This is a genomic window from Mycobacterium sp., from assembly GCF_035633495.1.
Lineage (GTDB): Bacteria > Actinomycetota > Actinomycetes > Mycobacteriales > Mycobacteriaceae > Mycobacterium.
Genome location: NZ_DASQEU010000083.1, coordinates 1 through 45,916, shown reverse-complemented (window position 1 = coordinate 45,916; position 45,916 = coordinate 1). Strand labels below are relative to the sequence as shown.

At 66.1% G+C, this 45,916-nt stretch carries 35 protein-coding genes, 4 pseudogenes and 1 riboswitch; of the genes and pseudogenes, 20 read left to right on the top strand and 19 right to left on the bottom strand.

What is annotated here, in order from left to right; genetic code table 11:
- Window positions 1-145: pseudogene (locus VET27_RS13315) on the top strand (glycoside hydrolase); the annotation flags it as partial.
- A 4-nt stretch (window positions 146-149) separates the two neighbouring features.
- On the opposite strand, the gene VET27_RS13310 reads toward VET27_RS13315, so the two are convergent.
- The gene (locus VET27_RS13310; RefSeq protein WP_526518787.1) at window positions 150-3,404 is read right to left on the bottom strand and encodes a helix-turn-helix transcriptional regulator; all 3,255 of its coding nucleotides are present in this window, start codon (window positions 3,402-3,404) and stop codon (window positions 150-152) included.
- Between the two features lie 199 nt (window positions 3,405-3,603).
- Between VET27_RS13310 and VET27_RS13305 the strand changes: the two genes are divergently transcribed.
- Window positions 3,604-4,476 carry a maleylpyruvate isomerase family mycothiol-dependent enzyme gene (locus VET27_RS13305; RefSeq protein WP_526518777.1) on the top strand — a complete coding sequence of 291 codons (873 nt, stop codon included), beginning with the start codon at window positions 3,604-3,606 and terminating at the stop codon, window positions 4,474-4,476.
- Between the two features lie 147 nt (window positions 4,477-4,623).
- Here VET27_RS13305 and VET27_RS13300 read toward each other — a convergent pair whose 3' ends face one another.
- From VET27_RS13300 to VET27_RS13280, 5 genes are all read right to left on the bottom strand, one after another.
- Window positions 4,624-7,809: an ATP-binding protein gene (locus VET27_RS13300; RefSeq protein ID WP_526518775.1), complete on the bottom strand. Its 3,186-nt coding sequence runs from the start codon at window positions 7,807-7,809 to the stop codon at window positions 4,624-4,626.
- Window positions 7,810-8,079: 270 nt separating this feature from the next.
- Window positions 8,080-10,098: an acetoacetate--CoA ligase gene (locus tag VET27_RS13295; protein ID WP_526518773.1), complete on the bottom strand. Its 2,019-nt coding sequence runs from the start codon at window positions 10,096-10,098 to the stop codon at window positions 8,080-8,082.
- Window positions 10,099-10,339: 241 nt separating this feature from the next.
- The gene (locus VET27_RS13290) at window positions 10,340-12,175 is read right to left on the bottom strand and encodes an AMP-dependent synthetase/ligase (RefSeq protein ID WP_526518770.1); all 1,836 of its coding nucleotides are present in this window, start codon (window positions 12,173-12,175) and stop codon (window positions 10,340-10,342) included.
- Window positions 12,176-12,401: 226 nt separating this feature from the next.
- Complete coding sequence (locus VET27_RS13285; RefSeq protein WP_526518768.1) at window positions 12,402-13,046, bottom strand: hypothetical protein; 645 nt, start codon at window positions 13,044-13,046, stop codon at window positions 12,402-12,404.
- Window positions 13,047-13,119: 73 nt separating this feature from the next.
- Window positions 13,120-14,163 carry a zinc-binding dehydrogenase gene (locus tag VET27_RS13280; protein ID WP_526518785.1) on the bottom strand — a complete coding sequence of 348 codons (1,044 nt, stop codon included), beginning with the start codon at window positions 14,161-14,163 and terminating at the stop codon, window positions 13,120-13,122.
- Between the two features lie 34 nt (window positions 14,164-14,197).
- On the opposite strand from VET27_RS13280, the gene VET27_RS13275 reads away from it, so the two are divergent.
- From VET27_RS13275 to VET27_RS13260, 4 genes are all read left to right on the top strand, one after another.
- A complete protein-coding gene (locus tag VET27_RS13275) occupies window positions 14,198-14,704 on the top strand; it encodes an SRPBCC family protein (RefSeq protein WP_526518766.1) in 507 nt (168 codons plus the stop codon).
- A gap of 38 nt (window positions 14,705-14,742) precedes the next feature.
- The gene (gene satS, locus VET27_RS13270; protein ID WP_526518764.1) at window positions 14,743-16,008 is read left to right on the top strand and encodes a protein export chaperone SatS; all 1,266 of its coding nucleotides are present in this window, start codon (window positions 14,743-14,745) and stop codon (window positions 16,006-16,008) included.
- 33 nt (window positions 16,009-16,041) lie between these two features.
- Window positions 16,042-16,872, top strand: a complete 831-nt coding sequence (locus VET27_RS13265) for an alpha/beta fold hydrolase (protein ID WP_526518762.1) — start codon at window positions 16,042-16,044, stop codon at window positions 16,870-16,872.
- A gap of 242 nt (window positions 16,873-17,114) precedes the next feature.
- Entirely contained in the window at window positions 17,115-17,447 is a 333-nt protein-coding gene (locus tag VET27_RS13260; RefSeq protein ID WP_526518760.1) for a hypothetical protein, read from the top strand.
- Between the two features lie 82 nt (window positions 17,448-17,529).
- Here VET27_RS13260 and VET27_RS13255 read toward each other — a convergent pair whose 3' ends face one another.
- Genes VET27_RS13255 through VET27_RS13245 form a run of 3 tightly spaced genes read right to left on the bottom strand, consistent with a single transcriptional unit; the run spans window position 17,530 to window position 20,355 of the window.
- Complete coding sequence (locus VET27_RS13255; protein ID WP_526518758.1) at window positions 17,530-18,618, bottom strand: adenosine deaminase; 1,089 nt, start codon at window positions 18,616-18,618, stop codon at window positions 17,530-17,532.
- Window positions 18,619-18,634: 16 nt separating this feature from the next.
- A complete protein-coding gene (locus tag VET27_RS13250; protein WP_526518756.1) occupies window positions 18,635-19,942 on the bottom strand; it encodes a thymidine phosphorylase in 1,308 nt (435 codons plus the stop codon).
- Window positions 19,939-20,355 (bottom strand): cytidine deaminase, encoded by a 417-nt coding sequence (locus VET27_RS13245; RefSeq protein ID WP_526518754.1) that lies wholly within the window; start codon window positions 20,353-20,355, stop codon window positions 19,939-19,941. Before VET27_RS13245 ends, VET27_RS13250 begins: the two co-directional genes overlap by 4 nt.
- Window positions 20,356-20,582: 227 nt before the next feature.
- On the opposite strand from VET27_RS13245, the gene sdhC reads away from it, so the two are divergent.
- From sdhC to VET27_RS13220, 5 genes and pseudogenes are all read left to right on the top strand, one after another.
- Window positions 20,583-21,011: a succinate dehydrogenase, cytochrome b556 subunit gene (gene sdhC, locus VET27_RS13240; RefSeq protein WP_526518752.1), complete on the top strand. Its 429-nt coding sequence runs from the start codon at window positions 20,583-20,585 to the stop codon at window positions 21,009-21,011.
- A gap of 59 nt (window positions 21,012-21,070) precedes the next feature.
- Window positions 21,071-21,490 carry a succinate dehydrogenase hydrophobic membrane anchor subunit gene (locus VET27_RS13235; RefSeq protein WP_526518783.1) on the top strand — a complete coding sequence of 140 codons (420 nt, stop codon included), beginning with the start codon at window positions 21,071-21,073 and terminating at the stop codon, window positions 21,488-21,490.
- Between the two features lie 16 nt (window positions 21,491-21,506).
- On the top strand, window positions 21,507-23,261 hold the full coding sequence (gene sdhA / locus VET27_RS13230; RefSeq protein ID WP_526518750.1) for a succinate dehydrogenase flavoprotein subunit: 1,755 nt from the start codon (window positions 21,507-21,509) through the stop codon (window positions 23,259-23,261).
- Window positions 23,261-24,040 carry a succinate dehydrogenase/fumarate reductase iron-sulfur subunit gene (locus VET27_RS13225; RefSeq protein WP_526518748.1) on the top strand — a complete coding sequence of 260 codons (780 nt, stop codon included), beginning with the start codon at window positions 23,261-23,263 and terminating at the stop codon, window positions 24,038-24,040. The genes sdhA and VET27_RS13225 overlap by 1 nt, the downstream gene beginning before the upstream one ends.
- A 123-nt stretch (window positions 24,041-24,163) precedes the next feature.
- Window positions 24,164-24,754: pseudogene (locus VET27_RS13220) on the top strand (carboxymuconolactone decarboxylase family protein); the annotation flags it as partial.
- Here the strand turns inward: VET27_RS13220 and sigJ are convergent.
- Complete coding sequence (gene sigJ, locus VET27_RS13215) at window positions 24,696-25,637, bottom strand: RNA polymerase sigma factor SigJ (protein ID WP_526518746.1); 942 nt, start codon at window positions 25,635-25,637, stop codon at window positions 24,696-24,698. The pseudogene VET27_RS13220 and the gene sigJ overlap by 59 nt on opposite strands.
- Window positions 25,638-25,930: 293 nt before the next feature.
- Between sigJ and VET27_RS13210 the strand changes: the two genes are divergently transcribed.
- Window positions 25,931-27,640 (top strand): amino acid permease, encoded by a 1,710-nt coding sequence (locus VET27_RS13210; RefSeq protein WP_526518744.1) that lies wholly within the window; start codon window positions 25,931-25,933, stop codon window positions 27,638-27,640.
- A gap of 59 nt (window positions 27,641-27,699) precedes the next feature.
- Here the strand turns inward: VET27_RS13210 and VET27_RS13205 are convergent.
- The 3 genes and pseudogenes from VET27_RS13205 to VET27_RS13195 form a co-directional block, all read right to left on the bottom strand.
- Window positions 27,700-27,891 (bottom strand): annotated as a pseudogene (locus tag VET27_RS13205) (gamma-glutamyltransferase); the annotation flags it as partial.
- Window positions 27,892-27,973: 82 nt separating this feature from the next.
- Window positions 27,974-29,049 (bottom strand): annotated as a pseudogene (locus tag VET27_RS13200) (GNAT family N-acetyltransferase); the annotation flags it as partial.
- Complete coding sequence (locus tag VET27_RS13195) at window positions 29,046-30,521, bottom strand: aminobutyraldehyde dehydrogenase (protein ID WP_526518742.1); 1,476 nt, start codon at window positions 30,519-30,521, stop codon at window positions 29,046-29,048. The pseudogene VET27_RS13200 and the gene VET27_RS13195, both read right to left, overlap by 4 nt.
- A 123-nt stretch (window positions 30,522-30,644) precedes the next feature.
- Here VET27_RS13195 and VET27_RS13190 point away from each other — a divergent pair, with 123 nt between their 5' ends.
- From VET27_RS13190 to VET27_RS13175, 4 genes are all read left to right on the top strand, one after another.
- Complete coding sequence (locus VET27_RS13190) at window positions 30,645-31,163, top strand: Lrp/AsnC family transcriptional regulator (protein WP_526518741.1); 519 nt, start codon at window positions 30,645-30,647, stop codon at window positions 31,161-31,163.
- Complete coding sequence (locus VET27_RS13185; protein WP_526518739.1) at window positions 31,160-32,545, top strand: aspartate aminotransferase family protein; 1,386 nt, start codon at window positions 31,160-31,162, stop codon at window positions 32,543-32,545. The genes VET27_RS13190 and VET27_RS13185 overlap by 4 nt, the downstream gene beginning before the upstream one ends.
- 11 nt (window positions 32,546-32,556) lie before the next feature.
- Window positions 32,557-33,546 (top strand): SMP-30/gluconolactonase/LRE family protein, encoded by a 990-nt coding sequence (locus VET27_RS13180; protein WP_526518737.1) that lies wholly within the window; start codon window positions 32,557-32,559, stop codon window positions 33,544-33,546.
- 119 nt (window positions 33,547-33,665) lie between these two features.
- Complete coding sequence (locus tag VET27_RS13175; protein WP_526518735.1) at window positions 33,666-34,907, top strand: D-alanyl-D-alanine carboxypeptidase family protein; 1,242 nt, start codon at window positions 33,666-33,668, stop codon at window positions 34,905-34,907.
- A gap of 3 nt (window positions 34,908-34,910) precedes the next feature.
- Here VET27_RS13175 and yhjD read toward each other — a convergent pair whose 3' ends face one another.
- Genes yhjD through VET27_RS13160 form a run of 3 tightly spaced genes read right to left on the bottom strand, consistent with a single transcriptional unit; the run spans window position 34,911 to window position 37,389 of the window.
- Window positions 34,911-35,936, bottom strand: a complete 1,026-nt coding sequence (gene yhjD, locus VET27_RS13170) for an inner membrane protein YhjD (RefSeq protein WP_526518733.1) — start codon at window positions 35,934-35,936, stop codon at window positions 34,911-34,913.
- Between the two features lie 15 nt (window positions 35,937-35,951).
- The gene (trpS, locus tag VET27_RS13165; RefSeq protein ID WP_526518781.1) at window positions 35,952-36,968 is read right to left on the bottom strand and encodes a tryptophan--tRNA ligase; all 1,017 of its coding nucleotides are present in this window, start codon (window positions 36,966-36,968) and stop codon (window positions 35,952-35,954) included.
- Window positions 36,969-36,993: 25 nt separating this feature from the next.
- Window positions 36,994-37,389: a MarR family winged helix-turn-helix transcriptional regulator gene (locus VET27_RS13160; RefSeq protein WP_526518779.1), complete on the bottom strand. Its 396-nt coding sequence runs from the start codon at window positions 37,387-37,389 to the stop codon at window positions 36,994-36,996.
- 87 nt (window positions 37,390-37,476) lie between these two features.
- On the opposite strand from VET27_RS13160, the gene VET27_RS13155 reads away from it, so the two are divergent.
- Window positions 37,477-38,112, top strand: a complete 636-nt coding sequence (locus VET27_RS13155) for a TIGR03086 family metal-binding protein (protein WP_526518731.1) — start codon at window positions 37,477-37,479, stop codon at window positions 38,110-38,112.
- Here VET27_RS13155 and VET27_RS13150 read toward each other — a convergent pair.
- A complete protein-coding gene (locus VET27_RS13150) occupies window positions 38,082-38,882 on the bottom strand; it encodes an exodeoxyribonuclease III (RefSeq protein WP_526518729.1) in 801 nt (266 codons plus the stop codon). The genes VET27_RS13155 and VET27_RS13150 overlap by 31 nt on opposite strands.
- A gap of 74 nt (window positions 38,883-38,956) precedes the next feature.
- Here VET27_RS13150 and ephH point away from each other — a divergent pair, with 74 nt between their 5' ends.
- Window positions 38,957-39,796, top strand: a complete 840-nt coding sequence (ephH, locus tag VET27_RS13145) for an epoxide hydrolase EphH (protein WP_526518727.1) — start codon at window positions 38,957-38,959, stop codon at window positions 39,794-39,796.
- A gap of 87 nt (window positions 39,797-39,883) precedes the next feature.
- Here ephH and VET27_RS13140 read toward each other — a convergent pair whose 3' ends face one another.
- Window positions 39,884-41,101, bottom strand: a complete 1,218-nt coding sequence (locus VET27_RS13140) for an NADP-dependent isocitrate dehydrogenase (protein WP_526518725.1) — start codon at window positions 41,099-41,101, stop codon at window positions 39,884-39,886.
- Between the two features lie 34 nt (window positions 41,102-41,135).
- On the bottom strand, window positions 41,136-43,370 hold the full coding sequence (locus VET27_RS13135; RefSeq protein ID WP_526518723.1) for an NADP-dependent isocitrate dehydrogenase: 2,235 nt from the start codon (window positions 43,368-43,370) through the stop codon (window positions 41,136-41,138).
- Window positions 43,371-43,603: 233 nt separating this feature from the next.
- On the opposite strand from VET27_RS13135, the gene VET27_RS13130 reads away from it, so the two are divergent.
- Window positions 43,604-44,659, top strand: a complete 1,056-nt coding sequence (locus VET27_RS13130) for an esterase/lipase family protein (protein ID WP_526518721.1) — start codon at window positions 43,604-43,606, stop codon at window positions 44,657-44,659.
- 163 nt (window positions 44,660-44,822) lie between these two features.
- Window positions 44,823-44,942, top strand: a riboswitch (SAM riboswitch).
- A gap of 135 nt (window positions 44,943-45,077) precedes the next feature.
- Window positions 45,078-45,916: O-acetylhomoserine aminocarboxypropyltransferase/cysteine synthase family protein (locus VET27_RS13125; RefSeq protein WP_526518719.1), on the top strand; the 839-nt coding region annotated here is incomplete at its 3' end.

The window sequence follows — 45,916 nt, the reverse complement described above, 5'->3', positions numbered from 1 at the left end:
CGACCTGGCGGTGTGGGACGGCCACGTCGCGATGATCGTGGGCAACGGGCAGATGGTCGAGGCGGGCGATCCGGTTGAGTTGTCACCGATCCGAACGACGAACGCGGGACAGGGGTTTCAGGGGTTCTGGCGGCCGACGGCGTGAGTCGTCAGCCGTGCCGGGCTGCTTCCTGCGAAAGTTGCACTCGCGAGCTGAGTCCGAGTTTGGTGTAGACATGAGTGAGGTGGGTTTGCACGGTGCGGGGTGAGACGAAAAGCCTTGTTGCGATGTCCTTGTTGGCGAGGCCTTCGCTGACGAGTCGGACGACTTCGCGCTCGGTGGGCGTCAGGGATGCCCAACCGCTCGTGGGGCGTTTACGTTCGCCGCGGCGGCGCTGTGCGTACGCGATCGCTTCGTCGGTGGACAGGCCCACTCCCTCCGCCCACGCAGAGTCAAAGTCCTTCTCGCCCATCCCGTCACGAAGTGCCGCCACCGGGAATTCGAAAAAGGCGTCGAAGATCTTGAAGCGGACCTGACCGGTGCGTTGCCGGATGCAGTCCGCGGCGCCGAACAGCCGCACTGCTTCACGGTGACCGCCCGCGACGACGGCGAGTAAGGCGAGGCAATCGAGGGTAGCGGGAACGCTGGCGTACGCGCCGGCGCAGGCGGCGGCTGCCAGCGCGTCATGGGCGTCACGGTCCGCCTGCTCGGGCTCGCCCTGCGCAATCGCCACGCCGGCGCGCGTGGTCAGTGCCAGCGACAGGTGTAAGCCGCTCGTCACCACGACGGTGTCGTCGGCCCAGCGCCGGGCCGCGGTTAGATCACCGCGAGCCAGCGCAGCCTGGGCCACGTAGACGTTCCAGATCGCCGCCATCCTGGGCTGCACGGTGAGGTGTTTCCAGCCCGCCGCGATCGCATCGTCTGCCGCGGCGACGTCGCCCGCGGCCAGTTCCGAGGCAGCCAACGCCGCGTAGGCCATTCCCGGGTAGAACCCGCCAAGATCGGCCGCGGCCTCGATGGCCGCGTTGGCCGCCTCCCGCGCCGCCGTGGGGTCCCCGTGGTACGCCAGCGTGAGGGCCTGCATGAATAGGGCCGAGCAACGCCAGACCACATCGTGGGCCGCGTCGGCCTCGGCATCCACCTCACGCAGTTGTTCGACGGCCCCCGCGAGATCACCGGCCATCAACTGTGCGCAACCTAGAGCCCAGCGACACCGACGCGAGATGGACCAGTCACCGATGGTTTCGGCGAGGTCGCGTCCTTCTTCGGCGGCCGCCCGCGCTGCGACCGGTTCGCCAGCCATGACCGCTCCGTAGGCTTGCCAGCCAAGGATCTCGCTGAGCCAGGCTTCTTCGCCCATCGAGCGGGCAAGGCCGATCGCCTCGGCGAAGTATGGCCGGGCCACATCGGAGTCGTAGACCGCACTGGCGCCGCAAGCGGTCAAGGCTCGCGCCAGTAGGGCGGGGTCATCGACTTCTCGAGCGATAGCGAGGGCTTGCATGGCCTGCTCCAGGCAGGCGGCGGCGCCCGTATACGCGTCGAGCACGGCGTAGTCGGCAAGCGCCCGCGCGCGCACCGCGGGCGCTCCACCCGTCGGGTCTGCGCCTTGGTCGGTGAGTACGGCGTCGAACCAGGCCAGGCCTTCCCGGATCCGCCCTCGTGCCAGCCACAGCGGCCGCAGCGATGACGCCAGCTGCGATGCGAGCTCGATATCGGAACTTTCGCGGCTCCACACGAAGGCGGCCCGCAGATTGTCGATCTCGGCTTCCATCTGGTCGAGACGCTGCTCGTGTCCGACCCGTGTCGGGGTATCGAGTGGCGCCGCCACGACGGTGTAGTAGTCGCAGTGACGGGCACGCACGGCGTCGCCCTGGCCTGATTCGCCGAGCTTTTCCAGCGCGTACTGTCGCACCGTCTCCAGCAGCCGGTATCGCGTTCGGCCACTTGCGCTTTCGGCGACGACCAGGGACTTGTCGACCAGCAGTATGAGCAGGTCGAAGACTTGGTAGCGTTTCACGTCGCCACTGCCGGCGACCGCCTCGGCGGCGTCGAGGTCGAACCCGCCCATGAATACCGCGAGGCGGGCGAACAAGGTGCGTTCGGGCTCGGTCAGTAGTGCGTGCGACCAGTCCACCGAGGCGCGCAGCGTCTGCTGGCGGCGAACCGCGGTGCGAGCGCCGCCGGTCAGCAGCCGGAAGCGGTCATGCAGGCTGTCGCGGATCTCGGTCAGCGACATCACGCGCACCCGCGCCGCGGCCAGCTCAATCGCCAAGGGGACACCGTCGAGGCGCAGGCAGATCTCCGCCGCGGTTGCGGAATTGTCCTCGGTGAGACGGAAATCGGGGCGGACCTGTCGCGCGCGATCGGCGAACAACTCGATCGCCTCGTCGGCCAGCGACAGCGACGGCACCCGCCAACTCACCTCGCCTGCCACCCCGATCGGCTCACGACTCGTCGCCACGAGAGTCACTGCAGGGCAGCCGCCCCGCAGGGCTACGACCAGCGCCGCGCACGCGTCCAACAGATGCTCACAGTTGTCCAGCACCAGCAGCATCCGACGGTCGCCGATAGACCGCAGCAGCGTGTCCATCGTGGAGCGGCCCGGGTGGTCGGGCAGGCCCAGCGCACGAATAACCGTCACAGGCACCAGATCGGGATCGGTGATCGGTGCCAGATCGACGTACCACACACCGTCGCCGAAGCCACACCCGATCTGGGCCGCCACCTGTACCGCCAGGCGCGTCTTACCGACACCGCCCGCGCCGGTAAGCGTCACCAGACGGTTGCCAACCAGGATCTGCGGCACGTCGTTCATTTCGGCTTCGCGGCCCACGAAACTCGTAAACTGTGCTGGAAGGTGCTGGGCGGCAACGGTTTCACGCGTGCGCAGCGGCGGGAAGTCGTTGCGAAGGTCGGGATGGCACAGCTGCACGACCCGTTCCCGGCGGGGCAAGTCGCGCAGATGGTGGGTACCCAGATCCGTCAGCCAGGCGTCCGCAGGCAGCAGGTCGAGAACCAGATCTTCGGTTATGCCCGACAGCACGGTCTGCCCACCGTGGGCCAGATCGCGCAGCCGTGCCGTCCGGTTGACGGTCGTACCGACATAGTTGCCCTCGTCGCGCAGCTGCACCTCCCCGGTATGCACGCCGACGCGCAGCCGGATCGGGGCCAGCGGTGCCCGCTGCAACTCCACAGCGCACGCGACCGCGTCGCTAGCACGTGCGAACGCGACCACGAAACTATCGCCCTCGCCCTGCTCCACCGGCCGCACACCGTAATGGGCCGCGATGATGTCGCACACCAAGCGATCGAGCCGCGCGATAGCGGCCGTCATCTCCTCCGGTTGGCTCTGCCACAGCAGCGTCGAACCCTCGACGTCGGCCAGCAGCAGCGTCACCGTCCCGGTCGGAAGCAGCTCCCCCATGTCGACGCTCCAGTCAGTTGCGCTCATGGTAGCCAGCATCGGCCGTCACCGACCTGCAAAACATCAGCGGAAACGCGTAGATTGCCGCCCCTGCCGCGCGGAATTACGACCCCGCACCGCGCCGATCTCCGCGGTCTGACCGACGATCTCGCGCCGACGACATCGGATAGTCGACTCGTACCGACCCGAGGAGACCACCATGAGCACTAACACCAGCCGTCCGAGCGGCCGTCAACCCGTAGTGGTGGAACTGGACCGGGAAGCGGCCCGAGCGGCGATCAGCGCGGCGACAGGGCGGTTCACCGCACTGCTGCGGGAGACCGACGACGTCGAGCGCCCGGCCGCGGGCACCGACTGGACGGTCGCCGAGACCGCGGCCCATGTGTCCATCGTGCTCACCGGGTTCAGCGCGGCGATCACCGGGGAGCCGCAAGCGCTAACCCCGGAACAGTACCTGGATGCGGACTTTCCGACCCGACTGGCGGCCACCAACGCCGCCACCATCGACATGGTCGACCACACCGACGCGGGACGGATCGCGGAGCTGATCACCGCTGGGGCACAACGGTTTCTGCGGCTCGCGGCGGAGGCCGATGCGGAGCTGGAGTGTGAAACGCCGTGGTATGGCCCGGGCCGAACCCGCACCGTGGACTGCCTTACCGCGCTGGCGCTCGGGGAGCTGACCGTGCACGGGCACGACATCGCGACCGGGACGGGCCGGCCGTGGCCGATCTCCGCCGCGCACGCGAAGCTCATATTGGGCACGGTGTGCCCGAATATGTCACCGCTGGTCGTCCGACCCGAGGCTGGCCGCAGCGCGTCAGCGACGTACGAGGTCCGGCTGCGCGGCAACGGCCCGCGGTACGTCATCGGGGTCGCGGACGGCAAGGCGGAGGTGCGGGCCGCCGGCGGACCGGTGGACTGCGTCATCTTCGCGGACCCCGTGACGTTCCTGAAGGTCGTCTACGGGCGGATGCCGCTATACCGAGCGTTGCTGCGCGGCGGGATTGTGGCGACGGGCCGCCGTCCGTGGCTCAGCCTGCGTTTCAAGGACCTGTTCTTCAACCCGTGAGTCGGAGTCGCGGCCTGTATTCACCGTCTGCACCCATATCGATGACTAGCCGAAGCGGGCGATCCCGTCCAACTTTCGCCGATCCGCGTCACCAACGCCGGGCAGGGATTTAGGGTTTCTGGCGACCTATCGCGTGAACGGCCCGCTTCATGGCATAGCCTCGGCCCACTGCATATGCCCCTCAAAGCCAAGTTCGGTAGCCGACGTGAGATAACGATCCCGATAGTCGTGGTAGACGCCCTCGTCGCCGCGAGCGTCGGCGAGCAAAGCGCGCAACCGCAGCAGCCACAATTCCCCGCATATGGAGGCCATTTCAAGCGGCGCTGTTGCCATCCGGTCGGTCACCGCCTCGGCCTCTGCCAGATCGCCCTCGCCGCCACGGTCGAGCAATGTCCCGACGAAAACTGTGCTGGCTACGACGCCCCATGCGAACTGGCCCCGCTCGAACAACAAGTCGAGTGCGGTGCGCATACCGCTGATGACGTCGACATCACCGTGCCTGGCTTGTTCACGACCGACGTACAACTCCACCACCGGCAGCTCGGACAGATAAAACCGGCCCTCCAGAGTCAGCTCACGAACCTCCGCAAGCAACTCGAGTCCACGGTCACGGTCCGCGCAGTCCCCGTGAACCAGCAACAGCCCCTTAGTGTACTTGGCCATGCTCACGGCCAGGTCGTCACCGGCCACCTCAGCCATTCTGAGCGCATTGTCGATTTCGCGGCATGCGGCGTCGTCGGCCGTATAGATACCACTCGCAATACCTGCACCGTAGGTATAGAACACAACGGTCGCCCTGGTCCACGGATCGCTGCTGCGGGCCAGCTCGATCGCCCGCTCCATGTCGTCGCGCCATCCCCGAAGCGCCAAGCACCATCTCGCAAGGCTCCGAGTTGCATACGCGGCGGCCAGTGGAGAGCCCATGACATAGTTCCCTTTGACCGGATCGTCGTGGGCCAAGTCGATGACAGTGTCCGACCATCTCAGCACTTCCTGGATCTCGCCCGTCACGACTCTGACCCCGATCGTCCCGACCGCAAGACCTACCATCAACGTCGGATCGGCGATGGACTCGATCAGCGCAGTGTGCTCGGCGGCGAGCTGGGATGCCTCCCGTATCCGCCCCTGAACCACGCCTTCGGCCAGGAGCCCCGTCATGGCAATCGCCGGCGATGTCTTGTCTCCGGCGCGATCGCACAACTCCTGCAGTTCCTCGAAACGGCGACCGCCGACACCGGCATGAAGCCGCCAGGCGTTGGCACACCACAATGTGCGCGGAGCAATCTGCATCGATATGGCGTCAGGGTCGTCGGCGGCGATGGTGTCGGCGACCTGCCGCGCGCGCTCCCAACTCAAGCACGCACCGGCAATATCGCGGCTCGCCAACCACGCTCCTGCTCGCATGTGCCAGTCGTATGCGGCCCGCAAATCCCCCGCGCCCTGCAGATGCTCGGCAATCAGCGCGGCGTTCTCGTCGCCCAACGACGCGCTCGCTGCAATGGCGTCTGCAAGGCGGCGGTGCAGCCTGGCCCGATCCGCCTTCAGCTGGGACTCGTAGGCCACCCGACGGATCAGCGGGTGGCGGAACCCATACTCCGCCCGCGGTGCGAACGCCACCTGATCGATCAGCTCGGCGTCGAGGAGCTTCCGCAGCACGGTGCTGTCGGCGAGTTCGGACAGCAGGTCCTCATCGAATCGCACACCGATCACCGCCGCAGCGTTGAGCGTCTGTTTAGCCGCAGCATCGAGACGGTCGATCCTGGCAGCGATCGCGGCCTGAAGCGTCGCAGGCACGGTAACGTCCGCGTGGTTACGAGTGCATACATAGTCACGTCGTGCCCCCTCGAGCACGTTTCGGTCGGTGAGGTCACGCACGATGGACTCGGCGAAGAAAGGGTTACCGGCCGCTCGGTCGGCGATCTGCGAAATCAAACCGGCAACGGATGAATGTGAACCAAGCAACTCACTGACCAGCGATGTGGTTTGCGAATCATCCAGCGGTGCGAGAAAAATCGTCTGGGTGCCGGGAACGTGTGACAGCGCTCCACGGTATTCAGGCCGGTACGTGACAAGTACCAGCGAGTGAGTGCGGGCCACCACCGACAGAAAATCCGCCAGCATCGACTCGCTGGTCGGGTCGATCCAGTGCGCGTCCTCGATGACATACACTGCCGGGGCCGACCGGCCCAGATACGCCGCGTTGACCATCGTGGTGAGACGTCGGCGCCGTGCGTCAGCGGCGATGTCCGGGACGTCACGCCCCGGGTCGCGAATCCGGAGCAGATCATCGAGCAACAGAAGATCTTCAGGATCGAGATCGGGGACTCGGTCGCGGATGCGGTTCCGGGCCGACTCGGCGTCTAACTCATTGATCCCGAACGCCGTCCGCAGCAGCGCAGCGATCGCAAAGAACGGGACTTCAGCGGCATGGGATTCACAGAAGGCAGAAAAGACTTCCACACCAAGGCTTCTCGCAATCGACGCCGTTTCGGCCACCAGGCGGCTCTTGCCAATACCAGCGGGACCGACGAGGCCGATCACGCATCCGTGGCCGCCGACCGCCCGTTGCAGCATTCCAGTCAATGCACCCACTTCCCACTCACGTCCCACCAGCGTGGATGCGTGGCGGCCGCCGAGTTCACGATGCTCCGTCATTGCCAGGAGGCGGTGCGCTGGCACGGGCCCGGTTGCGCCTTTGATGTGTGCCGTCTCAGGCTCAGCTAGGGTCGCAACATCTGCGACGATCCGCGCAGTGGCGTCTGACAGCATCACGCCACCAGGCGGTGCCACGGACTCCATCCGCTGTGCCAAACCAACGTGCTCACCGATCGTCGTATAACCCAACGAAGTAGAACCGATGTCACCGGCGATGACCTGACCGGAGTTGAGGCCGATTCGCAAACGTAGGTCAATTCCGTCTCGGCTCGCGACCCCAGTCGCTATCGGAACCATCTGCTCCTGAATACCCATCGCCGCCAGACAGGCCCGAGCGCCATGGTCTTCATACGCGATCGGAGCGCCGAAGACCGCCATGATGCCGTCGCCGGTGAACTTGTCGACGGTCCCTCCGTACCGCTTCACCACTCCAGCGGCGTGATCGACAAGTTCGGTCATGATCTCGCGGAACCGTTCCGGACCCACCGCCGCCGCGATGTCCATGGAGTGCACGACGTCGGCGAACAACACCGTCACCTGCTTGTACTCCGCCGATCGGGTGGCCTCCGTCAGTGGCGAACCGCACTCACTGCAGAACTTCGCTGTCGCATTGAACTGCGTGCCGCACGACCCACACGACAGTCCCGCCGCCGCAAGTGCATCGCTACCGTCGTCCACGTCAGTATCGTGTCACCGCTGGTCAGGCCTGTCTGCCATATCGCACCGGGGATGCAGGCCGCCCGTCTTCAGCAGACCGACGAGCCGCCGTCGGCTGCGTTCACGATCGGAACCACTTTTGATGCCCAGCCGAGGGGGGCGATCCCGTTAAGTTGTCACCGATCCGAACCACCAACGCGGGTCAAAGTTTTCAGGGCTTCTGGCGGCCGACCGCGTGAGAGCCGATCCGAACCGAACACCGAAGGCCCCGGTTCAGCAGCCGTTACCGAGTCATCGCAACCGTGCATCAAGATCAGGTGCGATCTCGACGAACCAGTCCAGTGACGCAGGATTCGCCATGGCGTCGCGGTTGGCTACGTGATCGGGAGGTCGTCCGAGAAGGATGTTCCGCACGGGCACCTCCATCTTCTTACCCGTGAGCGTCCTCGGCACCTCGGGGACGACGAACACGTCGTCGGGGACATAACGGGGCGACAACTCCGTTCTGATCGCCTGGAAGAGGCGTGTCCGCAAGTCAGCCGAAACCGCCGCATCCCCGTTACTCAGCACGACGAAGAGCGCTAGGCAAGACTTCCTGCCGAGGTACTCAAGGTCGATTGCCAGGGAATCGAGCACTTCCGGGAATTCCTCCACCACCCGGTAGATCTCGCTGGTACCCATGCGCAGCCCGTGGCGATTTATCGTGGAATCAGACCTTCCGAAAATGACCCCCGTGACTGACTCAGGCCGGGGAATCAGCTCGAGCCAATCACCGTGTCGCCAGTAACCGGGGTAGGTCTCGAAGTAACTCTCGCGATATCGCGTCCCATCATCGCCCCAAAAACAGAGCGGCATCGACGGCATGGGTTCGGTGACGACCAGCTCGCCCATTCGGTTGATCAACTTCTCACCGGCGTCATCCAGTGCTGAGACCGCGACGCCCAAGCCACGACACTGCATCTCGCCGGCGTACACCGGAAGTGTCGGGCACGAAGTCAGAAACGCCGCACCTGGATCGGTCCCGCCGGAGATTCCAGCAAGCATCATGTCCTGCTTCACGTGCTGGTACGCCCAGCGGTACGCCTCGGGCGTCAGAGGCGATCCGGTGGACCCCAGCGTGCGCACTGCCGAGAGGTCGTACTCGTCGCCGGGCGACAAGTTAGCCTTGATGCACGTCGACAGATACGCCGGACTGGTGCCCAGGAAGCTGGCGCGTTCGCGGGCGGCGAACTCGAACAGTGTTCCGACGTGTGGATGGCCGGGGCTGGCGTCGAGCAATAAGAGCGTGCAGCCGGCTGCGAGTGTTACCACCGACAGATTCCACATGATCCATCCGGTCGACGCGTACCACAGAAAGCGATCGCTCCCGCCGACGTCGAGGTGGAGCGCGGCGGCCTTCAGGTTCTCCAAGAGGAACCCGCCATGGCCGTGCACGATCGGCTTGGGCTTGCCACTGGTCCCCGAGGAATAGACGATCCAGAGCGGATGATCAAACGCGACCGGTGCGAACTCGAGCGAGGCATCCCTTGCCACCGCATCGCCGAACGACATCGTCTGCACGGTGCCGGTTGCCTCGAACGTCGCGCCAGCGTCGAGGTGAGGAATCAGAATCAGCGTCTCCAATGACGGTAAACCGCCGACGATCTCGCGGATCACGTCTCGGCGGTCGAATGCCTTGCCCCCGTACCGATACCCGTCTACCGCGAGCAACATCTTCGGTTCGATCTGCCGAAACCGATCTAGTACGCCAAGCGTGCCCATGTCCGGTGCCGCGCTCGACCACACAGCACCTAAGCTCGTGGCCGCCAACATGGCGATGACAGCCTCGGGAACGTTGGGCATGTACGCGGCGACGCGATCACCCTGTTGGACACCGCAACTCCGCATCGTTGCTGCCAGCGCGGCGACCTTGTCTCCCAACTCGCCCCACGTCAGCTCGATGCGCGAACGACACTCGGACTCCGAGACAAGCGCGGTTCGTGAAACCCAATCCGGATCAAGCGATCGCCAAAGGGACTGCTCGGCGTAGTTGATCATGGCTCCGTCGAACCAGCGAGCCCCAGGCATCACCCGGCGATCGAGCACCGTTTCATAGCGTCGATGCGAGATGACCCCGCAGAAATCCCAGATGGAGGACCAAAAGGTCTCCAGGTCGTTCACCGACCAACGCCACAGCTCCTCGTAATCGCCGAAGTGAAGTCCCCGCTCGGCATGCAGCCAGCGCAGATACCTCGTGATCCCGGCGTGTTCCACGCGGTCCTGCGAAGGGACCCATAGGGGCTCGGACGCTCGCTGGACATCGGCATTCATGCGCAACCTCCAAACTCGGGCTTCTCAGTTGAGAGGCCCCACTCGACACTAACGCGAGCTGAGAATGGAAGAGACGACTTCACGACCGGGGTTCGGCGAAGACATCACACCATTTCGATCTGCATCCCCATTGACACCCAGCTGAGGCGGGCGATCCGGTTGAGTTGTCGCCGATCCGAACGACGAACGCGGGACAGGGGTTTCAGGGGTTCTGGCGGCCGACGGCATGAGGGCGGACGCCTCATTCGTAAAGGCGCGCGATGACCTCGGCGGAGTTCTTCACGATGACGCTGCGCTTCGCCTTGAGGCTGGGCGTGAGATCACCTGCTTCAATGGATAATTCGCGATCGAGGATGGCGAACTTCTTGATCTGTTCCCACCGGTTGAGCTGCTCGTTGAGCGTATCGATATAGCCGCCTATCAACTCCCGGGTCGACGCGTGGCGCGCTATCTCGCTGAGCGACAGATTCGCAAGACCGTGCTTGGCCGCCCAATCCATGATCGCCTCCGCGTCCAGGCTCACCAGCGCCACGCAGTAGGGCTTGGCGTCGCCGTAGACGATCATCTCGCTGCTGTAAGGGCAGATCGCCTTGAAGGTCGTTGCGATCGCCGACGGCGCGACGTACTTGCCCTGCGAGGTCTTGAAGAGATCCTTCTTTCGGTCGGTGACGCTCAGGAATCCGTCATCGTCGATCGTGCCGATGTCACCCGTGTACAACCAGCCGTCGCTGTCGAGCGCTTCGGCGGTGGCTTCCGGCAGGTTGTGATACCCGGTCATCACGCCAGGGCTCTTCAACAGGATCTCACCATCGTCGGCGATCCTGACCTCGGTGCCGGTGAAGGGCACACCGACGGTGCCAAATCGGTAGGCGTTGGGGCGGTTGATGAATGACGCGGCTGCCGTCTCGGTCATGCCGTAACCTTCGAGCACGATGATGCCGATGGCGTCGAACCATCGCGCAATGTCGTGGTTCAGCGGTGCGGCGCCGGAAACGAAGAACCGCAGCCGCCCACCGAAGCCGTCCCGGATGGTCGAGAACACCAGCCTGTCGGCTATCCGCTGCTGGACCGACAGCAGTGGCGATGACTTCCGTCCGACTTCCCTGGCCGCAGACGCCGCGAGTCCCACGCCGATGGCCCAGTCGAAGATGGCCTTCTTCACCCGGCCTTCTTCGGCGATCTTCGCCTGGATTCGGGCGTGGGCCTTCTCGAAGATCCGCGGAGCGGCGCCCATGAACGTCGGATGCAGGACGGCGAGATTGTCGACGATCCTGTCGACGCGACCGTCGATCGCCGTCGGATAGCCGATCACGAGCGGCACCACGAGCATCACCTTGCCGAAGGCATGCGCGAGCGGGAGCCACAGGAAGTTCAGGTCGTCGACATGGAGGAAGTCGACGGCATTGATCGCAGCGGCGGTGTACATCCACGCCCGGTGCGGAAGCCGCACGCCCTTCGGCCGCCCCGTGGTTCCCGAGGTGTAGATGATGCTGGCCAGGCTGTCGGGACGGATGTCGGCGACGCGCTCCTCGATGATGTCGGGAGACGTGGCAAGCAGCTGCGCACCGGACGCTTCGAGTTGGTCGAGGGTCATCACGAACTCGCCGTCCCCGTGGCCGTCGATGATCACGACCTTTTCGACGTCGGGCAGGTCGGCGCGATGCTCGAGTAACTTGTCGACTTGGGCCTGGTCTTCGGCGATGACGACGCGGCTGCCCGAGTCGGCCACGATGAACGCGATGTCGCGGGCCTTCGTCGTCGGGTACAACGTCGTGGTGGCAGCCCCCGCGCACAGCACGGCCAAGTCGGCCAGCGCCCACTCGTAGCGCGTCGACGACGCCAGCGCGACTCGGTCCTCGGGGGCGATGCCCAGCGCGATCAACCCGGCGGCGAGGCGGCCGGCGCGCTCACCCACCTGCTGCCAGGTGACGCTCGTCCAACCGTCGCCCTCGGGGAACCGGAAGGCTTCGGCACGTGGCGTGGCGGCGACGCGGTCCAAGAACAAACGGGCGACCGACGACGCCTGGTCGTCGATTCCACCGAGCTCGTACGATTTCGCCCTGACTAGTCCTACCATCAAACAAGCGTAGGTACGTTCCGGTCCATCTGGTGCGGAATGACATTCTTGTCAACATATTCGCTGGATCTTCGGTGGGGCGAGCCATCCCCTCCCCCGGCAGTGAATCGGCAAGAGTCGAAGGTCCCACAGACTGGGTCGAACGACCCCATTGCGGGCCACAGGAGGAGTCAGCGATCAACTCAGGCAAGAGCAGAAATACACGCAGAACTGAGCCGTCACCGAGTCAAACGGCCCCAGCCGGGCTATCCTGCGCTGATCCAGCCCTCTTGCGAACGTAACCGGGGTACCAGGAAGTGAAGGCGGCCGCGCCGACGAGGGCGGCATAGCTCAGCGTGTGGCTTGCCCACTCCGGCAGCAGAAGGTGTTTCATCAGCAACCATGCCACCACCGTGTTGAAGGTGAACACCGAAGCCCAGGCCGCGGTGATTAGCTCATTGGTGCGAATGAAGCGGGGATCGTCCCACTTCGACGGGTCGGCGTGCTGACGCGCGTACTCCAGGGTGAATGGCTTGCCGGTCAGCAGGGTCGTCCAAGAGCCGATGGCCAGTGCACCGTTCGCCAGGACACCCAGATGTTCTATGGCCCAAAGGTTGTGAAAACCGATGATGGCGATGGCGGCTCCGCTGAAGAAGGCCAGGCCGACCCACATGATGATGCCTCGATGAAGCCGCAACACCGCCATCAGGACGGTCAGGCCGAGCGCGACCACCAGACCGACCTCCACGCGGTGCATGGTGTCCTTGGCGATGATCAGGAACGCGATCCATGGCGCGAAGGACACCACCAGCTTGAGGAATGACACGGTGCACCTTCCATCCACGGCCTGCGGGTTCGCATTGGCCGGCCTGTCCAAATCGTCGCGCCGCAACGCACACCGCCCCAGAGTAGGAAAAGGTCCCGAGATGGACCGTCTTCGTCCCCGAGTGAATCTCCGAGTGGGGTCAGTTCAGCCGCGGGTCGATGAGGGTGACGCCGACGGGAGACGCGGTGTCGACCAACGGCAGGAGCCGCGCCCCCTCGGCCAGCCCCACCACCCGCTCGACGAGGTCCTGGGGACGCAACGTGCCCTCTTCGACCAGCCGCAACATGCCGGGGTAGTCCACGCTGGCCATGCCGTGACTGCCGAGAATGTCCAGCTCCCAAGCGATCACGCGGTCCATTGGCACCGCGGGGTGCCCGCCGACGCTGGGCAGCAGCCCGACTTGGACGTGACGACCATGGCGCCGCAGGCTGTGGATGGCGTCCGCGCAGGCGCGTGGCGTGCCGACCGCGTCGACGGCGACGTGACTGCCCCCATCGGTGAGGTCGTGCACCTGGGCCGCGACGTCGGGACCGTCGGCGAGCAGGGTGTGTTCCGCGCCCAGCCTGCGCGCCAGCGCCAGCGCCGCCGGGGTGCGCTCGACGGCAACCACCCTGGCGCCTGCGGCCACGGCGACCTGAACGGCGCTGAGGCCGACGCCGCCGACCCCGACGACCGTCACCCACTCACCGGGCCGGACGCGGGCCCGGGCGTTCAGCGCACGGTAGGCGGTGGCGAACCGGCAGCCCAATCCTGCGGCCTCGGCATCCTCGACGACCTCCGAGACCGCGACGAGATTGGTGTCGGCCGCATGCAGCGCCACGTACTCGGCGAAGGAACCCCAGTGCGTGAAACCGGGCTGGGTCTGGTCGGGACACACCTGCGCCTGACCGTTCAGACACCACTCGCAGGTGCCGCAGCCGCACACGAAGGGCGTCGTCACGCGGTCGCCGGGCGCCCACCGACACACGCCGGCGCCCACCGCGACCACCACGCCGACGAGCTCGTGACCCGGTACGTGCGGCAGCGCAACCCCGGCGTCGTGACCGGCCCAGGCATGCCAGTCACTACGGCAGAGACCCGTGGCGTGCACCTCCACGACCACGCCCCCTGACGAGGGCACCGGATCGGCGACCGCCCGGACGTCCACGGAACCGCCGAACTCCTCGAAGACCACTGCGCGCATGAAACCATCGTCCATGTTTGGCATGCTGTGCCACATGACGCGCTGGTACGCAGTCGAACCCGCTGACGAAGCTCTCTTCACGTCGGCGCCACACGTCTTCCGGTACACCAAGACGCTCGCGGCACCGCCCGAGAAGGTGTGGGAATCGCTGGCCTCCGACGAGTCGCTCGCCGCCTGGAGCGCGACGGTCAGTGCGGTGAACTGGCTGAGTCCCCGACCCTTCGGCGTCGGCACCACTCGCGAGGTCGTCCTGGCCCCCGGATTGAGCCGCGTTCGCGAACGCTACTTCCGCTGGAACGAGGGCCGCGGCTATTCGTTCGCCGTCTACGAGGCGAACCTTCCCGTCTTCAAGCGCTTCGCCGAGGACTACGTGATCGAACCGGAGGGTGCCGACGGCAAGGCGACGCGGTTCACGTGGACGGTCGCCATCGAGCCCAAGAGTGGGTTCTCGTTGCCCTTCAAGCCGTTGGCCCCGTTACTCAAGCTGGCATTCGGCCGGATGGCCGCCGACGGGGAGCGCTACTTCGCCCGCACCGCCTGACGGCAACCCGCCCAGACAGCGTCGTTAGGCTGTGCCGCATGGCTGCTGACATCGTGCCGTTGAGGCTCGGGCTGACCAAGGGCGATCTGTACACACTGTGGGCTCCCTCGTGGCGTGACGCCGACGACGAGTGGCAGGCGTTCCTGGGCAAGGACGACGACCTCTACGGCTTCGAATCGGTGGCTGACCTGGCGGCATTCGTGCGGACCAACGCCGACAACGACCTCGCCGACCACCCGGCTTGGCCCGCGCTCAAGGAGTCCTCCGCGCACCGGCTGGATCCAGACGAGGACCATCAGCACGACCTGATCGGTGTGCCCGAGTTGGCCGCTGAGAAGCCGACCGAAGAATCGGTGGCGACGCTGCTGAGCGCGCTCGCGGTCGTGCAGGCCATCGGCTCGGTGTGCGATCTGCCGGTGGTGTCGAAGTTCTTCAACGGCAACCCGGTCCTCGGTTCCCTGGGCGGCGGCCTCGAGGCGTTCGAGGGCCGTGCCGGCCGCAAGCGCTGGGCCGAGATCGAAGCAGTGATCGCCCGCAGCTGGGACGGCGTGGTGGACGCGATCGACGAGATCGTGACGATTCTCGACGTGGACTCCGCGGCCTCTGAGAAGGCCGAGGCCGAACTCGCCGAGTCGGCACCCGAATCGGAGGTCGAGGACGAGGCCGCGGACGACGTGGTGATCGAGGACGAGGTCGACGCCGACGACGAAGAGGCCGCGCTGACCGCACAGGCCACGGAGCAGGTGCTCGGCAGCGACGAGAGCTTCTGGGCGCACGTCGGGATCGACCCGATCCGCCTCCTGACCCGCGGCGGCACGTACTACACCCTGCGCTGCTACATGAATGACCAACCGATCTTCTTGGGCCGCAACGGACGCATCAGCGTGTTCGGCTCCGAGCGGTCGCTGGCGCGTTACCTCGCCGACGAACACGAGAGCGACCTGTCGGATCTCGCCACCTTCGACGACATCAAGACCGCGGCCACTGACGGCTCGCTGCAGATCGACGTCACCAACGACAACGTCTACGTGTTGCGGACGCTGTCCGACGACATCGCCGACGGGCCCGACGCCGTAGACGTCGATCAACTCGAACTCGCCGTCGAGTTGATTCGCGACGTCGGCGACTACGCCGAGGACAACACCGTCGAGGAGGCCCTCGACGCGGACCAGCCGTTCGGCAGGTTCGTCGCACACGTCCTGTCCCCCGACAAGGTCGGCAAGCCCCCCGCGCCGTATGCCAAGGCCGTCGCGCAGTGGGAGAAGGTCGAGAACTTCGTGGAATCTCGCCTCCGCGAGGAGTGATGAGTTTTCCGCGGGCCGGCGGTCAACATCGGCATGACCACGACTGACGGCCTCATCTCCCGCTCCATCGACGTCCCCGGCGCCCGACTGCACTACGAGGTGCGAGGGAGCGGTCCGCTGCTGCTCGTCATCGGCTCCCCGATGGCGGCCGCGGAGTTCGCACCCCTGGCGCACGCCATGGCCCACGACCACACGGTCGTCACCTACGACCCGCGGGGTTTCGCGGGCAGCCCCGTCGACGATCCGGACGGGCCCTCGAACCCCGAACTGCGCGCCGACGACGTCGTGGCGATCCTCGACGCGCTCGGCGCCGAGTCCGCCGACGTGTTCGGTTCCAGCGGTGGTGCGGTGACCGGTCTGGCACTGGTCGCCCGCTATCCCGGCCGGGTCCGCACGTTGGTGGCGCACGAACCGCCGCTGCTGGAACTGCTCCCCGATGCCGAGCAGCAGCGGGCCGCCACCCAGGACATCACCGACGCGTTCCTCACCGACGGACTCCATGCCGCCTGGGCGAAGTTCATGGTCAACGCCGGCTTCGACCTGGCCGACCTTGACGTCCCGCCCGAGCCGCAGGGCGCCCCGGTGAACCCCGAACAGGAACTTGCGGAGGGGGCGCGCTTCTTCCTCCACGACCTGGCTCCCACCACGCAGTACCTACCCGACTTCGAGGCGCTGCGGGCGTCGCCGACGCGCGTCGTCATCGGCCTCGGCGCGGAGTCGGGCCATCTGCTGACCCAGCGGACCTCCGTCGCGGTCGCCGAGCGACTCGGTGTGGACACCACGGAATTCCCTGGCGATCACGGCGGATTCCTCGGCGCCCCAGGCGACTTCGCGAACCGGCTCCGCGAAGTCCTCGCGCCCTAATCCCTCACCTCCCCCTCGCGATTTCGGCGCGTTAACGTTCGCTGGGCGACAGTTCGCTGGGCGACTGTTAGCGCGCCGAAATCGCTGTACGCGGAGTTGACGGCGCAGTAGAGTATTTGTTCGGAATCACGGGAGGGAGGCGGAGCCATCGTCGACCGCATGAACCCGAAAGTCGCTGTTGAACGTCGACATTGGTGCCACCGGCGACATCGGGGTCACACGATCTAATCGAGGAACAACCCATGACGTCCACCCAGCTGCGCCGGCTTCTGACGGCAACCCTGTTCACATCGGGCATCGCGCTCGGAACCGCCGCGACGGCAACCGCCGAGCGAGAGTGGGACATCGGTGCGTACGACGATTGCATGTCGAAGACGGCTAGAAGCCCAGAGGGGTGCTGCCTCCTCTCCGGCGGAGAAATTGCCTTTGACGGACACTGCCAGGCGCCCCCCGCTGTGCAGGAGGGCGCAGACCTGCAACAAACCACGCCGATCAGGCAGCTACCGCCCCTCGGTGACCTCCCCACGCTGACACCGGACAGTCCCGTCCTGATGCCAGGTCAGGCCGCGGGATAGCATCCCAACCCCCGCGATTTCGGCGCGTTAACGTTCGCTCAGAGACTGTTAACGCGCCGAAATCGCCAAAGGGGGGCGGTGCTTAGCCGATGAGGACGGCAAAGCGGGGCTTGATCACCTCGTCGATCAGCGTCAGGCGCTCACGGAACGAAATGAACGACGACTTCATCGCGTTGATGGTGAATCGCTCGAGATCGCTCCAGCCGTAGCCGAAGGCCTCGACGAGACGCAGCATCTCCTGGCTCATCGTGGTGTCGCTCATCAACCGGTTGTCGGTGTTGACCGTCACCCGGAACCGCAATCTGGCCAGCAGCGCGAACGGGTGCTCGGCGATGCTGGCGACGGCCCCGGTCTGCACGTTGCTACTGGGGCACAGCTCGAGCGGAATCCGCTTGTCGCGCAGGATGGAAGCCAGTCGGCCAAGGGTCGCGTCGTTGTCGTCGTGGACCTCGATGTCGTCGACGATCCGCACGCCATGGCCCAGCCGGTCGGCGCCGCAGAAGGCGATCGCCTCCTGGATGGACGGCAGCCCGAACGCCTCGCCGGCGTGAATGGTGAAGCGGGCGTTGTTGTTCCGCATGTATTCGAAGGCGTCCAAATGCCGCGTGGGCGGATACCCGGCCTCCGCGCCGGCGATGTCGAAGCCGACGACGCCCTTGTCGCGGAACCGGATGGCCAGTTCGGCGATCTCCCGCGATCGGGCAGCGTGCCGCATCGCGGTCACCAGGCACCGCACCGTGATCGTCTTGCCCTCTGCCGCGGCCGCCTTCTCGCCGTCGGCGAAACCGGCCAGCACCGCGTCCACGACCGCGTCGAGCGACAACCCGCCGTCGATGTGCAGCTCGGGGGCGAACCGAATCTCGGCGTACACCACCGAGTCGGCGGCGAGGTCCTCGACGCATTCCAATGCCACCCGGTGCAGCGCCTCCGGTGTCTGCATGACGCCAACCGTGTGGGCGAACGGCTCCAGATAGCGGACCAGCGATCCGCTGTGCGCCGCCGTCCGGAAGAACGTGGCCAGCCCCTCGACGTCCGTCGTGGGCAACCCGTCATAGCCGAACTGCTCGGCCAGTTCCACGACCGTCGCCGGGCGCAAGCCGCCGTCGAGGTGGTCGTGCAGCAGGGCCTTGGGCGCCTGCTGAATCGTTTCGAGCGTCAACGGCGTCGTCATTGTTTCTCCATGCTCCTCACGCCCGCGCGGGGATCCGATCGATGATCAACGGACCGCCTCCCGGCGCCTCGTCGCCGACGGTCCAGCCACCGTCGAGCTCTGCCATCGCCCCGTCGAAGCGCTCGGGTGTGTCGGTGTACAGAGTGAACAGCGTCTCGCCCGCGGCGACGGGTTCACCGGGCCTGCGGTGGATGCGCACACCGGCGCCGAACTGCACCTGCCCGCCGGGGGTCGAGCGACCCGCACCGAGGCGCCACACCGCCAGTCCCACCGCCATCGCGTCGATGTCGCCCATCGTGCCACCACGCGGAGCAGTGACCGTCTCGGCGTGCGCCCCGACCGGTAGCGGCTGCGAGAGGTCTCCGCTCTGGGCGCTGACGAGATCGCGGAATCGGTCCATCGCCGTACCGTCGCGCAGCGTCTGCGCCGGGTCCACGTCGTCGACTCCGGCGGCGTCGAGCATCTCCCGCGCCAGCGCCAGCGTCAGCTCTACGACGTCGTCGGGGCCGCCGCCCGCCAGCACGTCCAGCGACTCGGCGACCTCGATCGCGTTGCCGGCCGTCAGGCCCAGCGGCCTGTCCATGTCGGTCAGCAGCGCGCGGGTGTCGATTCCCCGTGCGTTGCCGAGCGCCACCATCGTCGTCGCCAACTCCCGCGCCTCCGCCTCGGACTTGAGGAAGGCGCCCCGCCCCACCTTGGTGTCCAACACCAGAGCCCGGGCGCCCTCGGCCAGCTTCTTGCTCATCACCGAGCTCGCGATCAGCGGCAGCGACTCGGTGGTGGCGGTGACGTCACGCAGTGCGTAGATCTTTCGGTCGGCGGGCGCCAGGTCGCCCGCGGCGAAGATCGCTGCGCCGACGTCCTGAAGTTGCTGCCGTATCTGCGCTTTGGAGAGCTCAGCGGTGAAGCCGGCGATGGACTCCAGCTTGTCCAGGGTGCCGCCGGTGTGTCCGAGTCCACGGCCTGCGGCTTGTGGGACGGCCGCTCCGCAGGCCATGACGACGGGCACCAACGGGATGGTGATCTTGTCGCCCACGCCGCCGGTGGAGTGCTTGTCCACCAACTTCAATGGCTTGCCGTCGCGACGGAGGTCGCCGAAGTCGAACCGCTCGCCGGAGTCAATCATCGCGGCCGTCCAACGGGAGATCTCGCCGGGCGTCATCCCCTGCAGGAAGATTGCCATCAGCAGTGCCGACATCTGTTCGTCATGAACCAGGCCGCGGGTGTAGCCGTCGATCACCCAGTCGATGGCGGCATCGGGCAGGACGCCGCCGTCGCGCTTGATCCTGATGACCGTCGGGGCGTCGAACGCGAACTGCGTCACTGAGTTCGATCCCATGCTCTGACGGCGCCCAGGTCATCGGGTCCGAAGGCGTCCGGGAGCAGATCACCCAGCGCACGCGGGCCGGACGGATGGTCGATCAACATCTCGGGCCCGCCGTGTTCGAGGAGCACCTGTCGGCATCGTCCGCACGGCATGAGCAAAGCTCCGGTGGCGTCCACACACGTGAGTGCGACGAGCCTTCCGCCGCCACCGGAGTGCAGCGCGCAGGCCACGGAGCACTCGGCGCAGAGACCCAGGCCATATGAGACATTCTCCACATTGCAACCGGTCAGAATTCGGTCATCTGCGGTCACCGCGGCGGCTCCAACCGGGAAGCGGGAGTACGGCGCATAGGCATGAGTGCTGGCTTCTATCGCGTTGGCCCGCAACAACTTCCAGTCAATATCGGGCATCTCGCCAGTCCGTCGCCGAGTCTCTGAATGCATTTAGAAGCTCCAGTTCCCTACTACGATTTCGGATTAGGTCACCCTAATTTCCATGGTAACGGGGCAATCAACGGTTCCACGCTAGTTCTTTCCATGCATCGTTTGGGATTAGAGTCGGCAAGAGGTTTGGGCAAAGGTTGGCACTGGTCCCCACCGTCTACCAAACCTTGCACCGAGGGCGTTGGAGGCCGGAGATGAGTACAGCCACAGCAGCGAATTCCGCGATACCCGCTCCGCGATCGTCGCCACCGCGCCGCCGCACGTTGTATCGCGGCGACCCGGGCATGTGGTCGTGGGTACTTCACCGCATCACCGGCGCGACCATCTTCTTCTTCCTCTTCGTGCACGTGCTCGACACCTCGTTGGTTCGGGTCAGTCCGGAGGCCTACAACGCGATCATCGAGACCTACAAGACGCCGATCATCGGCCTGATGGAGATGGGTCTCGTCGTGGCGGTGCTCTATCACGCACTCAATGGCATCCGCATCATCCTGATCGACTTCTGGCAGAACGGCCCCAAGTATCAACGTCTGATGCTGTGGGTGGTGCTCGCGGTCTGGATCTCCGTGTTCATCGTCGCACTCGGCGTGATGGGCATGCACATGGCGGAGCGTTTCCTGTGAGCCCTTCGGGCGAGAACCCCTACGACCACGTCAGCGAGCGCGGCGGCCCCGCACCCGTCATGCAGCGCAGCCATGACCGGCCCGCCGGCCTGGACAACCCACGCGCACCCCGCCGCCGCAGCGCCATGCCGAACTTCGAGAAGTACGCCTGGTTGTTCATGCGCTTCTCCGGCATCGTTCTCGTCGTCCTCGCGCTCGGCCACCTCTTCATCGGCCTGATCTGGGACGGCGGCGTCTACCGCATCGACTTCAACTACGTCGCCCAGCGCTGGGCGTCCCCCTTCTGGCAGACGTGGGACCTGTTCCTGCTGTGGCTGGCCCAGCTGCACGGCGGCAACGGCATGCGCACGATCATCAACGACTACGCCCGCAAGGACTCGACGAAGTTCTGGCTGAACACCCTCTTGGCGTTGTCGGTCCTGTTCACGGTGGTGTTGGGCACGTACGTCCTGTTGACCTTCGACGCGAACATTTCGTAAAGATGGAGAGCACAGCATGCTAATCGAACATCGCTACGACGTCGTCATCGTCGGTGCCGGCGGCGCGGGCATGCGGGCAGCCGTCGAGGCCGGCCCGCGCGTGCGCACCGCCGTCCTGACCAAGCTCTACCCGACGCGCAGCCACACCGGCGCCGCGCAGGGCGGCATGTGTGCCGCACTGGCCAACGTCGAGGACGACAACTGGGAGTGGCACACCTTCGACACCGTCAAGGGCGGCGACTACCTCGCCGATCAGGACGCCGTCGAGATCATGTGCAAGGAAGCCATCGACGCCGTCTACGACCTCGAGAAGATGGGGATGCCGTTCAACCGCACCCCCGAGGGCCGCATCGACCAGCGCCGCTTCGGTGGGCACACCCGCGACCACGGCAAGGCGCCCGTTCGCCGCGCCTGTTATGCCGCCGATCGCACCGGTCACATGATCCTGCAGACGCTGTACCAAAACTGCGTCAAGCACGACGTCGAGTTCTTCAACGAGTTCTATGCCCTGGACCTGGTGCTCTCGGACACGCCGGGCGGACCGGTGGCGACGGGAGTCGTCGCCTACGAGCTGGCCACCGGCGACGTCCACGTCTTCCACGCGAAGGCGATCGTCTTCGCCACCGGCGGGTCGGGGCGCATGTACAAGACGACCTCCAACGCGCACACCCTGACCGGTGATGGCCTCGGCATCATCTTCCGCAAGGGACTTCCCTTGGAGGACATGGAGTTTCATCAGTTCCACCCGACGGGCCTGGCCGGTCTCGGCATTCTGATCTCCGAAGCCGTGCGCGGCGAGGGCGGCCGTCTGCTCAACGCCGACGGTGAACGGTTCATGGAGCGCTACGCGCCGACGATCGTCGACCTCGCGCCTCGAGACATCGTGGCCCGGTCCATGGTGTTGGAGGTGCTCGAAGGCCGCGGCGCGGGTCCCAACAAGGATTACGTCTACATCGACGTGCGGCACCTCGGCGCCGACGTGCTCGAGGCGAAGCTCCCCGACATCACCGAGTTCGCTCGCACCTACCTCGGCGTCGACCCCGTCACGGAACTGGTGCCCGTCTACCCGACGTGCCACTACGTCATGGGCGGCATCCCGACCACCGTCCACGGCCAGGTGCTGCGGGACAACAATCTGATCGTGCCGGGGCTGTACGCCGCCGGCGAGTGCGCCTGCGTGTCGGTGCACGGCTCCAACCGACTGGGCACCAATTCGCTGTTGGACATCAACGTGTTCGGCCGTCGGGCCGGCATCGCCGCCGCCAGCTACGCACTGGGTCACGACTTCGTCGACTTGCCGGTGACTCCGGCCGGCAGGGTGACCGAATGGGTGGGCGACATCCTCTCCGAGCACGGCAACGAGCGCGTCGCCGACATCCGCGGCGCACTGCAACAGTCGATGGACAACAACGCGGCCGTCTTCCGCACCGAGGAAACCCTCAAGCAGGCGCTCACCGACATCCACGGCCTCAAGGAGCGGTACGCCCGAATCACGGTGCAGGACAAGGGCAAGCGGTACAACAGCGACCTGCTGGAAGCCATCGAGCTCGGCTTCCTGCTCGAGCTCGCCGAGGTCACCGTCGTCGGTGCGCTGAACCGCAAGGAGTCCCGCGGCGGTCACGCGCGCGAGGACTACCCGAACCGCGACGACACCAACTACATGCGCCACACCATGGCGTACAAGCAGGGCGGCGACCTGCTCAGCGACATCCGATTGGACTACAAGCCCGTCGTCCAGACCCGTTACGAGCCGATGGAACGGAAGTACTGATGAGTGCACCTGTGCTCGACAGCCCCGACACGCAGGCCACCCCGCCCGTCCCCGAGGGCTCCGTGATGGTCACGCTGAAGATCGCGCGTTTCAACCCGGACGATCCCGACGGCGCCGGCTTCCAGAGCTTCCGGGTGCCGTGCCTGCCCACCGACCGGCTGCTGAACCTGTTGCACTACGCGAAGTGGTATCTCGACGGGACGCTGACGTTCCGCCGGTCGTGTGCCCACGGTGTGTGCGGTTCGGATGCGATGCGCATCAACGGCGTGAACCGGCTGGCGTGCAAGGTGCTCATGCGCGACCTGCTGCCGAAGAAGGCGGGCAAGCAGCTCAGCATCACGATCGAGCCGATTCGCGGGCTGCCCATCGAGAAGGATCTCGTCGTCGACATGGAGCCGTTCTTCGACGCCTTCCGCGCCGTGAAGCCGTTCCTCATCACCAGCGGCAACGAGCCCACCAGGGAACGCATCCAGAGCCAGACCGACCGCGCGCGCTACGACGACACCACCAAGTGCATCCTGTGCGCGTGCTGCACGACGAGCTGCCCGGTGTTCTGGAACGACGGCTCGTACTTCGGGCCCGCCGCCATCGTCAACGCGCACCGCTTCATCTTCGACAGCCGTGACGAGGCTGCCGCCGAGCGGCTCGACATCCTCAACGAGGTCGACGGCGTGTGGCGCTGCCGCACCACGTTCAACTGCACCGAGTCCTGCCCGCGCGGCATCCAGGTGACCAAGGCGATTCAAGAGGTCAAGCGCGCGTTGCTGTTCGCCCGCTAACCCCTCCCCCTTCTGCCGCGATTTCGGCGCGCTAACGTTCGCTCGGCGACAGTTTGCGCGCCCAAATCGCGGTGGGGGGTGTCACACAATCGAGGGCTGTCTCGTCCAAGAGGCATGACGATTCAACAACCTCGCATCGCACCCCTGCCGCCGAAGAAGGCCTCGCTGACGGCCCGGCTGATGTACCGCTACGCCAAACGTCGTTTCGGCGAGGTGCCCGTCCCGTTCGCGGTGGGTGCGCACCACATGCCGCTGCTCGTCGCCAACGCCGTCCACGAGACGCTGCTGGAGCGCGGGTCGAAGAAACTCCCGGCTGACGTCCGCGAACTCGCGGTGTACTGGACGGCACGCACGGTCGGCTGCTCGTGGTGCGTCGACTTCGGCGCCATGCTGATCCGCCTCGACGGCCTGGACGTCGAGCGGCTCAAGCACATCGACGACTACGCGACGTCCCCGCTTTTCACCGACGACGAGCGCGCGGCGATCGCCTACGCCGACGCGATGACCACCGACCCGCACCTAGTCACCGATGAACAGGTCGCCGATCTACGTGTCCGCTTCGGGGATGCCGGCACCATGGAGTTGACCTACCAGATCGGTATCGAGAACATGCGGGCCCGGATGAACACGGCGTTGGGAATCACGGAGCAGGGCTTCAGTTCTGGGGATGCGTGCCGGGTTCCGTGGGCCGACGATCAAGCGGCGAACCGGTGAACTTGTCGGGGTTGGCGATGTCCCAGATGGCACAGACCTTCCCGTCGCGGACGGTCAACGCCTGGATGTGGGGCTGCATCGCGGGCCCTTCGTCGTTGGCGTCGAATCCCGTGGCGATCATCCCGAGTTCGCCGTTGACCAACGCCAGCTGAGCCGCCTCGAAGAACCTCGACCCGTACCGCTTGGCCAGGCCGAAGATGAATCGAGCCACCTTGTCCGGACCGTGGATGACGCGAGCGGCGGTGGGCGCCTTGCGATTCGAGTCGCCGGTGAAGGTCACGTCGGGGTGCAGTAGGGCGACGACGCCCGCCATGTCGCCGACGGACATGGCGGCCATCAGCTTTCCGACGACCTCGTCGTGGGAGGCGTCGCGGGCGGGCGCGTCCGCGTCTGCCACCATCCTTCTGGCCCTTGACGCGAGCTGCCGTGCCGACGCCGCACTGACACCGAGCACATCAGCGATCTCACCGAACGGCATGGCGAAGCCATCGTGCAGAACGAAGGCGACCCGCTGGTCGGGGGTGAGTCGTTCGAGCACCACCATCGCGACGAAACGGGCGTCTTCGTCGGCGACGACGGCGGTAAGCGGGTCGGTTCGGTCGAGCGGCGTCACGACGGGCTCGGGAAGCCACTCCCCGTAATAGGCCTCGCGACGGTGGGCAGCCGAACGCAGGCGATCGAGCCCGATCCGGCTGACGACCGTCGTCAACCACGCCCGCAGGTCGGTGATCCCGTCGCGCCGAGGGCCGAGGGCCGCCCATCGCAGCCACGCGTCCTGAACCGCGTCCTCGGCGTCGGCGAACGTCCCGGTGAGCCGATACGCGACCGCGATGAGGTGCGAACGCAGTTCCTCGAACTCGTCGCTCCGCAGCGCGGTGGTCACCAGCCCAGAATAGCGACGTGACATGGGTGAACGGCAGTGCCAGGAGTGCCGCGAGCGTGCGCAAAGTAGGACTCGCACCCGGCGTGTCGGCCGCAAACACGCACGGTCGCGGGGGAAGAGGGCACCTGCCGCCCGCGGCCCCTGACCACATCAGCAAACGTCGAACGGCCCGACTCGACGGCCGACTCGCGTCTGTGAACATCCTGTGAGCACTAATTTCGTTGTCAGCGAGCGGTTTGACAACTGAAACCGTATTCTCCAACCGTTCGTCCTAGGTCAACCAAGGAGATGCCATGAGCAAGGGTGAGTTGGTCGTCGGCTCCGCCGGCGGGGCGACCGTCGACAGCAAGGGCCTGAAGGGTGGCTCCCTGGGACTGATGTCCAGCGTCGTGGTGGGCATGGCGTCGACGGCACCCGCCTACAGCCTCGCTGCGGTCCTCGGACTGATCGTGGCCAGCGGCGCAGGCGTCAAGGCCGCGTCGATCGTGCTGCTGGCGTTCGTGCCGATCTATCTGATCGCCGTTGCATACCAAGAGCTGAACAAGGCGGAGCCGGACTGCGGCACCACCTTCACCTGGGCGTCCCGCGCATTCGGGCCGCTGATCGGCTGGATGGGTGGCTGGGGCATCATCGCCGCCGACGTCATCGTGATGGCCAACCTGGCGCAGATCGCGGGCGCGTACTCGTTCACCTTCATCGGCGACCTCGGCTGGACGTCGGCGGCCGACCTCGCCAGCAGCACGCTCTGGTCGACGGTGGCCGGTGTCATCTGGATCGTCGTGATGACCTACATCTGTTACCGCGGCATCGAGGTGTCGGCTCGCCTGCAGTACTTCCTGCTGGGCTTCGAGGTCATCATCCTCGTGGTGATCTCGGTCTACGCGCTGATCAAGGTCTACACGAGCAATGCGCTGCCCGAGTCGATATACCCGTCGCTGTCCTGGTTCTGGCCCGGCGGTCTGGACTTCGGCACCGTCATCGCCCCTGCGATCCTGATCGCGATCTTCATCTACTGGGGCTGGGACACCGCGGTGGCCTGCAACGAGGAGTCCGACGATCCCGGCACCACGCCGGGCAAGGCGGCGGTGCTGTCGACGTTCCTCCTGCTGGCCACCTACGCCATCGTGACGGTGGCTGTTGTCGCCTTCGCCGGCGTCGGCGAAACCGATGCGGGACTTGGCAATCCGGACAACTCAGCCGACGTGTTCGCCGCGATCGGGCCCGCCCTGTTCGGTGACAGCGTGATGGGCCACATCGGTCTGCTCCTACTGTCGGCGACGATCCTGACCTCGGCGTCCGCCTCAACGCAGACGACGATCCTGCCGACGGCTCGCACGACGCTGTCGATGGGCGTCTACAAGGCCCTGCCTGACTCGTTCGCGAAGATCCACCGCAAGTACCTGACCCCGACGGTCTCGACAATCGTAATGGGTGCCGTGTCGATCTTCTTCTACGTGATGTTCACCTTGGTCAGCAGCAGCCTCCTCCTGGCCCTCATCGGCTCGGTCGGCCTGATGATCGCCTTCTACTACGGGATGACCGGGTACGCCTGCATCTGGTACTACCGCAAGACGTTCACCAAGTCGCCGCGGGACTTCCTGATGCGCGGCGTCGTGCCCCTGTTGGGCGCCATCATGCTGACCGTGGTCTTCGCCTACGGACTGATCTCGTACGCGAAGCCCGACTACCTGGTCGACGACGACGGCAACAACGTCACGATCCTCGGCTTCGGCGCGGTCGCCGTCGTGGGCATCGGCGCGCTGGTCCTCGGAGTGGTCATGATGTTCGTCTGGTGGGCGATGTCGCCGAGCTTCTTCAAGGGCGAGACCCTGCCGCGCCGTTCGGATCTCCTCCTCGAGCCCGCCGTCGGCTCCATCGCTCGCTTCGGCCTGCCGGACTCCGGCGACATGCCGACCGTCATCTCCCCCGATCTGTCGAACCTGCCCGCAGGCGAGACTGCGGTCGATCCGGCCACCGGTGAGGAGTTCACCAAGAACGGCTGACACGGCACCGTCACCGTGTCCGCTCCCCTGGTGGGCTGCGAACGCCCGTATCTGGCTCGAAGACCCGCGGCGTCCACCGCGGCGCCCGCCCAGCCGTAGGCGTTCACGCACTGCACGGCGCCGTCCGGCGTCCGCACCAGGGCGATGAGATCGCCGCCGAGCGCCACGTCATGCGGGTAGACGACGGTCAGGACCGCGGCAGCGACGATCGCGGCGTCGATCGCCGTACCGCCGTCACGATAGGCGCGCATTCCCGCCTCGGTCGCCAGCACGTGAGGCGTGGCCAGGGCACCGGTGGAGGAGCCCGCCGGGGCCATCAGAAGTGACGCCGAGTTGCGCCGGAACGTCGCTGCGGAAGACGGCAGCTAGCAGAGTGAGCGACTCACCGGTGGCGCCACGGATGCGGTTCGCCGCCGCCAGCGTGGTCGCTCGGTGGACGCCGAGGTACAGACTGCCGAGGACGTCGAGGTCCATCGTGAACTCCGCAGGCGCATCGGTGCGGACGCACAACGCCCGTCCGCCACGGATCTCCAGCGCGAATCGTCCTCCGTCGGAACGGAATCCGTCACCGATCTCGATGACGGTGTCAAGGTCCGCCAGGTAGGCGCGGGCCTGCAGGGCGGCAAGCACGTCCATGATGCGCAGCCAGAGCCCGTCCTGCGCGCCGGTGGTTCGGACCAGCCGGGAATCGTCCAACAGATAGGGCAGCGGGTCGGCGGGATGGCTGGAGATGCTGATCGTCTCGACCAGATCGAGACCGAGCAACGCGCGCCACAGCGCCACGTGCGCCTCGGGCGTGACGGCCGAGAACTCCTCCACCCGAACGCTTCTCGACGGACCGCTATGCACGCGGTAGAGCAGGTAGCCATCAGCGTGCAGGAAGCAGAACCACGGCGTCCCACCGCCACGCAAGTCGTCCCAGTCGGCCAGCAGGTCGTCCCAGAGCGGTGTTGGTCGCTCCAGACCACCCGGCGTGATCAACCGACAGCGGTCATGGATCGAGGCGAGTTCGTCGCGGTGCTCACGCGGCTGCACGGTGCGCACCCCGCCGGGATCGGCTGCGGCGCGGTGGAACCGGGCGAATCGCCGGTCCAGGGTCAGCTCCGTCTCGACCGTCGCGGGGCCGTAGCCGAAGCGGCCGTAGATGCCACCCTCGGTGGCGGTCAACCCCGCGATCGGATAACCGGCGTCGGCAAGGCGCTGGTGCAGTTCGGCGTACATCGCGCGGAGCAGTCCGCGCCGTCGGTGCGTCGGTGCGCCACCGAGCTGCGGGGCGGCATCAGCGTGCGCCATGCCGCGAACGTCTCAGGGTGCCAGAAGGCGCCGTAGCTGGTCGCGGCCAGCTGCCTTACCGCGGTCCAGTCGTCGTCGGTGATGTCGCGCAGGACGGGACCATCGATGTCGCTCATCGCTTGCTGAAGATGATTCGGTGCCAATCCTTTTCGGCCTTCGCGGTGATGTCGCTCATCACGTGCTTGATGGTCAGGTACTCCTCGAAGGAGTAGTCGCTCATGTCCTTGCCGAATCCCGATGCCCCGACGCCGCCGTGCGGCATCTCGCTGATGATCGGGATGTGGTCGTTGATCCACACGCACCCGGCATGGATCTCGCGTGACGCCCGCTGCGCCCGGTAGACGTCGCGGGTCCACGCCGAGGCGGCAAGGCCGTACTCCGTGTCGTTGGCCTGCCGGATGCCGTCGTGGTCGTCGGTGAACGATCGCGCCACGAGCACGGGTCCGAAGATCTCGCTGCGGTACACCTCCGATCGCTCGTCGACGTCCGCAATAAGGGTGGGCCGGTAGAAGGAGCCGGGACGGTCGGGGGCGGTACCGCCGGTGACGATGCGGCCGCCCTCACCCGGCGCGCGGTCGACCATGCCCGCCACCTTGGCCCGGTGCGCGTGGGTGATCAGCGGGCCGAGGTCGGTGCCGGGATCGTGCGGATCGCCGACGACGACCTTGCTCATCAGTTCGCCGACGCCCGCCACGAAGTCGTCGTAGAGGTCGCGCGCGACGATGGCCCGCGTGGCCGCGGTGCAGTCCTGCCCGGTGTTGATCAGCGAGGCGGCGACCGCACCCTGGATGGCGGCGTCGAGATCGGCGTCGTCGAACACCAAGAAGGGCGCCTTTCCGCCGAGTTCCAGTTGCGTGCGATGCCCGTGCTGGGCGGCGGCCGACATCACCTTGCGTCCGACGGCGGTCGAGCCGGTGAACGTCACCAGGTCGACGTCGCGGTGCCCGGCCAGCGCCGTACCGACGTCGCCACCGGCACCGGTGACGACGTTGAGCACACCGTCGGGCAGCCCGGCCTCGCTGGCCAACCGCGCCAACGTCAGCGTGGTCAAGGGCGTCACCTCGGCGGGCTTTATCACCACGGAACAACCGGCGGCCAGCGCGGGAATGACCTTCCACACCGCCATCTGCAGTGGGTAGTTCCACGGCGTGATGGTGGCGACGACGCCGATGGCTTCGCAGCGGATGCTCGAGGTGTGGTCGGCTGAGTACTCGGCGGTGGCCTTCCCCTCGAGGTGCCGCGCCGCGCCCGCGAAGAAGTCGATGTTGTCCACGCTGCCCGGGACGTCGAACTCTCCTGCGAGCCTGACGGGCTTACCCGTCTGGCTGACCTCTTCGGCCACCAGCGCTTCGGCGTGCGCGCCCGCAAGACGAGCGAGCTCGAACAGCACCGCCGACCGTTCTGCCGGCGTCGCCGTGGCCCAGCCGGGTAGCGCCGCGCGCGCGGATGCGACGGCAGCGTCGACGTCGGCAGGCGTCGCCAGCGCGCAATCGGCAACCACGTTCCCCGTCGCCGGGTCGATGACTTGATGCATCCCTCCGCCGGTGATCACCTCGGCGCCGTCGATCCAGCTGCTCGCGATCGTCATGACTTTTACGCTAGCCGACCTCCGGAGGACGAGCTACGCATTACCGCCGTGACGAACGTGTAAAACGAACGATTTCATGGCTTTGGTTGCCTGGAACGACGGATTCCGTGCACAATCGTCGTCATGGTCGATCGGGATGGTCAGCACTTCCAGGCCGTCTCACTGCGGATCAACCACTCCCGCCCCGGTGCGGCGTTCCAGCTCGACGAGCTCTCCAAGGCCATCATCGAAAAGCTGCAGCAGGACGGCCGGCGGTCCTACGCCGGCATCGGCAAGGCAGTCGGGCTGTCCGAGGCCGCCGTGCGGCAACGCGTCCAGCGCATGGTCGACGCCGGCGTGATGCAGATCGTCGCCGTCACCGATCCGATGCAACTCGGCTTCGCGCGCCAGGCGATGATCGGCATCCGTTGCACCGGCGACACCACCAAGATCGCCGACAAGCTCGCCAACATCGAGTCCGTCGACTACGTGGTGCTGACCGCGGGTTCGTTCGACGCCATCGTCGAAGTGGTCTGCGAGGACGATAGCGACCTACTCGATCTGCTCAACACGAAGATTCGTGCCGTACCAGGGGTGATATCCACCGAAACATTGGTATACCTCAAACTCGTTAAACAGCAATACAATTGGGGCACTAGATGACACTCATCGATTCAGATCCAACCGTAGACACCGACCTGGCCGCCAAGGCCAAGCGTTACCTCTGGGGGCACTTCGCCCGCCATGGCGACGACATCACTCCGCCGATCATCACCCGCGGCGAGGGCATCCACATCTGGGACAGCGACGGCAAGCGGTTCATCGACGGCCTGTCCGGGTTGTTCGTGGTTCAGGTTGGCCACGGCCGCAAGGAACTCGCCGAAGCCGCCGCCAAGCAGGCTGAGCAGCTCGCCTTCTTCCCGTTGTGGTCCTTCGCCACGCCTCCGGCGATCGAGCTTTCCGAGCGCCTCGCCAATTACGCACCGGGTGACCTGAACCGGGTCTTCTTCACGACCGGCGGCGGCGAGGCCGTCGAAAGCGCGTGGAAGCTGGCCAAGCAGTACTACAAGCTGACCGGCAAACCCGGCAAGTACAAGGTGGTGTCGCGGTCGATCGCGTATCACGGCACGCCCCAGGGCGCACTGTCGATCACCGGCATCCCGGTCTTCAAGGCGCCGTTCGAGCCCCTGGTCCCAGGCGGTCTCCGGGTGCCCAACACCAACATCTACCGCGCGCCCGCGCCGTATGACACCGACCCCAAGGCGTGGGGGCGGTACTGCGCCGACCGGATCGCCGAGGCCATCGAGTTCGAGGGTCCCGACACCGTGTGTGCGGTCTTCCTCGAACCGGTGCAGAACGCCGGCGGCTGCTTCCCACCGCCGCCCGGATACTTCGAGCGGGTCCGCGAGATCTGCGACGAGTACGACGTGCTGCTGGTGTCCGACGAGGTCATCTGTGCGTACGGGCGAATCGGATCGATGTTCGCCTGCGACGACTTCGGCTACGTGCCGGACATCATCACCTGCGCCAAGGGCCTCACCTCGGGCTACTCGCCGATCGGCGCGATGATCGCCAGCGACCGGCTGTTCGAGCCGTTCAACGACGGGCACACGGTCTTCGGGCACGGCTACACGTTCGGCGGCCACCCGGTGTCGGCGGCGGTGGCCCTGGCCAACCTCGACATCTTCGAACGCGAGGGCCTCAACGACCACGTCAAGGAGATGGCCCCGGCCTTCAAGTCCACTCTCGAGAAGCTGCATGACCTGCCGATCGTCGGCGACGTCCGCGGCGAGGGCTTCTTCTACGGCATCGAGCTGGTCAAGGACAAGACCACAAAGGAGACCTTCAACGACGAAGAGTGTGAGCGGTTGCTTCGCGGCTTCCTCACCCCGGCGCTGTTCGAGGCGGGCCTGTACTGCCGCGCCGACGATCGCGGCGACCCAGTCGTCCAGTTGGCGCCCCCGCTCATCTGCGGCCAGAAGGAGTTCGACGCGATCTACGACATCCTGAACGGCGTGTTGAGCGAAGCAAGCCGCCGGATGTAGGCGAGCCGCCGATGTCCAAACCGTCCATCGATCCCGTCCGCTGGCAACCCCCGCCGTCACAGCCGCTGCGCGAGCCCGACCTCGTTCGTCGGCTGAGAATCATTGCGCTGCCGGGCTTCGCGCCGGAGGACGTGGTCGTCGACGGCCGAGGTGGCGTGTACACCGGGGTCGTCGGCGGCCAGATCATGCGCATCGATGCGGAGTCCGGGTCACACGAGGTGGTCGGCGACACCGGTGGGCGACCACTCGGAATGGCCGTGGCGCGCGACGGCCGACTACTGATCTGCGACAGCCACCGCGGGCTGCTGGCGATGGACACCGCGACCGGTGACATCGAGACCATGGTTGACGATTTCGAGGGTCGTCCGTTGAAGTTCTGCTCCAACGTGGTCGAGTCATCCGAGGGCACAATGTATTTCACGGAGTCCACCGACCGGTTCCACTACGAGTACTACAAGGCCGCGGTGCTCGAAGCGCGCGGATCGGGTTCGCTGTTCCGCCGCGACCCCGACGGCGCGGTCACGCGGTTGGCGTCCGGTCTGCACTTCGCCAACGGCGTGACGCTCACGGCCGACGAGTCCGCCGTGGTGTTCGCCGAGACGACGGCCGCCAGGGTGTCGAAATTCTGGCTCACCGGCCCGAAGGCGGGCACGGTGACGCCGTTGACGGAATCGCTGCCCGGCTACCCGGACAACATCTCGACAGCCCCCGACGGTCGCATCTGGGTCGCGATGGTGTCCGAGCGCAACGCCTTCACCGAGTGGCTGGTACCCAAGGCGCCGGGGATGCGGAAGCTGCTGTGGCGCTTGCCGTATGGCGCACTGCCCGACGTCAAGCCCGTGGTGTGGGTGATCGCGCTGGATCCGGAGGACGGCCGCGTTCTGACGCAGCTGCGCACGCGGCATTCGACCTTCGGGTCGACGACCGGCGTCGTCCAGGAGGGCGACCGGGTGTGGCTCGCGGGCATCGGGGCTTCGGCGATCGCGTACTTCGACATGTAGCGGAACATTGCCACGCGCCGCTCACCGATCGGCGGCCAGTCCCAAGGGCAGCAATGGTCACTCTGGTAGCAGCGTGGCAACCCGGAAAACGGCTAACCGTCGCCTAATCTGCAGACACCATGGCGACCTTCCGAACCGTGTCCCGGCGCGCTGCCGCGCTGGTAGCTACCCCCTTGTTGGCGAGCTTCTGCCTGCTGGGCAGCCCGGCGCTCGCCTACGCCGACGACGCCTGCCCCTACCGCGTCGTCACGCCACCCGCGGTGGACTCCTCGGAGATTCCCGAGGCAGGCGACCCACCTCAGCCGTTGCCCGTACCTGCCAAGCCGCTGGGCGGTGACGCGCTCTCCGGCTGCGGCATCATCACCGCGCCGGGTACTCCGCCGGTGCCCGACGACGTCTCCGCCGAGGCCTGGGTCGTCGCCGACCTCGACAGCGGCGACATCATCGCGGCCCGGGATCCGCACGGCAGGCACCGTCCCGCCAGCATCATCAAGGTGCTGGTGGCAATGCAGTCGCTGCGGGAGCTGCCGATCAACAAGCAGGTCATCGGGACTGCCGACGATGCGGCGGCCGAGGGCACCCGGGTCGGGGTCGATCAAGGCGGCAAGTACACCGTCAACGACCTCCTGCACGGCCTGCTCATGCACTCGGGCAACGACGCCGCCCACGCCCTGGCGGGGCAGCTCGGCGGCATGGACACCGCCCTGCAGAAGATCAACGACCTCGCCGGAAAGCTCGGTGGCCGCGACACCCGCGCCGCCACCCCGTCGGGCCTCGACGGCCCCGGCATGAGCACGTCGGCCTACGACCTCGGGCTGTTCTACCGCTACGCGTGGCAGAACGCCGTGTTCGCCAACGTCGTGTCGACCAAGACCTACGACTTCCCCGGACATCCCGCGCGCGACGGAGGCGAGGACAGCCCCGATTACCAGCTGGAGAACGACAACCAGCTGCTGTACAACTACCCGGGCGCACTGGGAGGCAAGACCGGCTACACCGACGACGCGGGACAGACGTTCGTCGGGGCGGCCGACCGTGACGGACGCAGGCTCGTCGCGATCATGCTGCGAGGCACGCGCCTGCCCGTCGCGCCGTGGGAACAGGCCGCGCACCTGCTGGACTACGGCTTCGCCACGGCGCCGGGAACGAAGATCGGCTCGCTCATCGAACCGGACCCGTCATTGGTCGTCAGGGAGGCCAACCCGCTGGGCGACAACGTCGCCGCGCAGGACGTCGCGGCGTCGCCGCTGCCGAGTGCCGATGCGGTGCCGGTGCGGGTAGGAGTCGGCGTCGTCGGTTCGATCATCGTGTTCGGCCTCATCATGGCCGCCCGGTCGCTGAACCGGCGACCCAGTAGCTGACCGTCAGCGCCGTCGCGTCAGTCGTGAAAGGCCAAGCGCGCCAAGGGCACCGACTCCTGCCGCAGCGATGGCGCCGCGCACTCCGAGTCCTTCGCGTAGCTGAATTCTGGTGGTGATCTCGGCGGGATCGGGCGGCCCGACGGATGCAAGGGCGAGGTTGTCCGCCGACGTCGCGGCCCACGCCGTGGCGAAGAGGATGAGCCGCGCCGTGATGTAGGCGAACACCATCAGACCGAGCACCGGGCCGAACGTGGCGCCCGCCGGACCCTGCAGCACCGACGCCAGGTACACGGAGGCCACCAGCTTGAAGATCTCGAACGCCACCGCGGCGAGTAGTCCGGCCCTGGTGGCGCTGCGGAAGCTGACCGACTCCCTCGGCAAGCGGGCGATGATCCAGGTGAACAGCAACCAGGAGATACCGAGGGACACCACCACCGAGGCGACCCGCAACAGGATGCCCAACGCCGGGAAGTCGGGGATGCCGACCCACTCGAGCACGTTGCGCATCACCGTCCCGTTGCCGAGGAGCGACAGCGCTACGGTGACGACGATCGCGGCGAATGCCGAGAGCAACGCCAGCAGGTCGGAGACCTTGGTTTTCACGAAACCGGCGGGCTCGCCGCGCTGAAGGCCCCACATCTGGCTGAGCGCCTCGCGCAGGTTGGCCATCCAACCCAGCCCTGCCCACACGGCGGTGGCCAGACCGATGACACCGATCGAAGTGCGTGAGTCGATCGCCGAGTCCATCAGGTCGATGAGCTGTTGCCCGAGGTCGCCGGACACCGCCCCCTTGATCTTCATCTCGATCTCGCCCAGCAGGTCCGGCCTGTTCGCCAGCACGAAACCGCCCGCGGCGAAGGCCACCATCAACAGCGGGAACAGCGCGAAGATCGTGAAGTACGTGATGCCGGCGGCATAGAAGTCGCCCTTGCTGTGGTCGTAGCGCGCTTGGGCGCGCATGACACGGTCGAACCATGGAAATCTGGCCCGAAGCCGGTCCATGACGCCTGGCGTGGCCGGTTCAGTCACGCCGGCCTCCTAGTGTTAAAGACGCTTGTCGAGCAACCCTAGTTTGTCGTATACCCGCTGCAGCGTCTTCGCAGACACGTCGTTGGCCCGCTGCGCGCCCGCGGCCAGCACGGACTCCAATTCTGCGGGGTCGGCCAACATTTGGTCGACCCGCGCCTTGATCGGCGTGACGAACTCGACGACGGCCTCCGCGGTGTCGGCCTTGAGATCGCCGTAACCGCGACCCGCATAGCCCTCGACGAGTTCGTCGAGGGCTATGCCGGTGACGGCCGACTGGATCGTCAGCAGGTTGGACACCCCCGGCTTCGCGTCGCGATCGAAGCGGATCTCGCGCTCACTGTCGGTGACAGCGGACCGAATCTTCTTGGCGGTCTTCTTCGGATCGTCGAGCAGGCTGATCAGACCTGCGTCGGTGGCGGCCGACTTGCTCATCTTCGCGGTCGGATCCTGAAGGTCGTAGATCTTCGCCGTCGCCTTCTGGATCATCGGTTCGGGCACGACGAGGGAGTCGGGGAACCGCGCGTTGAACCGCTGCGCGACGTCGCGGGCGAGTTCGAGGTGCTGACGCTGGTCCTCCCCGACCGGAACAAGGTCGGTGTCGTAGAGCAACACGTCGGCGGCCATCAGCACCGGGTAGGTGAAGAGTCCGACTGTCGTGGCGTCCGCGCCCTCCTTCTGCGACTTGTCCTTGAACTGGGTCATCCGCGAAGCCTGACCGAACCCCGTGAAACAGCCCAGCACCCAAGCCAATTCGGCGTGTGCAGGCACGTGGCTCTGTACGAACACGCAAGCCTTGGCCGGGTCGATGCCCAGCGCCAGGTACTGCGCCGCGGTCACCAGGGTGCGCTTGCGCAGCAGGTTTGGGTCCTGGGCGACGGTGATCGCGTGGAGGTCGACGACGCAGAAGTAGGCGTCGTAGCCGTCCTGGAGCCCGATCCACTGGCTGACCGCCCCCAACGCGTTGCCGAGGTGAAGGGAGTCGGACGTCGGTTGCACGCCGGAGAAGACGACGCGCTGGTTCGAGGCACTCATGATGTCGTCGATCTTTCCACCCGCGTCATCCGGTTTCGTCAAGGGTCAGCCGACGCAGCACGTCCAGGAACACGCGCCGCTCGTCGGCGCCCAACTCGCCGAGCCACCGTTCCTCACCGCGTTGGATGTCGGCCTGGACCGCGTCCTTCACGGCCCGCCCCGAGTCGGTGATGGCCAGCAGGCGCACGCGGCGGTCGTCGGGGTCCGGCTGGCGCTCGATGTGACCGCTGTCCTGCAGTTCGTCGAGTGTGCGGATGATGCGCGTCTTGTCGGCGCCGATCGCCTCGGCGAGTGCCGCCTGGGTGCGCATCGACGACCGGTCCAGCGCCGAGAGGACGACGTAGCCCCACATCGTGAGGCCGTGCGCGTCGAGGATCGGTTGCTCGGCGGTCATCAACTCGCGCACCAGCGGAGCGAGCATCGCGGCGAGATCGGGGCGACGGGACGACTTCGACACCGGATCATGATAGGCATTGCCATATCGTATGTGTTTGCTTATCGTATGTCTATGCCTACTAAATCGCCCGAGTTCCTTCCGTTCCACCGCACCGCGGTACTCGCATCGATCGACGTCGTCGACCGCGTTCGGCTCGAAGATCTGGACCGACCGACGCCATGTTCCGGCTGGAACCTCTTCGACGTACTGGCCCACATGACCGTCCAGCACCGCGGATTCGCCTCAGCAGCTGAGGGTTTCGGCGATGACCTGGAGATCTGGCGACCGGAGAACGTGCTCGCCTCGGTGACCGCCGATCCGGCCGGCACCTACGCCGCGGCCGCCCACGACGTCCTCGACGCCTTCGCCGCCGACGGGGCTGCCGACGCTGAATTCGTCCTCCCCGACTTCGGCGGCGCGAACGTCCCCTGCGTGACGGCGATGGGGTTTCACTTCGTCGACTACGTCGTGCACGGCTGGGACGTCGCCGCGGCACTCGGCGTCCCCTACGCGCTGCCGGCCGACGTCGTCGCAGCGGTGCTGCCGCTGGTGCTGGCCGTGCCGGACGGCGACTTCCGCGAGCAGGCCAACTCGCCGTTCGCGCGTGCCGTCGAACCCGCGGGCACCCATGACTTCGAACGCATCCTGCGGCACCTCGGCAGGCGACCGGAGTGGAATCAGGCGTACTCGACGGTCACCGGTGCGTGATCGGACCAGCGCAACGCGTAGGCGTCGGCGCGCTCGACCCGGGCGGAGACCGCGCGGTCGGCCAGTCGGCGGTTGACGAGTTGGTAGTCGATGCGCCAGCCTGCGTCGTTGTCGAATGCCTTGCCGCGCCAGGACCACCAGCTGTACGGGCCCGCGACGCCGGGACGCATCGCTCGCACCACGTCCACCCAGCCGGCGGCCAGAAGATCCGTAAGCCATTGACGCTCGGCTGGTAGGAAGCCCGCCTTCTTCTGGTTCGCCTTCCAGGCCTTGATGTCGTTCTCGGTGTGCCCGATGTTCCAGTCGCCGCACACGACGGCGTCGCGATCGGCACGGTTCACCGTCCCCATTCGCTCGGCGACGGCGACCATGAAGCGCTCCTTCTCCAGCTGCCGATCGGTCTCGGCCTCGCCGGTCGGAAAGTACACGCTGGCCACGGTCACACCTGCGGTGTCAACCTCGAGGTAGCGCCCGTGCGCGGCGAACTCGCCGGCGTCCGGCCCGACGAGGGTCCGCGTGATCTGATGACGACTGAGCACGGCAACACCGTTGCGACCCTTGAGATGTGGATCGGCCGACGCCAAATGCCAGCCGTCGGCCAACGCCGGCGCCAGCGCCTCGGCAAGCTGATCGTCGTCGGCCCTGGCCTCCTGCAGACACACGACGTCCGCGCGCGTCCCCGCGAGCCAGGGCAGCAGACCGAGGTTCTCCGGCGAGCGCTGCTTGACGGCGGCGCGGATGCCGTTGACGTTGATGGTGCTGACGATCACAGAGGACAGACCTTAGCCGGGGACGCGCGGGCCGTTTCTTGCGGTACCGCCGGTATCACCTTAGGGTCGGCGACATGCCAGAACGCGCGCCCATACACCTCGGCTCCGGCGAACCGATCGTGTTGCTACACCCCTTCCTCTGCTCGCAGACGGTGTGGCGGACGGTCGCGGACCAGCTGGCAGACACCGGGCAGTACGAGGTGTTGGCGCCCACGATGCTCGGCCACCACGGAGGACGGCGGACGCCGTCGTGGTTCATGGACACCTCCCACCTCGTCGACGACGTCGAACGCCGGATCGACGAACTGGGCTGGGACACGGCGCACATCGTCGGCAACTCGTTGGGCGGCTGGGTGGCATTCGAGTTGGAGCGCCGCGGCCGGGCGCGCAGCCTGACGGCGATCGCGCCTGCGGGCGGTTGGTCGCAGCATTCGCTCACGAAGTACGAGACCGTGCTGAAGTTCCTGCTCGGCGGTCCGGCGCTGGTCGCGGCGCGGCTACTAGGTCCCCGGATTCTCGATCTGCCGTTCGCGCGCCGCATCGCGACACTGCCCGTCAGCGGGCCCGCCGACGGTCCGAGTCATCCCGACCTCGTCGCGCTCATCGAGGATGCGACCCACTGCACGGCCTACTTTCAGCTCTTGGTCAAGACGCTTCGGCTCTCCGGGCTGCTCCAGCTCGCCCACGTGTCCATCCCCACCCAGCTGGTGCTGTGTGAGAAGGACAGGGTCTTCCCCCACCCGCGAGGCAACAAGTACCTCGTCGAGAACCTGCCTGCCGGCACCGCGGTGATCCGGCTCGACGGCCTCGGTCACATCCCGATGCTCGAGGCTCCGGGTCGCATCACCGAGCTGATCGCCGATTTCGTCGCTCAGCACACGGAGCCGCAGCGGCAGGCCCCGCCCGCGGGTTAACTCCCCCCGCGCCGCGAGCGTGCGTGTTTGCACGCGACACGCCGCCAAGACATGGCACTTCACGCACTCTCGCGGGAGGTGGCCGGGCTAGCGCAGGGCCTTCTCGAGGTGATCGGCGATGGTGGCCAGATACTGCTCGCTGGTCTGCCAACTCTGCTCGGGGCCGATCAGCAGGGCGAGGTCCTTAGTCATGAAGCCACCCTCGACCGTGCCGATGACGACCTCCTCCAGTGTCTCCGCGAACTCGATCACCTCGGGCGTGTTGTCGAGCTTTCCCCGGTGCTCGAGTCCTCGCGTCCAGGCGAAGATCGAGGCGATCGGGTTGGTCGACGTGGGCTTGCCCGCCTGATGCTGCCGGTAGTGGCGAGTGACGGTGCCGTGCGCCGCTTCGGCCTCGACCGTCTGGCCGTCCGGCGTCATGAGCACCGAGGTCATCAGTCCCAGTGAGCCGTAACCCTGTGCGACGGTGTCGGATTGGACGTCACCGTCATAGTTCTTGCAGGCCCAGACGTAGCCGCCCTCCCACTTGAGGCAGGAGGCGACCATGTCGTCGATCAGTCGGTGCTCGTAGGTCAGCCCCTTCGCCTGGAACTCTGCGGAGAACTCCTCGTCGAAGATGCGCTGGAACTCGTCCTTGAACATCCCGTCGTAGCCCTTGAGGATGGTGTTCTTCGTCGACAGATAGACCGGATAGTTCTGTTGCAGAGCGTATTTGAACGACGACCGGGCGAAGTCCTGAATCGACTTCTTGAAGTTGTACATGCCCATGATCACACCGCCGTCCTCCGGGACGTGGACCACGTCGTGCACCAGGGGCTCGCTACCGTCGTCCGGCGTGAAGGTCACCGTGAACGTGCCCGGCCTGTCGACCTTGGTGTTGAACGCGCGGTACTGATCGCCGAAGGCGTGGCGTCCGATGATGATCGGCTTGGTCCAGCCGGGTACCAACCGGGGCACGTTCTTGATCACGATTGGTGCGCGGAAGATGGTTCCGCCCAGGATATTTCGGATCGTTCCATTGGGCGACAACCACATCTCCTTGAGGCCGAACTCCTTCATCCTGGCCTCGTCTGGCGTGATGGTCGCGCACTTGACGCCCACGTGGTGCTTCTTGATGGCGTTGGCCGCGTCGACGGTGACCTGATCGTCGGTCTCGTCGCGGTGCTCCATGCCGAGGTCGTAGTACTCCAGGTTCACGTCGAGGTACGGAAGGATCAACGTGTCCTTGATGAGCCTCCAGATGATGCGGGTCATCTCGTCGCCGTCGAGCTCTACGACCGTTCCCTGGACCTTGATCTTGGACATGCGCGTCCGCCGCCTCCTCCGTGGTGTCTCGCCGTCAGCCCTGCGCGGACTCCAGCGCAGCGTTGAACGTCTTGCTGGGCCGCATCACCGCCGTGATCTTCTCCGCATCTGGGTAGTAGTAGCCACCGATGTCGACGGCATCGCCCTGCGCCTCGTTGAGTTCGGCCACGATGGTGTCCTCATTGTCGCTGAGCGCCTTGGCAAGTGGCGCGAAGTGTGCTGCCAGCTCCTCGTCCTCGCTCTGCGCGGCAAGTTCCTCGGCCCAGTACAAGGCGAGATAGAACTGGCTGCCGCGGTTGTCGAGCTCACCGGTCTTGCGAGAGGGATTCTTGTTGTTGTCCAACAGCTTTCCGGTTGCCGCATCGAGGGTCTTGGCCAGGATCTTGGCCCGCTCGTTGTCGGACTTGATGCCGAGACCCTCCAGGCTCGCGGCCAGCGCGAGGAATTCGCCGAGCGAATCCCAGCGCAGATGATTCTCCTCGACCAGCTGACTGACGTGCTTGGGCGCCGAGCCACCGGCGCCGGTTTCGTAGAGGCCGCCGCCCGCCATCAGGGGCACGATCGACAGCATCTTGGCGCTGGTGCCCAACTCCAGGATGGGGAACAGGTCGGTCAGATAGTCACGCAGGATGTTGCCGGTCGCGGCGATGGTGTCCTGGCCACGCATCGCGCGCTCGATCGTGTGCCGCATCGCCCGCTCCTGCGACATGATCGAGATGTCGAGACCATCGATGTCGTAATCGGCGAGGTAGGTGTTGACCTTCGTACGCAGTTCGTTCTCGTGCGGACGTTCCTGGTCCAGCCAGAAAACCACCGGCATGCCGGAGTCGCGCGCCCGGGTGACGGCCAACTTGACCCAGTCGCGGATCGGCGCGTCCTTGACGACGGGCATGCGCCAGATGTCGCCGGCCTCGACGTTCTGGGTCAGCAGTACCTCACCGGAGTCGACGTCGACGATGTTGGCGACGCCGTCCTCGGGGATCTCGAAGGTCTTGTCGTGGCTGCCGTACTCCTCGGCCTGCTGCGCCATCAGACCAACGTTGGGAACAGTGCCCATGGTGGTCGGGTCGAACTGGCCGTGCGTCTTGCAGAAGTTGATGATCTCCTGGTAGATGCGGGAGAAGGTGGACTCGGGGTTCACCGCCTTGGTGTCCTTGGGGCGGCCGTCGGCGCCGTACATCTTGCCGCCGAGGCGGATCATCGCGGGCATCGAGGCGTCCACGATGACGTCGCTGGGCGAATGGAAGTTCGAGATGCCCCTAGCCGAATCGACCATGGCCAGTTCGGGACGGTGCTCGTGGCAGGCGTGCAGGCCGCGAATGATCTCTTCGTGTTGCGAAGCGGGCAGCGACTCGATCTTGGCGTAAAGATCGGACAGTCCGTTGTTGACGTTCACGCCCAACTCGTCGAACAGCTTCTGGTGCTTGGCGAACGCGTCCTTGTAGAAGATCTTCACCGCGTGGCCGAAGACGATGGGGTGCGACACCTTCATCATCGTCGCCTTGACGTGCAGCGAGAACATCACGCCGGTCTTGTACGCGTCCTCCATCTGCTCTTCGTAGAACTCGCAGAGGGCCTTCTTGCTCATGAACATGCTGTCGATGACGTCGCCCTCGTCAAGCTTGACCTCGGGCTTGAGCACGATCGCCTCGCCGCCCTTGGTGACCAGCTCCATCCGCACGGTGCGAGCGCTGTCCAGCGTCATCGTCTTCTCACCGTGGTAGAAGTCGCCGTGCTTCATGGTCGCCACGTGGGTCCGCGACGCCTGCGACCACTTGCCCATGCTGTGCGGGTGCTTGCGCGCGTACTCCTTGACGGCCTTGGGTGCGCGCCGATCCGAGTTGCCTTCGCGCAGTACGGGGTTCACCGCGCTGCCGAGGCACTTGCCGTAGCGCTCCTTGATCTGCTTCTCGTCGTCGGACTTCGGCTCGCCGGGGTAGTCCGGTAGGTCGTAGCCCTTGGCCTTCAGTTCCTTGATCGCCGCCAGCAGCTGAGGGACGGAGGCGCTGACGTTCGGCAGCTTGATGATGTTGGTGTCCGGCAACTGCGTCATCTCACTCAGCGCTGCCAAGTTGTCCGGCACGCGCTGCTCATCGGTCAGATAGTCGGAGAACTCGGCCAGAATGCGCGCCGCAACGGAGATGTCGCTGGTCTTGACGTCGATGCCGGCCGCGTCGGCGAAGGCGCGCACCACCGGCAGGAAGGCGTACGTCGCCAGCAGCGGCGCCTCGTCGGTCAGCGTGTAGATGATGGTCGGCTGCTCAGTCACTTATCAATCTCCCGGCGTCACGGTCGGTCAGCGTTCAAGGGCAAGTATCGCGTCGGATACGAACCTACGCGCAGCGCGCGCTCCGGAAATGGCGTGGGTGACTTCGGCGACCGGGCGGCCGAACCTTTGGCGTGCGGATGGTCGCGTCAGACCGTTGGATGCTTGGTCATCGGCACTGAATCATGGTTAATCCACCCTCTTACGACCCCCGTTGGCGGATAGCATCCCGCTTCGTGCGACGAACCCTGGCGGTGGCCGCCGTAATGGCGGCGTTCGCGATGATGACCGGCTGCGGCAGCGAACCACCCCCCGCACCCGAAAAGCGCTCGGCGGCGCAAGCGGTCGTCATCGTGTCGGGCGGGGACGCGACCAGTCCGTTCACCACCCCGGACCAGGCATGCGCCACCGGCCTGGCTGCAGGCAACACCGACACCGCACTGCGTGAATACCTGCTCAAGCAGGGCTACACCGTCTACACCTCACCGGCCATGGCCGGCCGCGGGCAGGTGGTCGACCAGACCGGCTTCGGCCCCTTCGGAGTCTGCCCCGTCACGCTGCCGGACAACATGACCGTCGACTCCACCGGCAGCATCGACACCGCGGGCGAACACCTGGCCCGCTTCCTGAACTGGCTGCACACCGAAAAGGGAGTCACCGAGGTCGACTTCGTCACACACTCGATGGGCGGGCTGTACTCACGCGCCGCGATCCGGGTGCTGGCAACCACGAACTCTGCGGTGCACATCCGCTCGCTGACCACGATCGGCACGCCATGGCAAGGCTCCTACCTTTCCGACTACGCCAATGACATCGTGCCGCTGACCGACTGCCTCGCCGACAAGCTCTGTGAGACCGCGATGAAGGGCTTCAAGACCGAGGTGCTGCGGCTGATGGCCGGCTCGGGGCGCGAGGTCAACCAGGCGTACCTGATGGGCAAGGGCGGCTGGAACGATTTCCAAGCCGGCGTGCTCGACAAGATCCCCGTCGTGCTCATCGGCGGCAAGAAGTTCAATGCGCCCGCCGGCAAGGTCAACCCCGCGGTGTGGCCCAACGACGGCATCGTGGCGCTGCGCAGCGCGCAGGCCATCGACGTCAGCGACCCGGTGTTGCCACACCGCCGCTGCTACAGCTTCGACGACACGCACAGCATCTTCGTCTCCAATGCCGCCGGATTGGATTGGAAAACGGCGCTGACGTGGGACCCGGAGGTCTTCGACGTCGTCCACCAGGCCATCGAGGACGCGTCGAAAGCGCTCGAGACGCCCAACCGCCAGGACTGCCCGGCCTAGCAACCGCGGCTGCCCCTCACGCAGCGCCGACGGTCCGCCGTTCAACCTGAAGGGCATCGCACACACCGGCGAGCAGAGCGAGAATCCACAAACCCCTCGACGCGACCGAACGGATCTCCGGTCACTTCGCTCCTGCCGACCGCAATGAGTTACGCTTCATTTCGGTATTGAGTGCCAGCGTTAAGCCCCGGCTAGCTGGCCGGCAACCCTCCAACCGCGGTGGGGTGCCCTGGGTGATGACCAGGTTGAGTAGTCGCAGTCGGCTACACGGCAAGCGCGGGCCCGCCATGACGGGCCCCCAGAGTAGACAGGGAAACCTGATGCGGAGGCCCACGTTGTGCAGTTGTCGCTGAACCAGCCCCACATCTGATTCGTGCCCCTTTGGGCACCCCCTTCTCATTTCCAGGAGACATCCATCATGAACGACGACATCGATCCGACCGCAGGTTGGGCGTTCGAGACCAAGCAGGTGCACGCCGGCCAGACCCCCGACATCGCGACCAATGCGCGGGCACTGCCGATCTACCAGACCACGTCCTACACCTTCAGGGACACCGACCACGCCGCCGCCCTGTTCGGCCTCGCCGAGCCCGGCAACATCTACACCCGCATCATGAACCCCACCCAGGATGTCGTCGAGCAGCGCATCGCGGCGCTCGAAGGCGGCGTGGCCGCCTTGTTCCTGGCTTCCGGCCAGGCCGCAGAGACCTTCGCCATCCTCAACCTGGCCAGTGCCGGTGACCACATCGTCTCCAGCCCGCGGCTGTACGGCGGCACCTACAACCTGTTGCACTACACCTTGCCGAAGCTGGGCATCGAGACGACCTTCGTCAACGACCCCGACGACCTGGACTCCTGGCGGGCTGCGGTACGGCCGAACACCAAGGCGTTCTTCGCCGAGACGATCTCCAACCCACAGATCGACGTCCTAGACATCCCCGGCGTCTCGTCCGTGGCACACGAGAACCGTGTGCCCCTGATCGTCGACAACACCATCGCGACGCCGTACCTGATCCAGCCGATCGCCCACGGTGCCGACATCGTGGTGCACTCGGCCACCAAGTACCTCGGCGGGCACGGCACCACGCTCGGTGGTGTGCTGGTCGAGCGCGGCAAGTTCGACTGGGGCAATGGCAAGTTCGAGGACATGGTCCTGCCTTCGCGCGGCTACCACGGCGTGAAGTTCTGGGAGACCTTTGGCGACTTCGCCTACACCATGAAGGCGCGCATGGAGGTGCTGCGCGTGCATGGTGGCTC

Coding starts and splice junctions, on each gene's coding strand:
- VET27_RS13225 (WP_526518748.1), top strand. CDS start 23,261: ATGAGTGCACCTGTGCTCGACAGCCCCGACACGCAGGCCACCCCGCCC.
- VET27_RS13290 (WP_526518770.1), bottom strand. CDS start 12,175: ATGGTAGGACTAGTCAGGGCGAAATCGTACGAGCTCGGTGGAATCGAC.
- VET27_RS13265 (WP_526518762.1), top strand. CDS start 16,042: ATGACCACGACTGACGGCCTCATCTCCCGCTCCATCGACGTCCCCGGC.
- VET27_RS13155 (WP_526518731.1), top strand. CDS start 37,477: ATGCCTACTAAATCGCCCGAGTTCCTTCCGTTCCACCGCACCGCGGTA.
- sdhC (WP_526518752.1), top strand. CDS start 20,583: ATGAGTACAGCCACAGCAGCGAATTCCGCGATACCCGCTCCGCGATCG.
- VET27_RS13245 (WP_526518754.1), bottom strand. CDS start 20,355: ATGCCCGATATTGACTGGAAGTTGTTGCGGGCCAACGCGATAGAAGCC.
- VET27_RS13295 (WP_526518773.1), bottom strand. CDS start 10,098: ATGAATGCCGATGTCCAGCGAGCGTCCGAGCCCCTATGGGTCCCTTCG.
- VET27_RS13235 (WP_526518783.1), top strand. CDS start 21,071: ATGCAGCGCAGCCATGACCGGCCCGCCGGCCTGGACAACCCACGCGCA.
- VET27_RS13310 (WP_526518787.1), bottom strand. CDS start 3,404: ATGGGGGAGCTGCTTCCGACCGGGACGGTGACGCTGCTGCTGGCCGAC.
- VET27_RS13305 (WP_526518777.1), top strand. CDS start 3,604: ATGAGCACTAACACCAGCCGTCCGAGCGGCCGTCAACCCGTAGTGGTG.
- satS (WP_526518764.1), top strand. CDS start 14,743: ATGGCTGCTGACATCGTGCCGTTGAGGCTCGGGCTGACCAAGGGCGAT.
- VET27_RS13190 (WP_526518741.1), top strand. CDS start 30,645: ATGGTCGATCGGGATGGTCAGCACTTCCAGGCCGTCTCACTGCGGATC.
- VET27_RS13260 (WP_526518760.1), top strand. CDS start 17,115: ATGACGTCCACCCAGCTGCGCCGGCTTCTGACGGCAACCCTGTTCACA.
- VET27_RS13140 (WP_526518725.1), bottom strand. CDS start 41,101: ATGTCCAAGATCAAGGTCCAGGGAACGGTCGTAGAGCTCGACGGCGAC.
- VET27_RS13210 (WP_526518744.1), top strand. CDS start 25,931: ATGAGCAAGGGTGAGTTGGTCGTCGGCTCCGCCGGCGGGGCGACCGTC.
- VET27_RS13275 (WP_526518766.1), top strand. CDS start 14,198: ATGACGCGCTGGTACGCAGTCGAACCCGCTGACGAAGCTCTCTTCACG.
- sdhA (WP_526518750.1), top strand. CDS start 21,507: ATGCTAATCGAACATCGCTACGACGTCGTCATCGTCGGTGCCGGCGGC.
- VET27_RS13195 (WP_526518742.1), bottom strand. CDS start 30,521: ATGACGATCGCGAGCAGCTGGATCGACGGCGCCGAGGTGATCACCGGC.
- VET27_RS13180 (WP_526518737.1), top strand. CDS start 32,557: ATGTCCAAACCGTCCATCGATCCCGTCCGCTGGCAACCCCCGCCGTCA.
- VET27_RS13255 (WP_526518758.1), bottom strand. CDS start 18,618: ATGACGACGCCGTTGACGCTCGAAACGATTCAGCAGGCGCCCAAGGCC.
- trpS (WP_526518781.1), bottom strand. CDS start 36,968: ATGAGTGCCTCGAACCAGCGCGTCGTCTTCTCCGGCGTGCAACCGACG.
- VET27_RS13185 (WP_526518739.1), top strand. CDS start 31,160: ATGACACTCATCGATTCAGATCCAACCGTAGACACCGACCTGGCCGCC.
- VET27_RS13280 (WP_526518785.1), bottom strand. CDS start 14,163: ATGCGCGCAGTGGTCTTCGAGGAGTTCGGCGGTTCCGTGGACGTCCGG.
- VET27_RS13175 (WP_526518735.1), top strand. CDS start 33,666: ATGGCGACCTTCCGAACCGTGTCCCGGCGCGCTGCCGCGCTGGTAGCT.
- ephH (WP_526518727.1), top strand. CDS start 38,957: ATGCCAGAACGCGCGCCCATACACCTCGGCTCCGGCGAACCGATCGTG.
- VET27_RS13160 (WP_526518779.1), bottom strand. CDS start 37,389: ATGCTCGCTCCGCTGGTGCGCGAGTTGATGACCGCCGAGCAACCGATC.